Source organism: Caballeronia sp. INML3B (assembly GCF_023631305.1).
In the GTDB taxonomy this organism is placed as follows: domain Bacteria; phylum Pseudomonadota; class Gammaproteobacteria; order Burkholderiales; family Burkholderiaceae; genus Caballeronia; species Caballeronia turbans.
This window is the reverse complement of record NZ_JALQDI010000084.1, coordinates 1-57,083: the sequence shown is the minus strand read 5'-3', so window position 1 is coordinate 57,083 and position 57,083 is coordinate 1. Positions and strand designations below refer to the sequence as shown.

Sequence of the window (57,083 nt, the reverse complement as noted above, 5' to 3'; positions counted from 1 at the left end):
CCGTGAAAGACTTGCAGATCGCGACACCCGATGTCGACAAGCCCGTGCAATCGCTTTCGGGCGGCAACCAGCAGCGTGTGCTGATCGGCCGCTGGCTCGCGATCGATCCGCGCGTGCTGATTCTGCATGGCCCGACGGTCGGCGTCGACGTCGGATCGAAGGACATCATTTATCGCATCATGCAGCGGCTGTCGAAGGAAGGCATCGGCATCATCCTGATCAGCGACGACCTGCCCGAGCTGCTGCAGAACAGCGACCGCATTCTGATGATGAAGAAGGGCCGCGTCGCAAACGAATATCGCGCGGACCGGTTGAACGAAGCCGATCTTTATCACGCGCTACTTTCAGAGGCAGCATGAGCATGAGCGAATCCATCCGCCGCACGGGAAGCGAGACGATGCCGCAGCACGTGGCCGAAGTCGCGCCGCGTGTGCGCAAGGGCAATCTGTACGCGCAGCTGATGCGCAATCCCGAGTGGTTCACGGTCGGGCTGATCGTAGTGACGTGTCTGGTCGTGGGCAGCCTCAACCCGCGCTTTTTCCAGTTCGCCACGCTGTTCGACATGCTGCATTCCGCGACGACGGTCTCGCTCTTCGCGCTCGGCACGCTGGTCGTGCTGGCGTCCGGCGGCATCGATGTGTCGTTCACGGCCATCGCCGCTTTGACGATGTACTCGATCACCAAAGCCGTGTTCGCATGGTGGCCCGAGTGCCCGTTCGCGCTGATCCTGCTTGCGGGCGCGATCGGCGGCGTCGTGCTCGGTGTGATCAACGGGATGCTCGTGCATCGACTGAAGGCGCCTTCGCTGATCGTCACCATCGGCACGCAGTATCTGTATCGCGGCTTGTTGCTGACGTTCGTCGGCACGCAGTTCTTCATGAACATTCCGCATAGCATGGACACGTTCGGGCGCTTGCCGCTCTTCTTCTATCACACGCCGGATGGCTTGCGCGCCGTATTGCCGGTCTCCGTGCTCGCGCTCGTGATCGCGGCAGTGGTCACGTGGTGGCTGCTCAATCGCACGATGATGGGCCGCGGCGTCTATGCGATGGGCGGCTCGCTCGCCATCGCCGAACGGCTCGGCTACAACCTGCGCGCAATACATCTGTTCGTGTTCGGCTATACGGGCTTGCTGGCGGGCGTGGCGGGCATTCTGCATGTGTCGACCAACCGGCTTGCGAATCCGTTCGATCTCGTCGGCACCGAACTCGACGTGATCGCGGCCGTGATTCTCGGCGGCGCGCGCATCACGGGTGGCACGGGAACGGTGGTGGGCACGCTGCTGGGTGTCGTGCTGGTGACGCTCATCAATAGCGTGCTGATTCTCGTTGGCGTGCCGAGCACCTGGCAGAAGGTGATCATCGGCGCGTTCATCCTCGTCGCGGGAACGTTGTTCGCGTTGGGGCGCCGTCAGTAAGCGCTGCAAAAAGCGGAACAAAAAAGGCTCGTTCAAATCCTGAACGAGCCTTTCTGTTTTTTACCGGAACAAATCAGGTGCGTTTATGGAGCGCCGGTCCTTCTTCGGTGATCACCGAATCGAACTCCGAAATGTGCGAGAACCGCACCGCCTTCACCTTGCCGAACTTGCTTGCATCGACGACGAGATGCCGTTCCACCGCGCTCGCCATGGCGGCCTGCTTGATGGCGACTTCATGAAAATTCCAGCACGTGACGCCACGCGCTTCATCGACGCCGCCCGCGGACATGAACGCCTTGTTGATGCCCATGCGCCGCAACGTTTCGACGCTCTCGTCGCTGGCAAATGATTCCGACGACGGCACATACACGCCGCCGAGCAGGATCATGCGCACATTCGGCTTGCGCCGCAAAATCTCCGCTACGTTGAGCGAATAGCACACGACCGTCAGATGCATCTCCGTGGGAATCTGCCGCGCGAGCGTCGTCAGGGTCGTGCCGCAATCGATGAAGATGGTCTCGTTATCGACGAGCAAACGCGCCGCATGACTCGATGCGATCGCCTTGGCCTGCGCGAAATGATCCTTTTCTTCCTCGATGGTGTAACCCGCGTTCGGGACATCGGCCGCGCTGACGATGTAGCCGCCGAGATAAGTGAACTGGCCGGGATGCGCGGCGATATCGCGGCGCACTGTCATCTCCGATACGCCGAGCAACGCGGCTGCATCGCGCAGACGCATGACGTTCTGTTTTTCGAGCGCACCGGAAAGGGCGCGCAAGCGGTCGTTCTTGGCCATCGGGATGGCGCGACGGGGCACGCTCTTGGTGGCGGCGTGTCGCGCGAGGTGTGTTAGGTTTTGGTCGTTCGATGAGAGGATTATAACAATGCAAGCCGCATTTTTAGCGGCTTGCGGCGGGCTGCGCGGGTAAATCCCGAGGCTTCACGACTTGCGCGTATAGCGCAGCCAGACGACGTCGTGTTCCAGTTTTTCGATCGATTCGAGCTTGAGATATGTGGGCTTTTGCCACTTGTCCATCGCGACTTCGAACGATGACGTATGCGCTTCGCGTCCATCGACGAGCGGGATCAGGAGCACGCTCACTTCATCGGCAAGCTGTGCATTCACGAACGCGCCCGAGACATGGCCGCCGCCTTCGACGATCAGCTTGCCGATCTTCAACTCGCGCGCGAGCGTGTCGACGACGCGCTTCAGTTCGATGTCGTCCTTGCCGCCGAACACATACGACGCGCCGATCGATTGCAGATACGCGAGGTAATCGTCCTCGACGCTTTCGGCGAGCACTTCGACGATGTGCGATTCGAGCGCCGTATCGCTCTTCCACGCGACGCGTCCCTTCGGATCGATGGAAATCGCGTACTGGCTCGCATCGCGTCTGGCGAAATGATCGGTGCGCGGAACGGGGCCTTTCGCGAGTCCGCGAGGATAGTCGCGGTCCTTGCCATGCGAGATTTCCTGCATCGTGACGCGCCCGCATACCCACGCGTCGGCCTTGAAGCGCGCGGCGGTGTCTTCGTAGATCGGCGACGGGAAATCGAGATTCCAGTTATCGGTGAGGCTGCGGCCGTCGATCGACGACATCATGTGGCAGACGATATGCATGGTGCGCTCCGGGCGGCAAAGATTCGGTGCACGAGCGACGCAAGCGCCGTGCCGCCTGCGGCAATCGCGCGTTCGCGCGATGTGCGAAAATCGGCGACATGAAAAAGAACACTTTGCTCATCGTCCCGGCCTTGCTGATCGCGCTCAGCCCGCTCGCGCACGCGAGCCTCGAATCCGGCGCGCATCAGTTCAAGGAAGACGTCAAATCGGCGGGGCGGCAGACGGGCCACGCGGCGCGGGATGCCGCTCACGCGATCGGCGACGGCGCGAAATCGGCCGGTCACGCCATCGCGGATACGTCCAGACGCGGTTATCACGCGACGAAGCAGTGGGTGACCGGCGAAGTAAGCGGCAAGAAGTAAGCGGCAAGGAGTAAGCGGCACGCACCGCGCACTCGTTCCGAGAGGCGCAGCGTGTCCGTCGTCGATGGTCACGTCGAGCGACGTGGCCTCGCTTCATACGCGCGGCGTTTGTCACGCGATCGGGAAACCCCCATCGAGCGACAAGCGCCTGTCATTCACCGCATCGCGCCCGCGAGATTTTCCGCTTCCAGCCCGACGATCAGATCGACTTCGCCGTTGGAAAGCGCTTGCGTCGCGGGCACGCCGGCTGCCTTCAACGCGGCGCCGTCGAGCCGCGACGCATCGCCTAGCGCGACACGCAAACGCGTGGCTGCGAGCGGTTCGAGCTTCACGATGTTGGCCGCGCCGCCAAGCGCCGCGCGAATCTTCTCGGCCCGCGCTTCGTGCTGCGCCGTGTCCCGCGCGGCGACGGCAGCCGGTGCAGTCGCGGCGTCCGTCGAAGCGGCTGTCACGGCGGCGGCCGGCAGGTCGGCATCGCTGCCCGCCTTCTTCAGGTATTCCTGCATGTCGGTCTTCATGTTTTCCGATAGCGGCCCGAAGATCGCCTGCACGCCATTGCCCACACGCACGACGCCGGCGGCACCGAGCGCCTTCAGCCGCGCATCGTCGACGAGCGATGGATCGTTCACCGAGATCCGCAGCCGCGTGATGCACGCATCGAGGCTCTTGATGTTCGAGCGGCCGCCGAACGCGAGCACGAGATCACGCGAGCGTCCGCCCATCTCAGCCGTGCTCATTGCGGCGCCTTCGACGGTGTCATCCTCTCGGCCCGGCGTCTTGAGGTTGAATCGCATGATCACGAAACGGAACACGCAGTAGTAGATCGCCGCGTAGATCGGCCCGAGGATGAACACGTACCACGCGTGCGTCGCCTTGTTGCCGATCAGGTTGAACATCAGAAAGTCGATCGCGCCTTGCGAGAACGTAAAGCCCATGTGCATGTTCAGCGTATTGGCGACAAACTGCGCCGATGCCGCGAGGCACGCGTGAATGAAGTACAGCACGGGCGCGACGAACAGGAACGCAAACTCGATAGGCTCGGTGATGCCCGTGAGAAAGGACGTCAGCGCCGCCGACACCATCATGCCGCCGACCGCCACTTTCTTCTCCGGCTTCGCGCAATGCCAGATGGCGATGGCGGCCGCAGGCAGGCCGAACATCTTGAACAGGAACGCGCCCGACAGAATGCCCGCGGTGGGATCGCCGGCGAAGAAGCGGTTGATGTCGCCATGAACGACCTTGCCGGTCGTCGGATCGAGGAAGCTGCCCGCTTCGAAGAAGAACGGCACGTTCCAGATGTGATGCAAGCCGAACGGAATCAGCAGACGTTCGACGAAGCCATAGACCGTCGCCGCCGTGCGCGGATCGGACACCGCCGCCCATTGCGAGAACGCCTTGATCACGCCGCCGATCGGCGGCCATACGACCGACAACACCGCGCCGAGCACGATCGAACCGATGGCCGTCACGATCGGCACGAAGCGCTTGCCCGCGAAGAAGCCGAGATAGGCCGGCAGCGCGATCTTGTAGTAGCGGTTGAACATCCATGCGGCGAGACCGCCCGCGAGAATGCCGCCGAACACGCCGGTCTGGATCGATGGAATGCCCATGATCATGTCCGGCTCGACACCTTCGACCTTCGCGATCACGCCGAGCGTCGCCGTCATCACGAGATAGCCGATGGTCGCGGCGATGCCCGATACGCCGTCGTTCTCCGTGAAGCCGAGCGCCACGCCGATGGCGAAGATGAGCGGCAGGTTGCCGAAGATGACATCGCCCGCGTTCTTCATCAACGCGAGCACGATGGCGGGCACGTAGCCGTGGAAATCGGTCGCGCCGAGGCCGAGCAGCAAACCTGCGACGGGCAGCACCGCGACCGGCAGCATCAACGACTTGCCGACTTTCTGCACCACGCCGAAAGCGTTCTTGAACATGAGAGGTCTCCGCTTATTCCGCTAATTCCGCTTATTCCGCGTAAGGCGCGAGCAGGGCGCGCACTTCGTCGGCCGTGCCGAGCGTGATGACTTTCGCCGCCAGCGCGCGCGCTTCATCCATCGTGAAACGCGCGAGCTGCGCCTTGATCGAGCCGACGGCGGGCACGCTGACCGATAGCTCGTCGATGCCCAGGCCGACGAGCACCGGCACGGCCATCGCGTCGGATGCGATGCCGCCGCACACGCCGACCCACTTGCCGTGCTTGTGCGCGCCGTCGGCCGTCATGCCGATGAGACGCAACACCGCCGGATGCAGCGCATCGGCCTGCTTCGCGAGCTTCGGATGCCCGCGATCCATTGCGAGCGTGTACTGCGTCAGATCGTTGGTGCCGATCGAAAAGAAATCGACTTCGCGCGCGAGCGGCTCGGCGATCAGCGCGGCGGACGGCACTTCGATCATCACGCCGACCTTCACGCTGCCGATGCGATCGCCGGCTTCTTCCTGAAGAATCCGCTTCGCCGCGCGCACTTCCTCGATCGCGGCGACCATCGGAAACATGATGTGCAGATTGCCGATCGATGCGGCGCGCAGAATCGCGCGCAATTGCGTACGGAACATATCGGGACGATCGAGACTCACGCGCACGCCGCGCAGCCCGAGGAACGGATTGTCTTCCTTCGGCAGCGGCATGTAGGAGAGCGGCTTGTCGCCGCCGACATCGAGCGTGCGCACGACGAGCGGACGCTCGCGGCCGAGCGCTTCGGCGACCGCGCAATATTCGGCGGCCTGTTCGTCTTCCGACGGCGCGGTGTCGCGGTTATCGAACAGGAACTCGGACCGCAGAAGCCCGACGCCTTCGGCGCCTGCCGCGACCGCATCGCGCGCTTCCTGCGCATTGCGGATGTTCGCGACCACTTCGACGCGATGACCATCGGCGGTGACGGCGCGCTTGCTCGCCGCGACTTTCTCTTCCTCGCGCTTCTTCGTCTGACGCTCGATGCGTTCGTGCGCCTTCGAGAGTTCGTCAGCGCTCGGATTGCGCCGCAGGCTGCCGTGCGAGCCATCGAGCACGACGAGCGTGCCGTCGGGCAGTTGCAGCGCATCCTCGTCGATGCCGCAGATCGCCGGAATGCCGAGCGAGCGCGCGAGGATCGCCACATGGCTCGTCGCGCCGCCTGTCGTCGTGCAGAAACCGAGCACCTTGGTGCGATCGAGCGACGCGGTGTCGGAAGGGGAGAGCTCTTCGGCGATGAGGATCGATTCGTCGCGCACATCGACATGCGCCTGCTTCACGCCCGCGAGCAGCGCCAGCACACGGCGGCCGACATCGCGGATATCGCCTGCGCGCTCGCGCAACAGCGCGTTGTCGAGCTTCTCCAGATTGTTCGCCTGCGCCTGGAATGCGGCGCGCCACGCGAAGCCCGCGCTTTTTCCCTCGCTGATCGCCCCGATAGCGGCATCGTTCAGATCGGGGTCGCCGAGCAGTTCCAGGTGCGCATCGAGAATCTGCGCCTTGCCCGGATCGGTCAGCTTCGCCTTCAGCGCCTCGATCTGCTGACGCGCTTCGTGATGCGCGGCCTCGAGCCGTGCGCGCTCGCGTTGCGGCGTTTCGCCGGCTTCGGCCACATCGATGACTTCCTGACGGAACTGCACGATCTTGCCGACCGCGAGCCCCGGCGACGCCGATACGCCGGTGAATTCGTTCGCATCGGCGGGCGCAGCGGGTTTGGTCGCGAGCGCTTCGGCGGCGGGCGCGGGGGGCGCCTCGCCGGGCTTCTCGCCCGAGCCAGACGCGAGCAGGCGCGCGAGCGCCGCGGCGGCTTCCGCCGCATCGGGGCCGGCGGCCTCGACACGCAGCGTGTCGCCGAACTTCGTCGCAAGCGACATCAGCGCGACGACGGACTTCGCGTTCGCGCTGTCGCTGCCGCGCACAACGCGGATGTCGGATTTGTATTTCTTCGCTTCTGCGGCGAAAACCGCTGCGGGCCGCGCGTGCAGTCCTTGAGGATTCGGCAGCGCGACGTCGTCGGACAGAATTGCGCCGTCCGCAGCGCCGCTCGCATCGTCGCGCGCGTCGCCCACGAACTCGATCGCCAACGCGACGTCCTTGCCTGCGGTGACGAGGCCCGTCGCGGGCACGTAGCGCGTGACGAGCTCGCCATTGGCGATGACCATCTGCGTGAGCAGGCTCACGGCTCGTGCGCCGACGACGACCGGATCGAAACGGATCAGCGGTTGGCCGGTCGTGACGGCGTCGCCTTCCTTGACGAGCGGCGTAAAGCCTTCGCCGCGCAGCATCACCGTGTCGAGGCCGATGTGTATCAGCACCTGAAGCCCGCTTTCGCCCGTCACGGTGACGGCGTGCGCCGCACGATGCAACTGCGTGACCGTACCGGCAAACGGTGCGAGCAATTCGTCGGATGTCGGATCGATGGACACACCGTCGCCGACCATTTTTTGTGCAAAAACCGGATCGGGCACGGTGTCGAGTTGCACCATCACGCCGGATAACGGCGCCATCAACTCGATTCGTGCCATCCGCTGAGGAGCTTTCATATGAACGACTCCTTGTACCTTGACGATATGAGCTGAAACCGGCCTGAAATGAATCATAGGCAACGGCTTCATGATTCGCTGACCGAATGAATGCGCGTTCGCAAAAGCACGCCGTTTGTGCAGAGTCGTCCGCATTGATTCGGGTTCTGAAACGCCGGATTCCCGTTGGGGAGCACTGGCGGAAAAAAGCGCGCTATTGTTTCGCAGCAGTTCGATGGTTTCTAGAGACGACGCTCCAATTGCGTCGATCCGTCGCAGGCTTCGCTCCGCGATCCCATTAACCTTGTTAATTAGTAAATGCAAGCGAAAGGAGCGCGCATCATGATCTACCGCAACGAAGCTGAAGCTTATTGGGAGCCGCTATTAACGATCGCCCGCGACGAGCTCGGCATTGAATCATTCGATCCGATGGGCAAACCCAACGCCGACATACGCATGTGCCGCGTCGAGGACATCGGGCGGGCGCTCGAACGCGCCTATGATTCGGGTCTCCTGGTCGGACATACGGTGACGCGCGCCGAACGGGTGAATGGGCACTGCGTTTGAAGGTCGTCGTGATCGGTTCGTTCGCTGCCGTCGAAGCCGGCCGCAGCGGAGAATCGGCAAGCATGCCGAGGTCAAAACACGACATCTGTAAATAGCCAGAACACGACATTAGGATAAAGCCGCAACAAACCAAAAATACGCTAATTTGCATTATGTAAATCATGCCGCGCTAGGAAGCATGAGCCTGCACCAGGACGTCCCAGGGTGCGGGAGATGGAAAGATATCCTGCAGAAAGCCGACAAACGCTCTCACCGCCGGATTGCTGCGCCGGCTCTCGGGCCACACGGCATGCAGATGGAATCGGTCATAGGCGAACTCGTGCAGCACAGGTACGAGTTCGCGCCTTTGGACGTATGGCGCTGCGATATACGTCGTCGAAATTCCGATTCCGGCGCCTGCGGCCAGCGTCGCGGCAATCGCGTCGCTGACGTCGATAATCAAGGCCGACGCAGGCGAGAACTCAACGAGTTTGCCTCCCACGTCGAAAAGCCACGCGGCCTCCTGCCCCGTCGACTGATATCTGAAGTTCACGCAATCGTGCTGCAAGAGATCGTTCGGATGCTGCGGCACGCCTCGCTCCCGCAGATATTCAGGCGATGCGAACGCGCAAATCCGATGCGGTGCGAGACGGCGCGCGATCAACCGCGCGTCGCCGGGATTGCCGACTCAAATGGCGACATCCACGCCCTCCTCGATCAGATCGACGTAGCGATCGCTCAGGCGCACATCGACGGTCACTTTCGGATGCCGCCGGCGAAACGCCGGCAGTGCGGGCGCGAGGATGTTCACGCCGACGGGCAACGGCGCGGTCACCTTGAGCGTTCCGGCCGGCTCCGCGCGCGCAGCGGCGACGCCTTGCTCGATACCTTCCGCCTCGCGCAATAACCGTTGCGTGCGCTCCAGAAGATCCCGCCCCTCCGGCGTCAGCGTCAGCGAGCGCGTGGTCCGACTGAACAGCTTGAGTCCGAAGTGCTGCTCCAGCCGCTGGATGCTTTTGCTGATCGCCGATGGCGAAACGGATAGCGAACGCGCGGCGGCCGTATAGCTGCCAAGGGATGCGGCGCGCGCGAATGCGATCAGCCCAGTCAATCTTTCGATAGCGATTTGTTCCATGATGGCATCATTAAAGCGAATTGCTGCCCAATTATCAATCCAGGTTTCGCGAATTAACCTTCTCCCATCGACGCCAAACCGGCGAAGTCAAAAAGGAGAAGGACATGAACGCGAATACGAAAACGCAGGACGCACAGGCGGCAGCAGTCGCTCACCACGCACTCGCAGGCAAGACGGCACTCATTTTCGGCGGCACGTCGGGCATCGGGCTCGATGCGGCTCTTCAGGCGAAACGGGCGGGCGCGGCGGTCGTCGTGGTCGGGCGATCGGCGGATACGGCGCAACGCGTCGCCGCGCAGCATGGCTTCGCCGGATGGCGCGCGGCCGACGTGACCGACGCCGACGCTCTGCAGCAGGCGGTAAGCGACATTCCGAAGGTCGATCATCTGGTTCTGCTGGCCGGCACCTTCGTCGCAGGGACGGTGCGCGAGGCCCACGTAGCGCATTTGCGGATCGCGTTCGAGGAACGCATCTGGGCGGCCGTGCACGTCATTCGCGCCCTGGGAGACCGCTTGAGCGCCGATGGCTCGATCACGTTCATCTCGGGCAGTCTCGCCGACCGTCCGAACGCCTACGGCACCGCAGTGCTCGCGGCGGCGTCGGCGGCTATGGAAGCGCTCGCGCGCGGCCTGGCCCTCGAACTGGCGCCGGTGCGCGTCAACACGCTGTCGCCCGGTCCGATCGACACGCCGATTCTGCGCAAGGCGCTCGGTGACGCGCGCGATACGGTCGTGTCGAATATGGAGAAAACCTTGCCGCTGCATCGTCTCGGCACCGCCAGCGAAGCCGGCGCGGGCGTGGTGTTCCTGATGACCAATGGCTTCATGAACGGAGCGACGCTCAACGTCGATGGCGGCGCGCGCCTCGTGTAACCGCAAAAGCCAACGGAGAAAGCCATGACCACGCTTTTCGACCCGATCCGGCTGGGCGACATCGAAGCGCCCAATCGCATCTTCATGGCACCTATGACTCGCGCGCGGGGTACGCGGTATCACTTGCCGACGACGATCATGGCGCAGTATTACGCCCAGCGCGCGAGCGCCGGACTCATAATCAGCGAAGCGATCGGTATCGCGCAGCAGGGGTTGGGATGGCCCTTCGCAACGGGCCTCTGGTCCGACGAACAGGTTGCAGGCTGGCTGCGCGTAACCGACGCCGTGCACTCGGCCGGCGGGCGCATCATCGCGCAGCTTTGGCACATGGGCCGCACCGTGCATCCCAGCTTCAATGGCGGCGCGCAGCCGTTATCGGCTTCGGGCACGACCGCGCCGGGACACGCGCATACCTATAGCGGCAAGCAGCCCCATGTCGCGGGCAGACCCATGCGCGCAGACGAAGTGCCCGCACTGCTCGACGATTTTCGCCGCGCTACGCGAAATGCCTTGCGCGCGGGATTCGATGGCGTGCAGGTGCACGCCGCCAACGGCTATCTGATCGATGAGTTCTTGCGCGACGGCACCAACTTGCGGGACGACGCCTACGGCGGCAGCATCGAAAATCGCGTCCGGCTGCTCAGGGAAGTCACGCAGGCCGTGATCGGGATAGCCGGCGCTGGCCGCACCGGAGTACGGCTCACGCCCAACGGCACGGACCAGGGCGTGCGCGACAGTGATCCGGAGCCCGTTTTTGTCGCTGCGGCTCGGACACTATCGGCGCTCGGCGTCGCGCATCTTGAACTTCGCGAGCCGCCGATGAACGGGATTTTGGCACTTCCGACCGGCCGCCCTTCGCGCCTGCCATCAGGAAGGCATTCGCAGACGTGTCCATCCTCAATTCGGACTACGGTCTCGATCGTGCGGCGGCGGCTATCTCCAGCGACGAGGCGGACGCATCGCCTTTGGCCGGCCGTTCATCGCAAATCCCGATTTGCCGCAGCGCTTTAGCGCAGGCGCTCCGCTGGCGGCCGATAAGGGCGTGTTGTGGTTCACGCAAGGGCCGGAGGGCTATCTCGACTACCCCGCTTTCGCCTGAACCGACGTTCACCGAGCCGTTCAAAGGAATGCAGCCTGATAGACCTTCGGTGTCACGCCAGTTTGTTGCTTGAACACGCGCGTAAAGTGCGACTGGTCCGCGAAGCCTGTTCGCGCGCCAACCTCCGAAAGGGATATGCCTTGACGAAGCATCGGCATCGCATTGCGTACGCGCGTCTGCTGCTGAAAGGCATGCGGACTCAGTCCCGTCTCGCGGACAAAGGCGCGCAGCAGGACAAAGGGCGTGACGTCGAACTCCGACGCGAGCGTCGACAAGGTCAACCTCGCATCCAAGTCCTGGCGCAGCCGGCGCTTTACCGTGCGCACGAGAGCCGGCTCGCTGCGCACGGCGGGCAAGCGCGCCGAGCGGCCCGCGTGCAGACCACATAACCCAATGACCGCGCAAGCCAGCGCTTCACTGCGCTTGAAGGGGTCGTCGTCCACCTCGGAACACCAGTTTATGCCGTAGAGATTGCGTGACAGTTGAGCGTCGATGATGAACGGGCTCGCGACGTCGAACCGGTCGCGCCGAGGAATGCCGAGCCGGTCACAGTAGGCGGCCAGCGCCGCGGGTTGCACATGTTCGACGCGCATTTTCCACTGGCCGTCTCCTGCCGCGGCGCCGGAATGCACGACATCGGCATCGATGACGATCACGTCGCCGGGGCGGCATATGCGACGCTGGTCCCGCACCTCGACCGCCAAAGCCCCGCCGGTGATCACCGCGAGGCAGTGCGTGTCGTGCGCGTGCGGAGGATACCGGTGGCCGACGAACCGGCCCTTGAGCATGACGGCGTCCATGACGTCTGGCGCGCGCCAGAGCTTGACCGAATGCGTCGGCGCTTTAGCTTTCATGATCGGACGAATCGCGAAGTGGCCGGAACACGTCATCATAGTCCTCGAGCCGCGGCATCGGGATACGCGGTTGCTCGTCGAGTCGATCGATAAAGTCGCGCCAGCGGGCCATCGTGGCCGACCGCTGCTCGTCGGTGCAGTACGGAACGTGCCACGCAAAGAACGGCTCGAGCACCTCGAAGCCCACATATCCCAACGTACCTTGCAGCAGATGGCGCAACATGCCGCCCGCAAGTTCGCCGTGGATACCCTGCTCACCGAACATGTGCTCCCGGCCGCCCAGCGTCACGCCGACCACCGCGCGCTTGCCGACCATGCCACCACGGCCATAAATGCGCTTTCCGCCGTACAGCGCGCCCGACAGGAAACAGCGGTCGATCCATCCCTTGATCAGCGCAGGCACCGAAAACCAGTAGAGGGGAAACACCAGCATGAGCGTATCGCTCGCGAGAAGCGCGTCGACCTCGCGCCGGACGCCGGACGCAAGCGTGTCGTGCACAAGCGCGTGGCGCTGCTCCAATGAATAGACAAGGTAGTCGACGTTTGCACGTTCGGCGAACTCGCTGGCACGAGCCACCGGGTCGAAGTCTAGTGCGTACAGGTCCGAAAAACTCACGTCGTCGCCACGCAACTCCATCAGGCGTCGGGCCTCGTGGGCCATTGCCGTGCAGAAGGAGCGCGGTTCCGGGTGGGCATGGACGACGTGAACTTTAGCCATGAGCGGTCGATGTCGAGGTGAGCGCCGGGATGAAGGTGTTCAGATGAGCGAGCTCGTTTTCGATTGCCTCTCGCGTCGACGAAGTGGCGCCCTCCAACAACAAGCGTCGCGTGGCCTGCAGCGCGCCCGGCGGTTTGGCGGCGAGGCACATGGCGTATTCGTTAGCCGCGTCGCGCACATTCGCGTCGGGTACGAGGCGCGAGACGAATCCATGCAGAAGGGCTTCGTCCGCGGCAATCGCGCGGCCGCTCAACAGCCAGTCGCGCGCCGTCAGATCGCCCACGCGGCGGGCCAGCAATGCCGTTGCGCCCGCTTCGGGAACGATGCCGAGATCGGCAAACGAAAAGCGGAACATCGCGCTCTCGCCGGCGACTACCCAGTCGGCGTGAAGTAGCATCGTGGCGCCGAATCCCACGGCCGGGCCATTGACCGCCGCCAGCAGCGGTTTCGTTTGCTCCGAAAACGCGCGGATGCAGCGTCTGACCACGCCGTCGGCGGGCTGTGGCCAGAGCGTTTTGAACGCGGCAGTGTCGTGGCCCGCGCAGAAGCTATCGGCGGTTCCGTGCAGCAGGACGCAATGCACGCGCATGTCGGACTGCGTCTGCTGCAGAGCATCGGCCAGTGCGGCGAACATCGCGGCATCGAGCGCGTTGCGCTTCTCAGGGCGGTCGATTCCGATGGACCCGATCCGTCCATCGAGTTGTGTCGTTATATTCGCTTTCATCATGCGAACAGCGAGAAACCACCGACGAGTTTGCCGATCCGGTTCTTCGAGCCGACCAGACCGATCGCCAGATATTGAAGCGATTCTTCGGGATGAGCCAGGACGGCATCGAGAAACGCGTTGTAGTCCGTGGTTGCCTGTCCTTGCACGGGAAAGCCCACGACGTCGCAATGCGCCAGCGACCGTTGACGCAATTCGCTCAATTGAAGCGATGTGGCCCTGAGCACCGGAATGCCGATAGGAATGAGTCCCGGATGTACCGCGCCATCGCGCCCGCGCAATGGCGCCCCGACGAGACGGCTGTGACGCTGGCCCAGCGTAAACGCCACGACTGCGGCTGCGTTGGACGCTTTCCCCGGCGGCAGCAATTCGTCCACGACGATGACACAACGCTCCGGCTTTTGCGTGGCTTCCGGTTCGTTGGACGTGCGAGTCTCGGTTTGCGAAAACACTGCCTCTCTCCAAAAAATAGTGATGGAGACAATGCTATGAGTTCCATTTCCAAAAGTATTGGACGATTTTGCAGCGGGTCGATGTAAGGCAATCGGACTGCACCGAAGCGCAACATCGAAACAAACGGCCTCGACAGTCGCTTGAGCCAGGCTTGCCACCTTGTCCTTCCTCGGCCTGGCAAGCGTCCTGGCCTATTCGGGCATCGGGCAATGCCCTGGTCCGCCTCGCTTGGCCGCAGTCGACCCTAACAGCCCTTGGCGTTTGCAAACATCGATGTCGACAGACCGGACCATTTCGGACATCGGTCACATTCTTTGCCTCATTCACGCATAGCGCCATTCGAAGCCTTCCGCGGTTCGCGTGACGGTTCCCGCCGACGTCTCGGCGAAATGCGCGGCGAATATCGTCGCGCCCGTATCCGCTGCATGCGCGAGCAGACGCGCTCGCGATGCACGCGCCTGCTGCTGGTCGAGACAGAACATCGAATTCCATTCCGGTCGATGCACCTGCACGGCGCTGTGCATCACGTCGCCGGAAAAGAGCGCCGTTTCGCCGCGCGAGCAGATTTCGATCGCCATGTGCCCGATGCTGTGGCCGAAGGTCGGCATGAAGCGGATGCCGTCGAGAATCTCTTCGCCCTCGTCCGGTACGACGCGCGCCTGACCCGATTCGATCACCGGCAGCACGCTGTCCTCGAACACCATACGACGCGATTCGCCTTCCGGCATGAAAAAGGAATCGCGTTCGCGCTCGCCGAAGACGTACGTCGCGTTCGGGAACACGAGCGCCCAGCGGCCATCTTGCCAATGCGTATTCCAGCCGACGTGATCGACATGCAAATGCGTGAGCAGCACGTAATCGATCTTCTCCCGCGCGAAGCCCGCTGATTCGAGCCGTTTCATCACGGGGTTATCGAGCTTGTCGAATAGCGCGCTGAATGGCCGCGACTTGCCGTTGCCGATTCCCGTATCGACGACGAGCGTCATGCCGTCGATTTCGACCAACCAGAGATGGGTCTTCAACTGCACGCGCGCATTGGCGAGGTCGAGCGTGTCGGTGGCGAAGCGCTCGCCGAGCGCTCGCCCGTCCTCGGCCGTCCACGCGGGAAACAGCCGGTCCGGTGCGAGCGCGAAGCACGTTTCATCGACGCGCGTGATGGTCGCCGCGCCGACATGATGCACTTGAGATGCGGATGTCATGGCGTCCGTTCTCCTGGTTTCAATGTGAGTTCGCAGCGCTCACCCGGCGAGTCGCCAATGCGTACAGAATCACGCTGATGAATGCCGAGGCGCCGCCGACGATCGCAAGCGACATGCCGAGGCTGGCGCCGGTCGCTCCGAGCCGCTCGTTCAGATAGCCGACCGACAGCGGACCCACGCCGCCGCTAATCGCATTCGTCATGAACACGAGCAGAGCCAGCGAACGGCCCCGCATGCGGTTCGGCACGGCAATCTGCAGCGGCACGGGCGCGAGTCCCATCGCGATACTGGCAGTCAATGCGCTGATGCCATAGAGCACGATGGCAAGCTCGCTGCTGGCGACGAGCGGCATGGCGACGGCGGCGGGCATCAGCAACGCAACGGCGCACGCGGAGAAGCCGAGCACCTTGCGCAACGCGGTGTCGTCGGTGACGCGCGTCGAAAGCAGGCCCGCGCATGCAACCCCCAGCATGCCGCCGATCATGTACGCGGGCGCGGCCATCTGTCCGACGACTTTCGGTGCGAGCTGAAAATGCCGCATCAGCAAGGTCGGAAACCACGCGGCGTGCGAATAGAACAGCGTGATCAACGCAACGTAGGCCGCGAAGTAAGGCAGGCAGAAGCGATTGCGCACGAACAGTTCGGCGAGCACGTCGCGCAGCGAAGGCATCTCGTCGTGCCTGCGCGCGCGCTGCATGTCCGCCTCGCGTCTCGCCGGTTCGCGGACCGTGAACGCCACGAGCGCCGCCAAAAGCAGACCGGGCAAGCCGACCGCAACGAACACCGCTTGCCACGGCTCAAAGCCTCGCGCGAGGAGCCATGCGTTGCCATCGCCCGTCGCCGCCGCCGAGAGCAACATGCCGCCGCCAAACAGCGCAGCGCCGCCGCCGACATACGGCCCGAGCATGAAGACACTGCTCGCGCGCGCCACGCGGCGCGGCGGAAAGATGTCACTGAAAATCGACAGCGCGGCGGGACTCAGCGCGGCCTCGGCGACAGCCGTGCCCGCACGCGCAAGGAGCAGTTCCGTGAAATTGGTCGCGAAGCCGCACGCCGCCGTCGATATCGCCCAGATGGCGATGCACGCGGCGATCAGCTTGACGCGATTTCCCCGATCGACGAGGCGCGCGACGAACACACCCGCCGTTGCGTAGCACATCGTGAACGAAAACCCTTGCAGCAAGCCGATTTGCGTATCGGAGAGCGCAAGCGACTGCTTGATCGGCTGCACGAGAATGCTGACGACCTGGCGGTCCAGATAAGAAAACGCAAAGCAGACGAAGAACAGCAGCACGATATACACGGGATGGCGCACGCTGTCGTAGGGCGTGATGCGTGCGGCGTCGGCGACGGGCCGGCTCGAAACGGGGTGATCGCTCATATGCGGTCTCCGGGGTTGATGGACCGGCTCAATCGGCGTGGGTTTCGGAAGCGAGCAGCGCGATGCAGTCGCCTGGTTCGACGCGCGCGAAAGTCCGCATGCACATCACGATGCCGTCGCCACGGAACGCGATATCGAGCGGTGCTTGCCACGGGCGATGCGGATCGAACAGGCGTCCGGCCAGTTGACCTCCGCGCACCTGATCGCCAAGCTTGAACGCCGGTTCGAAGACACCGGCAAGCGGCGAGTACACGTAATGACGCGCGCCTTCGACTCGCAGGAAGCGCGTCTTGCGGGGTGCCGCGGTATCGGCGTCCGGGATCACGCCGAGCCGCTGCAACACGCGCTGCAAGCCGCTCTCGACAATCCCGAGATTCGCGGCATCGCAGCCGGCGTGTCCGCCGAATTCGCCGCACAGAAAGAGCTTGCCGTGACGTTCGGCAGCCGCTGCCATCGTGCGGTCCTCGCCGAGCAGGTCCATGATCATCGTGTTCGGCGCGCCGAATTCGCGCACGAGGTCCATGTACAGCGCGCGCCGTTCGCGTTCGGCGGGCGGCGATGCAAGCAGTGTCGGCGCATGATCGAACGATGCGCCGCCCGCATGCAGGTCTATCGCGACGTCGGCGCGCGGCAGCAGTTCGGTTTCCACGTAGTGCGCGATCATCTCCGTCGGCTGGCCGTTGCGCGCGCCGGGGAACACGCGGTTCAGGTTGCCGCGATCGATCGGCGACGTGCGCGTGCCGTTGATGAATGCGGGGAAGTTCAGCGCGGGAATCACGATCAGGCGGCCACGTATCGTCATGGACTGCATGCGCTGCATCAGCTTCATCAGCGCGACGGGGCCTTCGTACTCGTCACCGTGATTGCCGCCCGTCAGCAGGAGGGTCGGGCCCGCGCCCGCGCCGGCATTGAGCACGGCGAGCGGAATGGGGACGTGTCCGTATGCCGAGCGGTCGTGCGAATACGGCAGACGCAACGTGCCCGTCTGAAAGCCCGTGCGTTCGAAGTCGATATCGGTAGCGATGAGAGAAGCGGATGTGGACATGGCGCGATCGGTAAAGAGCTTGGGGTGTCTTTACTATCGGCGACGAAAAAGCGTGCGGCCAATGCCGTTTTCTGCGGCGGGCGATGCCTGCGAGGCATCACCCGCCGGGCCGTCGAGCCGCTAGGCCAGCAGTTCGACGAAACGCTTCAGCGCGGGATTGGCCTCCTGCGCGACGAAACAGAATTCGAGCGGCAAAGGCACGGAGAGATCGCGCAATTCGACAAAGCGCACCCGGGCGGGCGGCCGGTCGCGATTCGCGGCATTGACGATGGCCGCGCCCATTCCCGCCGATACCAGCGAGAGAATCGCCGTTTCCGTCGATGCTTCCTGGCGGATATCGAGCGTGAGCCCCCGTTCGGCGCACGCTGCAAGCAGGCGGTCGTAATACGCGGGATAGACGCGGCGCGGAAACGCGATGAACGGCTTGCCGGCGAGTTCTCGCGCATCGACGGCGCCCGCGCTGCCTTGCTGCCACGATTCCGGCACCGCCAGCACGACGTTCTGGTCGAGCACATGCACGCTCGCGATGCCTTCGGGCAGCGCGCCGAAGCGATAGGCAAAACCGCCGTCGAGCCGCCCCGCAGCCAATGCATCGAGCTGTTCGGGCGTGTTCATCGGCGTGAGTTCGAGTGCGACATCCGGCGCGGCCTGTTCGAAGGCGCTCAGCGCGCGCGAAACGATGCCGCTCCACGCAGCGTTTTCGACGAACCCGATACGCAGATGCCCTTGCACGCCGGATGCGATGCGGCGCGCGAGCCGGTTCGCGGCATCGACGCGCCCGAGAATGCCGCGCGCTTCCGAAAGATACGCCTCGCCCGCCGGCGTCAGCTTCAGGCCGCGCGGCGTTCGCTCGAACAGCGTTGCGCCGATGGCGTCTTCGAGATCCTGAACCTGCCGGGATATCGCCGGTTGCGTCACGTGCAGGTGCTCTGATGCGGCCCGCACGCTGCGCAACTCGGCGACAGCGATGAAATAGCGAAGATGCCGAAGCTCCATGTCCTTTCCTGCGCGATCGGAGTGTCCAGTTGCCAGCACTCACTGCAATGATCTTGACATGCTTCGGTGCCGGAGCAAAGGCTTCCATCGAAGGACAAGTGGTGCGCCAATGGTCATTCCCCGCTCAACGATAGGTGCAAAGCCGGACGACATCTCTTGGAGGTTCCCGAGCGTACAGGGTCCAGTTCGTCGCGTGCTTAAGCCTTCGTCGTTGGTTGGACCGGCACTCGCGCCACCGGAATGGGCACCGGCCGCTTAAGCTGATGATGTGCCGCACACAGCATGGCATCCAAACGATGCGTGGTTTCGACCTCACGACGCCGGAGGGCGGGCATTCGTAACGTTACGGCGGCCGTCTCATCTCCGCCCAGACCGGCACGGTCAGAAAACTTGTCTGGGTGGCTGGAACTGGCCGGTTGCCGAAGATCGCGATAATAGCGAGGACGTCAGCGTCGGCAATGGCAGGGACTTCGAACCGCCACACTGTGCTGAACTTCCAGCGGACCGCGACCTCGCTCGCGGCTACTCAGGCATCGAACGGATCTTCAAAGGCAGACGATGCCGCCCCTCACCCAACGAACGGCAACTTCCGATCGCGCGCCTCCGTCAACATCGACACGGTAATCTTGCGCACCTCCAGCTTGCTTTGAGTGATATGCGCGCGCAGCAGCATGGCCGCTTCGCCGTACTTGCCGCGATCGATGAAGCGCAGCATCTTCGCGTGCTCATCGTAGGTCGCGCTCGTGCGATGCGGCTTCAGGAAATCCAGCCGCCGCACAATCCGGATGCGCTCCGTTACTTCGTTATGCACGCGCAGCATCTCGCCATTGCCGCTCGCGCGCACGAGTCCGCGATGAAAGTCCTCGTCCATGCCGAACATCAAGACCGGATCGCTCTGCTGCGCATCGGGCGACACGCACCAGACCGATTTCAGGGCATCGATCTCCGGATGCGGCGGCGCGGTGCTCGCCAGTTTGTCGAGTGACGCGGTCTCCAGCACGATGCGCAAGTCATACAATTGATCGAGCTGCGCGAAGTTGATCTCGGATACCTTCCAGCCACGCCTGAACCCGACTTCGAGATAGCCTTCACGCAGCAAGCGAAACAGCGCGTCGCGCATCGGCGTACGGGACACCCCGTAGTATTGCGCGATGTCGGTCTCCGAGAAGCGATCGCCCGGAAACAGGCGAAAGCTGAAGATGTCTCGCTTTAACCGCTGATAAACCTGCTCGGCAAGCGGATTGGCGCTCTGAATGGCGCGCACGCCGCTGCTGTCCGTAAGTTTGGGCGAGTTGATTCGCTGTCTCCGGCTAATGCCTCTTTCAGGGCGTTTCGATCAGGCTCACATGCGCCGCGACGATGGTCCATCCCGCGAACGCATTCGATGCATCGCCGATGCGCGCCCATGTCTGCATCTGACGTCCAAGCAAAGGCGTCGCGTCGCTTTTGAACTCGGTGCTCACGCAGGCGTAGTCCGCGCCGAACGTCGTCACCACCGTTCGATGCAAACGCCGCGAACGCGGCACCGGCGCGCACGTCTCACGCCAGCGGCGGATTTCATCGCCGCCATGCTGCACTTCCGCGATGCCATATCGTACCGTTTCAGGCGCGTGCCAGAACAGCACGTTCATGGTTTCGACATCGTTATCCACGAGCGCCTTTTCATAGGCGATAAACGCGCGCTCGACTTCGGCCACCGTTTCGGGACGATTCACTTCCATCAATTCTCCACCAGGTCAGCGAGCGTAGCCGTCCATCCGACGATGCCGCCCTGCGAGCGAATCATCTCGATGGTCGCGGTCTTGAACGCCGGAATGTAGCTTGCCGTCGCGTCTTCGATCAGCACGCATTCGTAGCCGCGATCGTTCGCTTCGCGAATGCTCGTCTGCACGCAGACTTCGGTCGTGACGCCCGCGAACACGAGATGCGTGATGCCGCGTCGCGCGAGTTCCTCGTCGAGACGCGTCGCATAGAACGCGCCTTTGCCGGGCTTGTCGATGACGATCTCGCCTGCGATGGGCGCGACCGCGTCGACGATGGCGTTGCCCGGTTCTCCGCGCACGAGGATGCGACCCATCGGTCCCATATCGCCGATGCGCGCCCGCGGTGCGCCGCGCAGCCGCTTTGCATCGGGACAATCGGAGAGATCGGGCGCATGAGATTCGCGCGTATGCACGACGAGCCAGCCGCGATCGCGCGCATGGTCGAGCAGATGCGCGACAGTCGGCACGATCGACGCAAGCAGCGACACATCGTTGCCGAGCGCTTCGCCGAAGCCGCCCGGCTCGACGAAATCGCGCTGCATGTCGATCACGATCAGCGCCGTATGCGCCGCATCGAATGTGAAAGGCGATGGTTGAGCGCGCGTCAGAGTAAGCATCGCATCAGCCCTCGTATCGGCGTTCGGGTCTCGGAAAACCGCATGACGTCCCGTCCTTTACGACGACTTCGTGATCCCAGGGCAAACGATATTCGCCACGCACCATGTCCTGCATGAACGTGTACGGACAATCCTGCGCACCGCCCTTCACGGCCACATAACCACGATGCCCGAACTGATAGATGTTGTTCTCCACGCCCCAGTGAATGCGTGCTTCGCGCACGAGATCCGGGCGCATCTCACACGTGATGATTTCATCCGGGCGATGACTGCCTTCGACCATCACGGTGCCGTCGAAATCGCAGAACATGCCTTCGCCCATCGAGTCGAACGTGCCGTCGCTGCCGCACAGACACACGCTCGCGGTCTGCGCGAGGTTCTGGAATGCGTTCGATTGATTCGTGATCGTCCATGCATGGCGAATAGGCGCGGTGTAGCCCGCTGTACGCAAGATGATTTCCGCGCCCTTGTAAGCGGCCTCGCGCGCCATCTCCGGAAACATGCCGTCATGACAGATGATGAGCGACAGCTTCGCCCCCTTCGGCCCGATACACACCGGCACGCCGAGATTGCCCGGCTCCCACGGCTCGACCGGCACCCAGGGATGCAGCTTGCGATAGTAGAGCTGCACCTCGCCCCGATCGTCGATGATGATCCCGCTGTTATAGGGATTGCCGCCCGGATTGCGCTCCATGATGGAGAAACATCCCCAGATGCGATGCTCGATGCACGCCGCCTTGAACGCCGCCACTTCGGGCCCGTCGAGCGAACACATGATGGCATCGTTCGTATCCATCGAGAGCCCGTGCAGCATGTATTCGGGGAATACGACGAGATCCATCGACGGGTTATTGCGGCGTGCCTTGCCGATCAGTTCGACGATGCGCCCCGTCTGCGCGGCCAGTTGTTCCGGCGTGGCGACATCGGGATTCTGCAACTGCACGAGACCCACGACGATGCCTTGCGGCGACTTGTTCAATCCACCGAGACCGCTTGAACTCATTCTTCCTTGCTCCCTTATGCGTGAACGGCGAGCGGCTCAGATGTATCGGCCGCGGCGCTTTCGACATGACCCGCCATGTGTCTTCCCAACGCGACGCGATCCGCGCCGCTCGCAGCCGTCTCGTGCACCAGCCGCCCTTCCGCCATCACCGCGATGCGATCCGCCAGTTCCAGCAGTTCATCGAGGTCTTCGCTGACGAGCAGCACGGCAGCGCCCGCATCGCGCGCAGCGAGAATGCGCGCATGAATATCCGCGACCGATGCGAAATCGAGCCCGAAAACGGGGTTCGCGACGATCAGCACATTCACCGCTTGCCCCAGCTCGCGCGCAAGCACGGCGCGCTGCACATTGCCGCCCGACAGCGTGCCGATGGCGCGTGCCGGCACCGGCGGCTTGACGTTGAATTCGGCGATGAGACGTTCGGCGCGCTCGCGCATCGCGCGGCGATCGAGACGCCAGCCGTGGCGCTTCATCGGCGCGCGGTCGAAGTCGCGCAAGGCGAAGTTATCCTCGATGCTCATGTTCGCGACGCACGCGTTGCGCAGCGGTTCTTCGGGCAACGCAAACACGCGCAGCCGCGTCATCTCCTCACGCGTCGCGCGGTACGGCGCGCCATGCATACGCATCTCTCCGCCATGCACGCGGCGCTGGCCGACGAGCGCCTCGATCAGTTCCTTCTGTCCATTGCCCGATACGCCCGCGATGCCAAGTATCTCGCCCGACTTCACGCTCAGCGAAACGTCACGCACCGCCCGATGTCCACGATCGTCGATGACGTTGAGGCTCGAAAGCGCGAGACGTACCGGCGCATTCGCATCGAGCGGCTTGCGTTCGGGCCGCGTCTCAGCGAGCTCGGGATCGTCCTTCTTCGATGCTTCACCGCCCATCATCCACGCGGCCAGCCTGTCGCGGCTCGTCTGCGCGACCGCGCTCGTGCCGACGAGCTTGCCTTTGCGCAACACGGTGACATCGTCTGCGTAAGCCATCACTTCGCGGAACTTGTGCGTGATCATCAGCACCGTGAGTTCGCCGCGCGTGGCGAGCTCGCGCATCAGGCCGAGCACTTCGTCGGCTTCCTGCGGCGTGAGTACCGATGTGGGTTCATCGAGAATCAGGAAACGCTGCTGCAAATAGAGCTGTTTCAGGATTTCGAGCTTCTGCTTTTCTCCTGCGGCGAGAGCGGAAACGGGCGCATCGAGCGGCAGGCGAAAGGGCATGGAACGCATGAAGGCATCGAGCGCGGCGCCTTCCTTCGGCCAGTCGATCTTCCATGGCAATCGTCCGCGTGCGAGCAGCAAGTTCTCTTCGACCGACAAGCCCGCCGCCAGCGTGAAATGCTGATACACCATGCCGATGCCGAGCGCTTGCGCATCGCGCGGCGAGGCGATCTTCACCTGCCGCGTATCCGCGACGATCTCGCCGTCATCGAGCACGCCATAGCCGACAAGCCCTTTGACGAGCGTGCTCTTGCCCGCGCCGTTTTCGCCGAGCAGCGCATGCACGGTGCCCGCGCGCACCTTGAGCGTCACGTCGTCGAGCGCGGTGAACGCGCCGAAGCGCTTGGTCGCGCCGAGCACTTCCACGCTCATCGCTTTGGTCGGGGCGTTCATGGTCAGCGTCCCAAGGTTGCGAGCAAGGCCTTCGAATCCGATACCGTGCCGAACACGCCGCCCTGCATCAGCACCATGTTGAGCGCAGCGTCGTGATTGCCCTGATCGGTCGCGCCGCAGCAGTCCGCGAGGATGGTGCATTCGAAGCCGCGATCGTTCGCTTCGCGCATCGTCGTGTGGACGCAGACATCGGTCGTGATGCCCGTCAACACCAGATTCACGATGCCGCGCGTACGCAATACCATTTCGAGGTCCGTCGCGCAGAACGAGCCTTTGCCGGGCTTGTCGATGACGATCTCGCCTTCGATGGGCTTCAGTTCGTCGATGATCTCCCAGCCCGGTTCGCCGCGCACGAGTATCTTGCCGCAAGGCCCGTCGTCGCCGATGCCGACGCCGTTCGTTCCCGCACGGCGGCTTCTCCATCGCTTGTTGGCGGGCAAGTCCGACAGATCGGGCCGATGCCCTTCGCGTGTATGAATGATCGTGAAGCCTTGTTCGCGCATCAGCGTGAGCACGTTCCTGATCGGTTCGATCGGCGCGCGCGTCATCGACAGGTCATAGCCCATCTTGTCGACATAACCGCCGATGCCGCAGAAATCCGTCTGCATGTCGATAATGACGAGCGCGGTGTTGTCCGGCCGCAGATTGCCGTCGTAAGGCCACGGATAGGGACGTGCTTCGATGAAGCGGCTCATGTGTTTGGCTCCGTGAGAGTGGCGTTCAGCGCGTGAGACTGAGCTCGCCGGGCGCGCCCGCGAGCGTGCGGTCGGGACGGCAATTGATCATCATGATGACGAGCGTGAGCACGTAGGGCGCGGCGTTGAAGAGGTAGTAACCGCTCGTCACGCCGATGGCCTGCAACGCAGGGCCGAGCGCCCCCGCCGCGCCGAAGATCAGCGCGGCCCACAGGCACCGCAACGGCTGCCAGCGCGCGAAGATGACGAGCGCGACGGCCATCAGACCTTGTCCGCTCGACAGGCCTTCGTTCCAGCTTCCCGGATACACCAGCGACAGATACGCGCCGCCCACGCCCGCGAAGAATCCGCCGACCGTCGTCGCGAGAATGCGCACCCGCGTGATCGGATAACCCATCGCGCGGGCGCTTTCCGCGTTCTCGCCGACGAGACGCAAAGCCATGCCCCAGCGCGTATGACGCAAGCCCCATTGCAGCGCGAATGCCAGCGCCACGCCGATGATGAAGAGCGGATTGACATGCAGCGCGTTATGCAACTGCGGCGACGATGCCCATGAGCCGAAGTCGAGCGATGACAACATCGGCGCTTGCGGTTCGATGAACGGCTTGCCGAGATAGAACGCGAGGCCGGTGCCGACGAGCATCAGCGCAATGCCGAACGCGATGTCCGACACGCGCGGCAATGAGCACACGAGGCCGTGCAGACAGCCGAGCAGCAAGCCGGCGCAGCCGGCCGCGAGCACGCCGAGCCACGGCGAGCCGGAAAGATACGCGGCGGCGTAACCGGTCATCGCACCGGATACGAGAATGCCTTCGAGGCCGAGATTGACGCGCCCGCCCTTCTCCGTCAGACATTCGCCGATGCTCACGAACAGATACGGCGTGCTCACGCGAACGGCGCCCGCGAACAGCGACAGCAGCAGCACGGCGACGGGTGAATGTGCATCAAACATGAGTGCCCTCCAGTCGAACCGGCGAATGCGCGACCGACATCGCCTGCAGCCTGATGCGCCATGCCTCGAGGCGGCCGCCCATCGCTTCCCACGCGAGCAGATTGGCGAATAGCAGGCCTTGCAGGACGAGCGTGGTGGCATCGGGCAAACCCAGGCGGCGCTGCAAGAGCGAACCGCTTGCTTCGATACCGCCGACGAGCACCGCGCACAGAATGATCGACAACGGGTTCTGACGCGCCGCGAACGCGACGAGAATCCCCGCATACCCGTAACCGGCGAGCAGCGATGCGTTCGCGCTGCCCTGCACCGCCGCGACTTCGAACATGCCCGCGAGACCGGCCGCCGCGCCGCCCATCGCGCAGGCTGCGATCGCGAGTTTGTTCACCGGCAGGCCGACGAGTTTCGCCGCATGGTTGTTGCCGCCCGCGATGCGCATCGCGAAGCCTTTGGTGCTGTGGCGCACGAACACCCACGCCGCGACGCATGCGAGCGCGCCCCAGAACAAGCCCCAATGCACATCGAGGCCGGGCAACGAACCGACGGCGAACGCATCGGGAACGGGCGGCGTCGAAGGCTTGTTGAGACTGGCGGGATCGCGCAACGGACCTTCGACGAGATGCTTGAACAGCGCAATCGCGATATACGACATCAACAGGCTGCTGATGGTCTCGTTCACGCCGCGCAGTTGGCGCATCGCGCCGACCGCGCCGATCCACACGCCGCCCGCGATCATGCCGGCGAGCGCCATCAACGGAGCGGCGATGAACCACGGCATCGCGGCGGGCACGACCGTCGCCACGACCGCCGATGCCAGTCCGCCGAGCGCCAGCGCGCCTTCGCCGCCGATCACGATCAAGCCGACCTGCGCGGGCAACGCGACGCACAACGCGGTGAGCATCAGCGGCGCGGCGCGCAGCAACGTGCTCTGCCACGCGAACGACGAGCCGAATGCGCCCTGCCCGATCAGCACGAGCGCATCGCCGGCCGGCTGGCCCTGCACGAGCAGGAACAGCGAAAACAGCAGCAGCGTGCCGATGAGCGCGCACAACGTCGGCAAAGCGGGCAACGCGCCCAGCGCCACGCGCGGTAACAGAGGATAAGAACGCATGACCGCTCCGCGAAGGTTTGAATCAGATCTGCCCGACGACGCCCGCGACGAGATAGTTCATGCTTTCGAGCTTGATATCCGTCTGCGCGTAAGCCGTGCCCGATGCAATGGCGCTGCCGCCCTTGTTGTCCTTCATCGGGCCTTTGAAGATCACGTAGTCGCCCGCCGCCATTTTCGATTTGATAGCGTCCGCATTCGACTTCGCGTCGGCGGTGACCTTCGCGCCGTAGGGCGACATCTTCACGAAGCCTTCTCTCAGGCCGCCGCGCAGGATGTTCGGCTGCGGCTTCGCGGTTTGCGCGTCCGTGACGAGTTCCTTGAAGGGCGTCGCCCAGTCCCACTCCGCGCCCGTCAGATAACCCTTCGGCGCAAGCGCAGCCTGACTCGCGTGATAACCGCAACTCATCGCGCCGCGTTTCTCCGCCGTTTCGATGACGACCTTCGGGCCATCGACGTGACAGGTCAGCACGTCGCATCCCTGATCGACGAGACTGTTGGCCGCTTCGGCTTCCTTGACCGGCATCGACCAGTCGCCGGTGAAGATGACGTGCGTGGTGATCGAAGGATCCACCGATTGCGCGCCGAGCGTGAATGCGTTGATATTGCGCAGCACTTGCGGAATCGGCTTGGCGGCGACGAAGCCGAGCTTCTTGCTCTTGCTCGCGTGTCCCGCGACGACGCCGTTGAGATACTGACATTCATCGATATAGCCGAAGTAGCTCGCGATATTCGGCGGATTGCCCTGCTTCCACAAACCGCCGCAATGCGCGAAGCGGACCTTCGGGTACTTCGCGGCCATCTTGAGCACGTGCGGATCGAAGTAACCGAACGAGGTCGCGAAGATGAGCGTCGCGCCGTCCTGTTCGATCATCGCTTCCATCGTCTTTTGCACGGCGACGGTCTCGGGCACGTTCTCTTCCTCGACCACCTTCACGCCCGGCATCTTCTTGATGATCGCCGCGGCCTGCGCCTGCGCCTGGTTATAGCCGTAATCGCCCTTCGCGCCGACATAGATCACGCCGACGGTGAGATTGCTTGCGCCGAAGGCGAGGTCGAACGGCAGCGCGCTGCCGAGCGCGAGTGCGCCCGCGCCTTTGATGAACTGGCGGCGATTGGTCATGACGTAGCTTCCTGTTTGAGTTGATCGCTGGATGATGAGACGAGGCTGTGCCGGTACGCGCGCCAGCCGCCGAACGACGTGATGTCGCGTGCGCCGCTTTCAGGCGCGACGGCGGCGGGTTCGCAGATGAACCCTTTGACGATGCGGCCATCGGCGGTCGTGACCGTGCCGATGCCGAGCGGCGCGGGAATCGCCGCGACGAATGCGCCGAAGGTCCGCACGGGCATGTCCCATAACTCGATGGCGATCGAGGTGCCATCGTTTCGGGTACGCACAAGTCCGGGCTTCGGCGGCTGGGTATCGGCCAATGCGTAGAGCCGGTAATGCGGCGACGTCACCGTTTCCTCGATGAACCGCGCGCCCGCCTGCTTCATCTGCCATTCGAGCGGCATGTTGCGCAGATGTGCGCCGACGACGGCCAGCGTGACGCTCGGCTCCTGAAGCGGCAGCGGATCGATGTCTGCATCGATAAGCGCCTGAAACTTTGCACCGAGCACCGCGAGCCGCTGATCCGCGCCCGACGGGCCGATCAGCGTGATGCCCGCGGGCAGACCATCGGCGCGCGGCAGACCCGGCACGGCAAGCGCGCACAGATCGAGCAGATTGACGAAATTCGTGTAGATGCCGAGACGGCTGTTCACTTCGACCGGTTTCGCCTGCACCTCCGCGATGGTCGGATGCGTCGGCGTCGTGGGCACGATCAGGATGTCGATGTCGTCGAACAGCGCTTCCGCCTCGCGCTTGAGCAGCATGAGCTCGTATTGCGCGTCGTAGGCATCGGCGGCGGAAAAGGCATCCGCTTTGCCGATCACCTTCGCTACGGTCGGATCGATGTCGTCGTGATTTGTGACGAAGAACCCGCCCAGCGCCGCGCGGCGTTCCGCGACCCAGGGGCCGTCGTAGAGCAACGCCGCCGTGCGTTGCATGGGCGCGAAGGGAAACGTCGCGGGCGCGAGGTTCAGGCGATCGAGCGTCGCCGCGAACGCGTCGGCCGCCTGCGTATCGCCGAAAAATTCGAGCGTGTCCGGAATCGCGAGACGCGGCGCATCCGGCAGCAAACCGAGCGATGCGACACGGCGCGAATAACCGTCGAGCGGATCGAAAGCGGCCATCTGTTGTAGGACGAGCCAGGCATCGGCGACGTCGTGCGCGAAGATCGACAGCGTATCGAGGCTCCTGCATGCGGGCACGACGCCGCGCTTGCTGACCAGTCCCAACGACGGTTTCAATCCGACGATGCCGTTGAAGCCCGCCGGCACGCGGCCCGAACCGGCGGTATCGGTGCCGAGGGAAAACGCGACGATGCCCTGCGCCACCGACACCGCCGAACCGGAACTCGATCCGCCCGACACATATTCCGGATGGCTAACCTGTCGCACGGCGCCGTGCGGCGAACGGGTGCCGACGAGCCCGGTCGCGAACTGATCGAGATTCGTCTTGCCGATAAGTATCGCGCCCGCATCGATGAGACGCTGCACCGCGAACGCCGTTTCGGCGGGCGTGTAGGCGAAGGCGGGGCATGCGGCGGTCGTCGGCAAGCCCGCGATATCGATGTTGTCCTTTACCGCGAACGGCACGCCGAAGAGAGGCTTGCTCTTGAAGATCGCAGGCCCGGCTTCAGCGAGTTCGCGTGCAAGCGACGCCGCTGTCGCTTGCAGATCCGACGTGGGAACGACGAGCGTCCATGCTTCCGGCCGCGCGCTGGCGTCGATGCGCGCCAGCGTCGCGGCGACGATTCGCTGCGGATCGGTGTCGCCGCGCGCGTAGGCATCGAGAAGTGCGCGGATGGTGAGCGGCGCGTTGTCGTCGGTGACAGCAGTCGCTTTCATGAGTTCAATCTTGAATACAAGTTGAACGCATTAATGCACTGTCCGTGCCAGTGATAACTTCGGGTTTTGAAACAAGCACTTGGCGTTAGTGTCGCCGACCCGTGCCGCTCTGCCGTGATCCATTCGGGTTCAGCGGCAACCCACTCGTGGTGCGATGAATCCCGCTGACGGTGCACTCGGCCGTCGCGTCAGAAGACATCCGCGATCGTCAGGACGACGGCGCGATGTCGGGGCGGCTCGAGCAACCGCCCCCACCCTCCCGACTTTTCCTACTTCTTCCCATCCACCACCGCGACGACTTCCTCGCGCGTGTATTCCTTGTTCGCCAACGCACCCGCAGGCGTCCTGGCGAGCACCGCGTCGAGCTCTTCCGGCTTCACTTCCAAGACTGGCATACGAATGTCGTGCGGCACCTTCTTGCCGGCAAGAATCTGCTGCGTCACCCAGAATGCGAACGAGGACGCGCCCGGCGGGATCGTCACCGACATCGTCTCGTAACCGCTCTTCTTCTGATCGGCCCACCAGGCGAGCTCTTCCTGCCGGTTGCCGAGAATGATGATCGGCGTCGGCCGGCCCGCGGCCTTGAGCGCCTGCGCAGCGCCGAAGCCGTCGCCGCCTTGCGTGACCACGCCGTCGATCTTCGGCAAGGTCGGCAGGATGCCCGCGACCTGCTTTTGCGCGACCGTCTGCGTCCAGTCTCCATGCACCGAACCGACGATCTTCATCCCCGGATATTTCTTGAGCTCATCGACGATGCCCTGATGAATCTCATCGTCCACGGAGACGCCGGCGAGTCCGCGAATTTCCAGCAGATTGCCTTTACCGTTCAGCCGCTTCGCCAGGTAATCGACCTGCATCCGGCCCATGCCCTGAAAATCCACCGCAATGCGATACGCGCACGGCTCGGTCGCGATGCCATCGAACGATACGACCGTCACGCCCGCGCCGCACGCCTGCTTGATGACGCCGTTGAGCGCCGTGGGCGAAACGGCATCGACGGCGATGGCCTTGAAGCCTTGCAGGATGAGGTTTTGAATCTGCTGGACCTGCTCGGTCGCCTGGCTCTCCGCCGTCGTGAAGCTGGGCGCCGCCGCGACGACCTTCTGCTTGACGGCCGGATCGGCAACGTTGGCCCAGCTCTTGAGCATCTGCTGGCGCCAGCTATTGCCCGCGTAGTTGTTCGACAGCGCGATCTTCATCGACGCCGTGTCGCCCGTTGCGACCTGCGCCGACGCGCCCGCCGACGCGGTAGCCATGCACAGCGCCACGGCAAGTATTCTTGTCTTCATGCTCGTCTCCGGTTATTGATGTTTTCATCGCCCCGCGCCGCGCACGCCGACATGAAGCGAATAGATCGATGACGTCGCCGCGATGAACAGGCGATTGCGATTGATTCCGCCGAACGTCAGATTCGCGACGACCTCGGGTATCAGAATCTTGCCGAGCAGCGCGCCGTCGGGCGCGTAGCAGTGCACGCCGTCTTCCGCGCTCGTCCAGACATTGCCGTGCTCGTCGATCCGCATGCCGTCCGGCACGCCGCTTTGCATCTCGATGAACACTCGGCCGTTACGCAATACGCCTTCGCCCGATACATCGAACACGCGGATGTGGCGCGGCGCGTGGTCGTCATGGGAAGCGGCGGAATCCGCGATATAGAGCCGCGATTCGTCCGGCGAAAAGGCCAGGCCGTTGGGCTTCACGAAGTCGTCGCAGACGAGTTGCACGCGCGCGCCGTCGGGCGATACGCGATACACGTTGCATCGGCCGATCTCGCTCTCGGCGCGATAGCCTTCGTAGTCGCTCAGAATGCCGTAATCGGGGTCCGTGAACCAGATGTCGCCCTTCGAATCGACGACGACATCGTTCGGCGAGTTCAGCCGCTTGCCTTCGAAGTGCGAGGCAAGCACCGTCACACTGCCGTCGTGCTCGGTGCGCGTCACGCGCCGCGCGCCGTGCTCGCAGCTCACGAGCCGCCCTTCGCGGTCGCGCGTGTTGCCGTTGCTGTAGTTCGATGGCGCGCGAAATACGCCGACGCCCATCCCCGGCGCCCAGCGCAACATGCGGTTATTCGGTATGTCGCTCCAGACGAGCAGGTCCGTCGCCGGAAAATAGACCGGCCCTTCGGCCCAGAGGCATTCGTCCGTCAGGCGGGAAAGGAACGCGTTCGGCTGAAGCAGCAGCCTGAAACGCGGATCATGCACTTCGAAATCGCTGGGTTTCATGTCGCCTCGTCCTTGTGTCGTCCTCGTGTCGTCCTTGTGGATTGCCATGTCAGCGCGCCGGCTTTCCGCCAGCCGCGACCGTCACCGCGATGATGAGCACGCCGTAGACGATCGAGCGCACGCCCGCATCGGCGCCGACCGCGTTGAGCGCGGCGTTCGTGAGAAACAGGAACATCGAGGCGCCCCACACGCCGACGATCGTCGCCTTGCCGCCCGTGACCAGCGTGCCGCCGATCACGACCACGGCAATCGAGATCAGCATGTACTCGACGCCCATATCGAGCGACGCGCCGCCCGATGTCGCCGCGAGCAGAAGCGCCGTGAGCGCCGCGATCATCGACGAAAGCACGTAGGCGAGGCACCGCGTGCGATGCACATTCACGCCCGCAAGCCACGCCGCGCGCGGATTCTGTCCGATGGCCGAAAGCCTGCGCCCATACACGGCGCGATGAAGCAGCACGGCAAGCGCGACCGACAAGGCGAGCGCGACGAGCGCGATATACGGCACATACAAGAGCCGGCTCGTGGCGAACGCGCCGAGCGCGGGCGGCGGCGGCGGAAGCTGACGCCCCTGCGTGATGGCGATCGACTGAATGATGAAGCTCGACGATAGCGTCGCGATGATGGGCGGAATGCGCAGCAGCCGGATCAGCGTGTAGTTCGCGAGCCCGACCGCCACGCCCACGCCGAGCGCCGCCGCCACGCCGAGCGCGATCTGGCCGTTGAGCCCGCCCATCGCGTGCATGCCGACGACGCCCGCGAGCGCGATCGTCGATGGCACCGATAGGTCGATGTTGCCGACACCCGAGGTGATGACGAGCATTTGCCCGAGACCGACCAGCACCATGAACACGCCGTAGGTGAGGGCCGTCTGCGCGACATTGCTCGCGATGCCGAAGCCGAAGATGCCGACGATGCCGAACCACACGAGCACGGTGCCGACGAAGGACCACGCCCACGGCGCCTGAATGCCCTTGAGCCGCGCCCACGCGGTGTCGTTGTTGGCGAGCGCTTCGCCCGATGTCTGCGATTTCATTGCCGCTCCCCGCGTTGCAGCAGCACGCGCAACGACAGCACGACGATCAGGATCGCGCCCTGCATACCGACTTGCCAATCCGCCGAAATGTTGAGAAAGGCGAGGAACGACGCCGCGAGCGTGAGCGTGATCGCACCGAGCACCGCGCCGATGACCGATACGCGCCCGCCGACGAATTCGCCGCCGCCGAGTATGACCGCCGCAATCGAAAGCAGCGTGTAGCGCAGGGCGAGATTCGCGTCGGCGGACGTCGTGAGCCCGAGCAGCGAAAGGCCGGACAGCACGCCGAACACGCCCGCGATGCCATAGAGCGTCGCCTTGCTGCGCACGAGCGACCAGCCGAAGCGCCGCATCGCGCGCGGATTGCCGCCCGCGCCGCGGATGCGCACGCCAGCCGACGTGCGCATCAGCAGAATGTGTCCGACGATGGCGATCAGCACCGACCACACGATCGGCGCGGCGATGACCGGCGTCTGATAGCTCATCGCCGTGCCGAGCCAGCCGGGGCTCGTGCCGCCCGGCGAAGGCAGCAGCACGATCGCAAGCCCGCTCCACACGAAGGACAGCCCGAGCGTCACGACGATCGACGGAATCTGGCGCAGTTCGATCAGCGCGCCGACGGCGGCATACGCGAGCACACAGGCGGCGAGCGCGAGCGCGCCGAGCCACGGCTGCTTGACGAGCAGCGTCGCGCCGATGCACGCGACGAGACTCACGAACGGACCGATGGACAAGTCGAGATCGTTGACGGTGATGATCGCGAGCTGCGCGAGTGTGGCCAGCACGATCGGCACCGCGAGATTGAGCAGCAGGCTCGATCCGAAATAGCTCATCACCGTGGGTTGCATGACGAGAATCGGCACCAGCACCGCGACGAGCGAGATGGCGGGAAGCAGCGCGCGCAGACGCGCTTGCGTGTCCCGGAACGTGATGCGCGCGGATGTCATGCGGCCTGCTCCTCGAAACTTGCGGCGAGCAGCGCTTCTTCCGTGCATTCGTCGGCATGCAGCACGCGCGTCACCGCCGACGAGCGAAAAACATACGTGCGGTCGCAATGCGACAGCTCTTCGTTTTCCGTCGTGTACCAGATGAAGGTGCGGCCTTTCGCGGCTTCGTCGTGAACGAGCCGGTAGATGTCGCGTTTGGTGCCGACATCGACGCCGCGCGTCGGATCGTCCATGAGGATGAGCTGCGCGTCCGACGAAAGCGCGCGCGCGAACAGCACCTTCTGCTGGTTGCCGCCCGAAAGCGACAGGATGCCCGCGCTCATCGGCGCGCCGCGTATGCCGATCTTCGCGCGCCACGCTTCCACGAGCGCGCGCGCCGCCGCGAGATCGACGAGACCGTGCTTGCGTTTCGCGCCGCCGACGAGCCACCGCAAATCGAGATTCTGCGCGATGGACCACACCGGGAACACGCCGTCGCGCCCGCGATCGCCCGCCACGAACGCGGCTTTCATGCGCCCCGCGCCGTGGCCCGTCGCTGCCTCGTAGATGGCAAGCAGCGCTTCAGTCTGACCTTGCCCGGCGAGTCCCGCGAATCCGACGATCTCCCCGCGCGACGCCTCGATCGACGTATGTTTCCTCGCGCCGACGTGCCAGCGAAAAGGCTTTTCGTCGCGCTGTTCGTTGCGCATGCGCGCGGCGGCCGGCGTCTTCTCCGCTTCGAGATGCTGGCCCATCGCCTGAATGATCGACGCCCGGTTCGCCTCGCTGCCCGGCAGCACGCCGACGATGCCGCCGTCGCGCATCACCATGACGCGATCCGCGACGCGCTCGATTTCGCCGAGCATGTGCGTGATGAGCAGGCATGTGATGCCGCGCTGCGCCGCGCGCCGCACGAAGGCGAGCAGTTGATCGGCGGTATGGGCATCGAGGGAGGACGTCGGCTCGTCGAGGATCACGAGACGTACGGGCGCGTCCGTCACCGTGAACCCGCGCGCGATCTCGACCATCTGCTGTTGCGTGAGCGTCAGATCGGAGACGAGTTCGTTGCCCTTGAGCCCGTTACCCGGAAAAATTTCTTCGAGCTTCTCGCGCATGAGCGCCGTGGCCCTGCGCCGCCAGCCGCGTCCGCGCAAGCGCGGATGCACGATCGTCATGTTCTCCGCGACCGTCAGGTTTGCGCACAGTGAAAGCTCCTGAAATACGCAGCGCACGCCGGCTTCGCGCGCGGCGTTGGCGTCGTAGTGCGGTGCGTTCTGGCCGTCCACTTCGATGCGGCCCTGCGTCGGCGCATACACGCCCGCGAGCACGGCCATGAGCGTGGATTTGCCCGCGCCGTTGTGTCCCGCGATACCCACGCATTCGCCGCGCATGAATGCGAAGTCGATGTCCGCGAGCGCGCGCACCCGCCCGAAGGTCTTGCCGACGCCTTCGAAGCGAATCAGCGCGCGCTGTTCCTCTGTGCCGGGTGTTGCGCTCATTCACATGCCTCCATGCGTGGCGACGTCACATGCTTACTTCTTGTCGAGCAAGGCCACGGTCTGCGGCAGCGTGTACGTCACATCGGCGATGCCGCCCGGTGGCGTCGCGGCGAGCTTCGCCGGCAACGCCTGTTGCGAGATGGCGAGCAGCGGCACGTTGATCGTCACTTCCTTCGGGATTTTCTTGCCCGCGAGCACCTGCTGCGCGACCCAGAACGCAAACGACACCGCGCCCGGCGGATTCGACAGCGAGCGCGACTCATAACCGGTCTTCGCCTGCTCGCTCCACCATTGCAGTTCGGGATAGGTGCTGCCGATGATCATCGGCGGCGCGGGACGATTCGCGGCCTTGAACGCCTGCGCGATGCCAAACGACATCTCGCCTTCGGTGGCGACGCCATCGACTTGCGGCAGTGTCGGAAGAATGCCGGCCACCGCCTTCTGCGCGACCGATTGCGTCCAGTCGCCGTTCACGGAGCCGACGAGCTTGAGCCCCGGATGCTTCTTGAGCCCTTCCAGCACGCCCTCGTGCATGAGGTTGTCGACGGAAATGCCTGCCACGCCGCGCACTTCCAGTATGTTGCCCTTGCCGTCGAGCTTCGTCGCCAGATAGTCGACGCCCTGCTCCGCCCAGCCCTTGAAGTCGAAATTGACGCGATACGCGCACGGCTCGTCGACGACGCCATCGAACGACACGACGACCACGCCCGCGGCGCAGGCTTTCTTGATCGTACCGTTGAGCGCGGTCGGCGATACCGCGTCGATGACGATCGCGTTATAGCCTTGCAAGATCAGGTTCTGAACCTGCTGCGCCTGTTCCGTCACCTGATTTTCGGCGGTCGTGAACGCGGGCGCGGCCGCGATCTTCTTGTCGGCCACCGCCTGCTGGGCGACGGCGCTCCAGCTCTTGAGCATCGACTGCCGCCACGCGTTACCCGCGAAGCTGTTCGATAACGCGATCTTCTTCTGCGCGGTGTCGCCGGTCGCGACCTGCGCGTGCGCGCCGCCTGCGAGCGCGCAAGCGGCGAGCGCCAGCGCGGCTCTCACCTGCACTCCTTTACGGAACATCGAGTCGTCTCCTTTCATTTTTCTTGTCGAGAGGCGCTGAGCGACTTTATCTACAGCACGCCCCTTCCGGGCGCATCGACGGAGTGCCGATGCGACGCTTCCAGTCTGTCTGCTTGATTCGTCCTGCGGTCAGGCCAATCGTAGTGGTCAGGCCACTCGATCGCGGAGCCAGTATAGCGACTGTTGGGTGGCTCGTGCAATCGCAGACGTTACCGGTAACAGCGTTGGAGAAAACGTCGGGCCTTAATCGACGAGCGCCAGGCGCGCGGCGTCACGCGGCGCGTCACGTTTCACACGATCCGACTCGTTCGACGGTAATTGGTTGCCGTGCGGACGACGCTTGCGAGTGCGGGATTACCCTCATCGCGCGAGCATCCGTGAATGCGCTGGCGGAGGCAAACATCGGCGTATTCCGAAGCGATTTATCATTGAGGACGTTTGCACGCACAACGTCAGCGGCTCGGATTCAGGCGGAGGATCGCTGATCGCCGCATTCCGATAGTCGTCAAACCGCAGCGGAGAAACAAGTAATGGAGAACGGCGAATCGCCACGGCGTGTGGCTTACAAGAATGAAACCCAGGCCGGCGGCCCGGGCTGGCTCGGCCGGTCGCTGGCCGTCGTTCTGAGCGTGATCGTGCTCGTCGCGGCCGCGATGCTGTCGCTGATCCTGCTCGCCATCCTCTTCGGGGTCGGCACGATCGTCGTCGGCTATCTCTGGTGGAAGACGCGCGCGCTGCGCCGGGCGCCGCGCGCGTTCGGCGATGACGGCAGAACCGTCGACATGGAGATCTTTCACGAGAACGCTTCTGACGACGATCCCGCGCGACGCTGACGATCGTTACTGATCCTCCGTGCGCGGAAAAGGCTCTCGATCGGCCACGGCGTGCTAGCGCGCGCCACCCGACGCGCCCGCATCAACGCGGCCTGTGCAGACGATAACCGGCGCGCGCAGCATCGCCGATTTGCGCGGGCAACTGCTCCTCCCATTGCAGATACTTCGTGATCGCCGCGACGTTGCCCTCGTGACGATCGTGCGCCCAGAACAGATAGTCGATCCGCGCTTCGTCGGCGGGATGCTGCGGCGTGGCATCCACCGGCAAGTCGGCCGCGCGCCACGCCGCGACGCCGCCGCGCACGCATTCGATCTGCGCGTCCGGCACGCGTTCGCGCAGATCGATCGCGACGAGCGAAGCGAGCGTGTCGTCGTCGCCGAACACGACGGCGGCCTGTTTCTCGCGCAACGTGTCGATGACCGCATCGAGACGCGCGCGGTTGACCCACTCCGCGCCCGCCGGATGACCCTTCCGGTACGCCGCGCTCGATCCCGCGACGAAGCCCGCCGCGCCCTCCCGCAATCGTTGCGCGGCCACCGGCGGCGCGATCCATGCCTGCGCGCGTGGCGGCGCATCGAAGTCCGCGGCGCGTCGATTGCGCACGAGCGTCACGCATATCGTGCTGCCGCAATGCGCGCGCCGCATGTTGCCGCCGTGGACGAACGTGTATGCGATCATCACGATGGGCACGGCGCTGTCTTCGCTCCTCGGCATCCACGATCTGATCGATACCGCGCAGATCGCGAGCAGCACGGTCGCGCGTTCCAGCTTCACGGTGCTCACGTATGTCGCCACGCTCGTCGTGTTCTTCGCGTATTGCTATCCGGTTTCGCGCTTCACGCGCTGGCTCGAACGCCGCGTGAACGTCCAGTAAACCCGTCACATCGAATCTGCCGGAATGACCTCTTATCCGCTGCGCACGTATGAAGACGTGCGCGAAACGCTCCTTTCCAAAGGGGAGCTCGCCCTGCTCGACGTGCGCGAGGAAGATCCGCACGCGCAGTGTCATCCGCTGTTCGCAGCGAATTTTCCGCTTGCCCGCATCGAACTCGATGCCTGCACGCGCCTGCCGCGCCGCGACGTGCCGATCGTGCTGTTCGACGACGGCGAAGGACTCGCGGCACGCGCCTTCGAGCGGTTCGCCGCACTCGGCTTCAGGCAGGTCGCGCTGCTCGCGGGCGGCCTCGACGGCTGGATTCGCGCAGGCGGCGAAGTGTTCCGCGACGTCAACGTGCCGAGCAAGGCGTTCGGCGAGTTCGTGGAAGCGCGGCGCCACACGCCATCGCTTTCGGCCGAAGCGCTCGACGCCTTGCAAAAGAGCGGCGCGGACGTGGTCGTGCTCGACGCGCGCCGCTTCGGCGAATACCGCACGATGAACATTCCCGGCAGCGTCAGCGTGCCCGGCGCGGAACTGGTGCTGCGCGCACGTGCGCTCGCGCCGGATCCGGCGACGCGCATCGTCGTGAACTGCGCGGGCAGGACGCGCAGCATCATCGGCGCGCAATCGCTCGTCAACGCCAAGCTGCCGAACCCCGTCGCAGCCCTGCGCAACGGCACGATCGGCTGGACGCTCGCGGGAAAGACCCTCGAACACGGCAGCGAACGGCGCTTCGATATCGATGCAGGACGCGATCCGCATACGCTCGATGCATCGCGCCGGTCGGCGCACGCGCTCGCCACGCGCGCCGGCGTGCGCCGCACCTCGCTAGACGAAGCGGCGCGCTGGGCGAGCGAAGCATCGCGCACGACGTATCGCTTCGACGTGCGCACGCCGGATGATTACGAAGCCGGCCATGCGCCCGGCTTTCGGGACGCGCCCGGCGGCCAGCTCGTGCAGGAAACGGAGATGTATGCGCCGGTGCACGGCGCGCGCGTCGTGCTCTTCGACGACGACGGCGTGCGCGCGAACATGACCGCGTCATGGCTCGCGCAGATGAACATCGAAACTTATGTCGTCGATGGCGCGAATCGCGGCGACCTGACGGAAACCGGCCCGTATCGTCCCGAGCGGCCGCAGCCCGCGCCTTTACCGACGATTTCGCCGCAGGCCCTTGCCGCGCTTCTCGACGATCCGTCGCACGGCGTGGTGCTGCTCGACGTCGCGCCAAGCGCGAAGTTCGTGAAAGCGCATATTCCCGCGGCGCACTGGATCTTGCGTTCGCACCTCGCGCCCGGCTACGACGATTTGCGCAATCTGCCCGACGCGCGGCGCTACGTGCTGACCTGCGGCTCGGGCGCGTTGGCGGCGTTCGCCGCCGCGGATGTCGCCGCACTGACCGGCAAGTCTGTGTCCGTGCTCGATGGCGGCAATGCGGCGTGGACACGCGCGGCACTGCCGACCGAGGGCGGAGCGTCGCAGCTCGCATCGCCGCCCATCGATCGTTATCGCCGTCCCTATGAGGGCGTCGGCAATGCGCGCGAAGCCATGCAGGCGTATCTCGATTGGGAGTATGGCCTCGTCGCGCAACTGGACCGCGACGGCACGCACGGCTTTTTCGTGATCTGAGAAAAGCGCGCGACTTTCCCAGGCAGTTGCGCACCGCATCGCGGGCGGCGCTCCTCAGGCCGCCCGATAACGCGCACCGGGATGAGTGTCCCGCAGATGGGGCCCGCCGCCCGCGAACAGCTTCTCCCGCAAGGTGCCGTCCGCATAGGCCGCGCGGTAACGGCCGCGGCTCTGCAACTCCGGCACGACCAGATCGACGAACGCATGCAGGCTCTCCGGCATGACCGTGCGCCGCAGATTGAAGCCATCGACGCCCGTTTCATCGGCCCACGCGACGAGCTGATCCGCCACTTCTCGCGGATCGCCAACAATGAACGGGCCGCGGCCGCCGATCTGATCGAAGCGCGTCATGTCGCGCGGCGTGATCGGCCGCCCGGCACGCTTCGTCAGGTTTTCGACGGTCGATTGCAGCGCGTTGCTCTTGACAAAGCGGATCGGCTCGTCGAGATCCATCGCCGCGAAGTCGATGCCGGTCCATCCCGACACGAGTGCCAGTTGACCGGGCGTATCGACATATTCCGCGTATTCGGCGTGTAGCTCGCGCGCTTCCCTGGATGTACGGGCCACCACGACCGTCGCGCCGAGATAAAGGAGCACGTCGTGGGGAGCGCGGCCGGCATCGACGGCATGCTTGCGGATGTCGCGCGCCGCCGCCGCGACGATGGCAGGCGTCTGGCCTTCGAGGAACACGCATTCCGCGTGCTTGCCCGCGAACGCCTTGCCGCGTCCCGATGCCCCGGCCTGATACAACACCGGCGTGCGCTGCGGCGAGGGCTCCGCGAGGTTGAAGCCATCGACGCGAAAGTACGGCCCTTCGTGCGACACGCGGCGGATCTTCGACGGGTCCGTGTACGGCTTGCCCGTGCGCTTGTCACGCACGACCGCGCCGTCCGTCCAGCTTCCTTCCCATAACTTGTAGACGGCTTCGAGGAAGTCCTCGCCCGCCGCGTAGCGCTCATCGTGCTCGCGCGCTTTCTCAAGTCCCATGCCGCGGGCCGCGCTCTCCAGATATCCGGTGACGACGTTCCAGCCCGCGCGCCCGCCGGTCAGATGATCGAGCGTGGAAAAGCGCCGCGCGAACTGATACGGATGCTCGTACGTCAGATTGACGGTCACGCCGAAGCCCAAGTGCTTGGTCGCATGCGCCATCGCGGGCACCGTCAGCATCGGATCGTGCGAGGGCGATTGCGCAGCGGCGAACAGGGTCGCGTCGACGCCACCGCCATAGACGTCGTAGATGCCGAAGACATCGGCCAGAAACACGCCGTCGAACAGGCCACGCTCGGCAGTCCGTGCAAGCTCGACCCAGTAGTCGAGCGTGTTGTGTTCGAGAGAACGGTCGCGCGGATGCCGCCAGAAGCCGGCCCACGAATGCGCGGGTGCATTCATGTGAAACGCGTTGAAATGGAGATGTCTGTTCATGGTGCGCGCTCTTTGTCCCGGCCGGCATTTCGCAGCGATACACACTAGGAGAGAGGCCGCATCGCGCCAACCAAGTTAATCAGCTAAGCAATTTGAGCGGTCGCTGCAAAACCCATTACGCCTGTCGTGGATACCTCAGTGGACCCGTCATGCAGAGCTTTCGCGAAATGATCCGTTCGTCCTGGCGAGACGAGCGACCAACATGGAGAGCTTTCATTCCATGTTCAGTCCATGTCCAGTCACGACCAGTTCAATGACCGGGTTTTCTGGGTCACAGGCGCATTCGGCGCGCTCGGAGCGGCCGTCGTGCGAAGACTCGCTTTCGGGGGCGCGCATGTCGTCGCGTCCTCGCGCAACGTCGATGCCCCGCTCTTCACGGACTTGCCCCGCGTCGTCCCGCTTTCCGTGGACGTCGCCGACGACAGGCGCGTACGCGAGGCCTTTGCGCACATCGACCAACGATTCGGCCGTCTCGATGGCCTCGTGCTCAGCACGAACGTCGGCGCGTTCGGCGACTTTCTCGACCTGGACGACGACGACTGGCAACGCGTCATCGATGCGAAGCTGCTCGGCTCTGTGCGGCCGATCCGTGCGGCGCTGCCGCGCTTCATCGCGCAGGGCAAGGGCGCGATCGTCGCGATTTCCGGCCGCGGCGGCATTGCACCGCCGCCGAACCATTTCCCCGGTTCGAGCGTCAACGCCGCGCTCGATCTGCTCGTGCAGGGCCTCGGGCGCAAGTACGGGCCTCATGGCGTGCGCGTCAACGCGGTCGCGCCCGGCCCGATCGAGACCCCGCGCTTCGCGTCGATGGCGACCGGTCAGGCCGATGCCGAACCCACGCGTCTCACCGCGCTGCAAGGCCCCGGCACGCCCGGCGACGTCGCGGCGGCGGTCACGTATCTGCTCTCGGACGATGCCCGCTTCGTCACCGGCACGCGTCTCTATGTCGATGGCGGCGGCCCGCCCTACGCCTGATTTTTCGATACCGCTCCCTACTTTCAAGGACTTTTCTCTCATGTCCCGTTCCGTATCCGCCTCGCAGTTGCGCACGCTCATCGCTCAACGCTCCGAACTCGCCGTGCTCGACGTGCGCGAGGAAGGCGTCTGCGCGCGCAAGCGTCTGTTCTATTCGTCTGTTGCGCCGGTGGGCCGCATCGGCCTGCTGATCGATCGCCTCGTGCCGCGCCTTGGCACACCCATCGTTCTCGTCGATACCAGCGGCGAGTACACGCCGCGCGCAGCCGCTTTGCTCGAACGCTGGGGTTATACCGACGTCGCGATACTCGAAGGCGGCGTCGAAGGCTGGGCGCAGGCGGGCTTCGAAATTTTTTCGGGCACCAATGTGCCGGGCAAGGCATTCGGCGAAGTCATCGAGCACAAGCTGCATACGCCCAATATCGACGCCTTGACGTTGAAAGCCCGTCAGGATGCCGGCGACGATCTCGTCGTACTCGACTCGCGTCCGTTCGGCGAATTCAACACGATGAGCATTCCCGGCGGCATCGATTGCGCGGGCGCGGAACTCGTCTATCGCGCGCTGGCCACGGTGCCTTCGCCGGATACGCTGATCGTCGTGAACTGCGCGGGCCGCACACGCAGCATTCTCGGTGCACAGTCGCTGATCAATGCGGGCGTGCCGAACCCGGTCGCCGCGCTCACGGGCGGCTCGATGTCGTGGCTGCTCGAAGGCCTCGAGCTCGAACACGGCAAGATCCGCACGGCGCCGCGCCCCGAAGGCCAGGCGCTCGCGACCGCGCGCGAACTCGCCGCCGCCGCTGCGCGCCGCGCGTATGTGCCGGTCATCGACCGCGAGACGCTCGCCGCGCTCGAACGCGAAAGCGGCGAACGCACGCTGTATCGCTTCGACGTGCGCGATCCGCTCGAATATGAAGCGGGTCATCCGGCAGGCTGGCAGAACGCGCCCGGCGGACAGCTCGTGCAGGCGACCGACGAATACGTCGGCACGCTGCATGCGCGCGTCGTGCTGCGCGACGACGACGGCGTGCGCGCGCGCATGACTGCGTCGTGGCTCAAGCAACTGGGCTATCTCGATGTCCGCGTGCTCGACGATGCCGCGAGCGCGTCGCTCGTCGCGGAGCACGTCGAAGCCGGTGCGCAGGCCGTGCGCGTGCGTCCGCACGGCGCGCGCACGCGCTGGATAGAAGCCGATGCGTTGTTGCGCGAGATCGAAGCGGGCACGGTGCAGACCATCGATATCGACAGCAGCCTCGCATTCCGCCGCGCCCATGTGAAGGGAGCGCGCTTCGTCGCGGCGAGCGCGGTTCTCGCGCATCTGAACGATCTGCCGCGCGACACGCTGATCGTGCTCACGTCCGAAGACGGCGTGCTCGCGGGACTCGTCGCGGCAGAAATCGCGCAGACGCGCGGCGGCGTGTCCGCGCTGATCGGCGGCACGCGCCGCTGGCTTGCGCTCGGGCTGCCGCACGAGGCGGGCGACGCCGGCAACCTGACCGGCGACGACGACGCGTGGTACAGCCCGTATCACGCAGAGCCGGATCAGGTCGCCGCGCAAATGAACGCGTACCTCGCCTGGGAACTGCAACTCGTCGAACAGGTAAATCGCGACGCGATCGCGTCCATCGACGTGCTCGACTTCGAAACGTCCACCGCGCGCCGCAGCCGCGAACGGCTCGCCGAAATCGCGGGGCGTGCGGCATGAGCCCTGCGTTCGACGGCTCATCGGGCCCGGCGGACATCGAAGGCAGTCCGCTGCACGCGGCGTTCCAGCAGCCGCTGATTCTGGGCCTTTTTCTGCCGATCCAGAACGGCGGCTGGTCCATCTCGACGCTGCCGCGCGGCACCGACTGGCGCTTCGACTACAACGCGCGCCTGACGAAGCAGGCCGAAGCGCTCGGCTTCGATCTCGTCTTCGGACTCGCGCAATGGCTCGGCAAGAACGGCCACGGCGGCCAGATGAAGTATCGCGAGCAGTCGCTCGATGCGTTCATCGCGACGAGCGCGCTCGCCGCGATCACCGAGCGCATTCTGCTGATCTCGACGGTGCATGCGCTATACGGCCCCTGGCATCCGCTGCATCTCGCGAAGTTCGGCGCGACGCTCGATCACATCTCCAACGGGCGCTGGGGCATCAATCTCGTGACCGGCCACGTCTCCACCGAATGGGCGATGTTCGGCCAGCCGATGATCGAGCATGACGAGCGCTATGCACGCGCGGCGGAATTCGTCGGCGTGCTCGACACGCTCTGGCGCAGCGACGCGAACCTGACGATCCGCACCCCGCGCTGGCAGCTCGACGATGCCTTCGTGAGCCCGCGCCCGCGTTATCGCCGTCCGGTGCTGGTCAACGCGACCGGCTCGGATGCCAGCATCGACTATGCGGTGCGTCATTCGGACCTCATTTTCATCACGAGTCCGGCGGGCGCGGATTTCGACGACGCCATCGGCGCCTTGCCCGCGCATACCGCGAAGATTCGCGACGGCGCCGCGCGCGTGAAACGGAGCGTACGCACGCTGATCAACCCGACGATCGTGTGCCGTCCGACCGAGCGCGAGGCGCATGCGTACCGCGACGCCATCGTCGCGCACGCCGATGAAGGCGCGCTCGACGGCTTCGTCGGGCAAGGCAGGCGGAGCGACGCGCGAGCGTGGGCGAAGCACAAACGCGAGCAGCGCATCCTCGGCGGCAATCTGCATCTGATCGGTTCGCCCGAGCAGATCGTCGACAAGCTCGTCGCGCTCAAACGCGCCGGATGCGACGGCGTGCAATTGACCTTTTTCGACTTCGAACCCGATCTCGCCTATTTCGGTGAAGCTGTGCTGCCCTTGCTCGTAGAAGCGGGCCTGCGTCGCGACTTCGCTGGATCCAACTCTCTTCACACGACGACATGACCACCACGAGGCCGCGGCAACTTCATCTGAACACGAACATCACCGGCGTCGGGCGGCATCCGGCGGGCTGGCGCACGCTCGGCAATCCGCGTTCGATCATCGACCTGAACTTCTTCAAGGAGATCGCGGCGACGGCCGAGCGCGGCAAGCTCGATGCGGTGTTTCTCTCCGATACGCTGTCGCTGCGCAATCACGCCGAAGGCCCGTCGCAGGCGCTGGAACCGACCGTGCTGCTGACCGCGCTCGCGAGCGCGACGCAGCACGTCGGCCTGATCGCGACGGCATCGACCACGTTCAACGATCCGTTCAATCTCGCGCGCCGCTTCGCATCGGTCGATCATCTGAGCGGCGGGCGCATCGCGTTCAATGCGGTGACGACTTACGACACGCACGCCGCCGCGAACTTCAGCCACGAGATTCCGCTCTCGACCGAAGAACGGTATGCGCGCGCGCAGGAGTTCGTCGAGGTCGTGACGAAGCTGTGGGATAGCTGGGAAGACGGTGCCTTCGTGGCCGACCGCTCGTCGGGCCGCTATACGGATCCCTCGCGTGTGCATGCGATCGAGCATCGCGGCAAGTACTTTTCGGTGCGCGGGCCGCTGTCCGTGCCGCGCAGTCCGCAGGGACGGCCGGTGCTCGTGCAGGCCGGCTCGTCGGAAGGCGGCCGTGCGCTTGCCGCACGCTTTGCCGATGCCGTCTTTACCGCGCAGACCACGCTGCCGACCGCGCAAGCCTTCTATGCGGAGATGAAAGACCGCGTGCGCGCGCATGGCCGCGATCCCGATCATTTCCTGCTGCTGCCGGGGCTGTATCCGGTCGTCGGCGGAACGGAGCGCGAGGCGCGCGAACGCAAGGCCGAACTCGATGCGCTGCTCGATACCGATCGCGAAATCGCGCGGCTTGCGGGCGCGCTTGGCCTCGCGCCCGACGATCTGTCGATCGATGCGCCCTTGCCCTACGACCTCATCGGCAAGGTCGCGCGTTCGGACCTGCCACGCGGTTTCATCGACTCGACTGTCGCGCTCGCGAAGAGCGAGAACCTCACAGTGCGCGATCTGCTCGACCGTAACCCCGGCGCCCACCGGATGATCGTCGGCACGCCCGAGCAGATCGCCGACGATATCGAGCAATGGTTCGAAGCACGCGGCGCGGACGGCTTCAACCTCAACGCAGACGTGTTTCCTTCGGGCCTCGCCGCATTCGTCGATCACGTCGTGCCGATCCTGCAGCGCAAGGGCATCTTTCGCCGCGACTACGAAGGCACGACGCTGCGCGATCATCTCGGCCTGCCGCGGCCGGCCAGCCAGTATGCGTCGTCGGCGCATGCCGCATGAACATCGAAAGGACACGAACCGCATGACACAGGACACGCAACGCACGCGCGCGGCGCTTCTCCGCTCGGACGACGAAGCCATCGAAACCGCGCGGCGTCTCGCCGCCGAATTTGCCGTCGGCGCCGCCGCGCGCGATCGCGATCGCCGGTTGCCGCTAAACGAAGTCGAAGTCTTCAGCGCGAGCGGTTTATGGGGCATCGGCGTGCCGCGCGCATTCGGCGGCATCGATGTCTCCGTGCGCACCATCACGCAGGTGTTCGATACGATCTCAGCGGCGGATTCGTCGCTCGGGCAAATTCCGCAGAATCACTTCGCGACGCTCGAACGGCTGCGTCACGACGGCACCCCGAGTCAGCAGGACTTCTTCTTTTCACGCGCGCTCGCCGGGGAGCGCTTCGGCAATGCGACCGCCGAACCGGGCGACCGTTTGCCCTCGGAACACGAAACACGCGTGCGCCGCTGCGCAAACAGCGGCCGATTCGTGCTGACGGGGCGCAAGGTCTATTCGACCGGCGCGCTCTTCGCGCACTGGATTCCTGTCGCCGCGCGCGATGACGACGGCCTCCCCGTGACCGCCTTCGTCGCGCGGCATGCGCGCGGCGTCGAAGTCATCGACGACTGGTCGGGCTTCGGCCAGCGCACGACCGCGAGCGGTCAGGTGCGGCTCGACGAGGTCGAACTCGATGCGCTGCAGATCGTCGCGCGCGGACGGCATGCGAATATCGATGCGGCCAATGCCGTGTCGCAGGTGCTCCATGCGGCGATCGATCTCGGTATCGGCCGCGCCTCGCTCGATGAGACGAAGCGCTTACTGCACGCGCTCGCGCATCCGGCACGCGGCAGCGGGGCATCGCATGCGACCGGCGATCCGTACACGCTTCGCGACATCGGCGCACTGACGGTCGATCTGCATGCGGCCGAGGCGCTGACCGCGCGCGCCGCCGAGTCGATCGACCGGGCGCGCGACAAAGATGCGCCGCGCGAGGCCGTCGCCTTCGCCATCGTCGCGACGGCGGAAGCGAAGATCGTCACGACGCGTTTCGCGCTCGATGCATCGAACAAGCTGTTCGAGCTCGCGGGCACGCAATCGACGCTCTCGAAGCACAATCTCGACCGGCATTGGCGCAATGCGCGCACGCACACTTTGCACGACAGCGTGCGGTGGAAATATCACGCGGTCGGGCAGTATGCGTTGAACGATCTCATTTGCGATCCGTTCACTTACGCGAACCCATACACGAAGCTCGACAACGCCTGATGGTGCCGAAAGGACGAGCGGCGTGCCTCGATACCGGAGGCACGCCGTTTCTGCGAGGCTTCAGTGCGATGCGACGGCCTGCTTGTCGAACACCGGGTTGAACTCCACGTCCACCTTGATCTGATTCTTGATGTCGCCGGATTTGTAGAGCGTGTCCGCGATCTTCTGCTCGCGCGCCACCAGTTCCTTGTCGAGCGGATAGAACAGAGAACGGCCGTTTTCAGCGGAGAACTTTGCGCGCGCCGGGCTTTGCTTCATCTTCTCGAGATAGATCTTCTCGACTGCCGGCACGTTCTGCGCCCACCACGTCCACGAGTTCTTCAGGCGGCCGAGGAAGTCGCCGAGCGCCTCGCTCTTCTTCGGATCGCGCAGGACGTCGGTGCGTGCGGCGAACACGGACAACGCCGGAATTTCGAGTTCGTCGCTCTTGATGATGACGCGTGCATCGCCTTTGTCCACTGCTTCCTTGACCGGGCCGTAGCCGCCCGAATAGACCGCGACCTGCCCCGCATTGAACGCGGACGCGGATACGTTGCCGTCGCCAAACTTGACGGCTTCGAAGTCCTTGGGCTTGAGTCCGGCCTTCACATACGAGAGCACGTATTGCAGATAGTTGAAGCCACCGAAGTTATAGCCCCACGTCTTGCCCTTGAGATCGGCGAGGTTCTTGACGTCGGCGCTCTTGCGCACGACCGTGACGATAGGCGGATAGCTGTTGTCCGGATTGCGCCAGCCCGCGACGATCTGCAACGGCGCGGTCTCCGCGGTCCATGGCGTGCGCGCGTTGCCCTGTTCGATGATCAGCGACGTATCGCCCATCAGGCCGACGTCGAGCACCTTCGAATACAGTGCGGAGAGTTGCGCCGCCGGACCGGTCAGCACGGCCCATTTGACCTTGTACGGCGCACCGTCGAGCACGTGCGACGCTTCGACGATCAGCGGCCATGCGGCATCCTGCGTGCCGATTGTGAGCGTCAGCGGTTCGCCTTGCGCGAACGATGTCGACGACCCCGCGACGAAGCTCGTGACAAATAAAGCGATGAAGCGTTTCTTGAGGCGCATGAAGGTGGGATCCGAGTGGATGAAGTCTTTATGCCGCGTTTCCGGACGCGGCCTGCAATGCATCGTCGCCGACGCCGAGTTCCGCGAGCAGCCGCGCGCGCAACGCGATGGCCTGCTCGTCGCCGCGCGAACGGGGACGCGGAACATCGACCGTCACGTCCGCGCTGATCTCGCCCTGCGACAGCACGACGATGCGATCGGAAAGCAGAATGGCTTCGTCAATGTCGTGCGTAACAAGCACCACCGCAGGCGTATGCGCGAGCCACAGACGCGCGACGAGTTCGTACATGCGGATGCGCGTCAGCGCATCGAGTGCCGCAAACGGTTCGTCGAGCAGCAGCAGCTTCGGCTCGCGCACGAGCGCACGCGCGAGCGCGACGCGCTGAGCCTCGCCGCCGGAAAGCGTCTTCGGCCAGCCTTGCGCGTGGCGCGATAAGCCAACTTCGTCGAGCGCGGCGAGCGCGGACGGCTTCGCCGCACCCAGGCGGTCGTGGCCGATGACGACGTTTTCCCATACGCGCTTCGCGGGCACGAGACGCGGCTCCTGGAACACCACCGAGCGCGCCCCCGCGACGCGCACGCGGCCGCTGTCGGCGCGGTCGAGTCCGGCGAGGATGCGCAACAACGTCGTCTTGCCCGCGCCCGAGGCACCGAGCATCGAGACGAACTGGCCACGCTTGATGGCGAGCGAGACGTCCTTCAGCACCGCGCGCCCGGAAAACACGCGGCTCACGCCGTCGAGTTCGAGCGCGGATTCGCGCTGATGCAACGCGTCGAAACGTTCCATGTCACGCGAGTTCAAAACGCGGCCTCCACGGCAGAGCGAGATGTTCGAGCGCGCGCATCAAGAGGTCGGTGATAATGCCGAGCGCCGCATACACCAGAATGCCCGCGATGATGATGTCTGCGCGCTGATTCTGGTTCGCGTTCACGAGGATGTAGCCGATGCCGTTCTGCGCGTTGATCTGCTCGGCGACGACGAGCGCGAGCAAGGCGACGGCGCTCGAATAGCGCACGCCGACGAGGATCGACGGCAGCGCCGTCGGCAGAATGATGCGCAGCGCCACTTGCCGGCTGGACAGGCCAAACACTCGCGCCGCTTCGAGCAATTTCGGATCGACGCCGCGCACGCCCGCGTAGGTGTTGAGATACATCGGGAAGATCGTGGCCGCAAGAATCACCGCGACCTTGGCGCCTTCGCCGATGCCGAACCAAGTGATGAAGAGCGGAATCAGGGCAATGAACGGAATGGTGCGCAGCATCTGCAGCGGCGCATCGACGATCTCTTCGCCGACGCGCCACAGGCCCGCGAACAGGCCGGCCAAAAGACCGATACCGCCGCCGATGGCAAGGCCCGTCGCCGCGCGCACGAGCGACACGCCAATCGCGCTTTGCAGTTCGCCGTCCGCGATCAGTTCTTTCAGTGCCGCGACGATGACCGTCGGCGGCGGCAAGGTCTCGGGCGCGACGAGTTGCAGCGACGAGGCAAGCTGCCACAGGACGATCAACGCGAGCGGCACGCCGATACGCAGACCGCGCGAACGCAGTGCGCTTAACGCGAGCGCTCCTGGCTGCGCCGCTTCGCGGGTCGGCAGGTCGACGAGCGCGCGGGCATCGTTGGTACGCTTTTCGTCCCATTCGGAAGGCGCGCCGGCATCGAGCCGTAGCGCAGCAGAAGGATAGCGGGGCACGTTCATGGGCATGCGGGGCGGGGATGATCGGGAAAAGGTTGAACGAATGATGGTACGTTCGTCCCCACCCCGATCAAACGAAGCGTTTCCCGGATGCTATGCGCGCTTTTCCGAATAACTATTGCAGTTGAGAGACTTATGCGATCCGTTAGTCAGAAGTGCGGACGTTGGAACGAGCCGCGTTCTACGTCAGCAGCCAAGCGGATTGCTGACGTTGGCGGCGTGGCGCCGCAGGACTACAACTCCCGGCATCAGCGAGCTCACACTCACGCCCCCTTGCGGCCTTCCAGCATCAAACCTGCACAATGGCAGTTCAGGCGAAAGACATGGTGTTATCGCCCAATGCAATGATGTCATTGTAGCCATTGCATTGCCGATATGAACAGCAACTCGTATCGTGGACGCCATTCAAGGAGAGACCATTGAAGATTGCGATGCTGGGTGCCGGCGCACTGGGCTGCGCCATCGGCGCTGCGCTTACCGAAGCCGGTCACGAGACGTGGCTGCTCAACCGATCGGTCGCGCATGTCGAACCCATCCGCCGCGAAGGTTTGCGGGTCGACGACGCCAACGGTTCGCGGCATGTCATGGTCCGCGCAACGAGACGCGCCGCCGAGGCCGGTACGGTCGATCTGGTCGTCGTGCTCGTCAAGTCGTTCCATACAGCCACTTTCTCGCGGGCCCGTACGTGGGGCGCTGCCTCGCGGCACCCGGCGCCGAAGCCATCAAGGTCGAGCGTCCCGGCAGCAAAGAGCCCCGGAACGTATACGGGCGCGGTCATAGCAAGGGCGGCGCGCATCGCACCTTGCTGGAACTGCCGCTTCTGCTCGGCGAGGAAACGGCGCGCGCGGCGTCGGGCTGAGCGCTAGCGGGCGCCAAGCAGCGCCTTCGGCTCGAGAAATGCCTCAATCCCAAACGCACCGTATTCGCGACCGATGCCCGATTGCTTGAAGCCGCCGAACGGGGCGGCGGGCTCGTGAGCGAGCGTGTTGATTAGCACGCGCCCCGCTTCGATGCGCGCGGCAACGGCGTTCGCGCGCACCGTGTCGGATGAGCACACGTAGGCTTGCAGGCCGTAGGGCGTGTCGTTGGCGATGGCGATCGCTTCTTCCGTGTCGCCATACGCGATAATCGACAGCACCGGCCCGAAGATCTCCTCGCGCGCAATGGTCATGTCGTTGCGCACGTCGCTGAAGAGCGTGGGACGCACGAACCAGCCCGCGCCCACGTTGTCCGGACGTCCCTCGCCGCCCGCAATCAGCCGCGCGCCCTCTTCGATGCCCATGCGAATATAGTGCTGCACGCGCTCCCATTGCTTGCCGCTGACCATCGGTCCGATGCCCGTGCGCGGATCCCGCGGATCGCCCGACTGGATCTGCGCGACCGCGCGCACGATCTTATGCTCGAACTCCGCGAGCCGCGCCCGCGGCACCAGGATGCGGGTGCCCGCGATGCATGCCTGCCCGCTGTTCATGAAACCTGCATCGAGCGCGAGCGGCACGGCTGCATCGAAGTCCGCGTCGTCGAGCACGATCGTCGGCGACTTGCCGCCCAGTTCCAGCGTCACGCGCTTGAGCGTGTCAGCGGCGGTGCGCAGAATGGTCTTGCCGACGCGCGTCGAGCCGGTGAACGACAGCTTGGCGATATCCGGATGCGCGCTGATCTCCGCGCCGACAGTCTCGCCACGCCCGGTCACGATGTTGAACACCCCCGCGGGGAGCCCCGCGTCGTGCAGCGCCTCGGTGACCACGCGCGTCTGGATCGCGCTCATCTCGCTCGGCTTGACGACCGCCGTGCAGCCGGCCGCGAGCGCCGCCGCGAGTTTGCCGCAAATGAAGCCCGCGTCGCTGTTCCAAGGCGTGATCAGCCCGGCCACGCCGAGCGGCTGCATCACCACCCTGGCGGTTCCCGCCTCACGGACGAACGCGTAGTCTTCGAGCACGCTAGCCGCCTCGATCAGCACGTTGCTCGCGTGCCGCGCCATCCAGCGCCCGCGCGATACCGGCGCGCCATACTCCTCGACGATCGCCTCGAAAAGCGCATCTTCTTTCGCTACGACGGCGGCGTGCAGGCGCTTGAGCATGTCGATGCGCTCGCGCCTGTCCGTGCGGGAGAACGCTGAAAATGCCCGCTTCGCCGCCGCGACGGCGCGGCGCGCGTCTTGCGCGTCGGCGAGCCGCACGCGGCCGATCACACGCTCAGTGGCGGGATTGACGAGGTCGAAAAGCTCCTCGCCGTGCGGCGTGACGAAAGCGCCGTCTATATAGATTCGGTCGATGATCTGCATGATTCGTTTCGTTAGTCATTAACTTGAAACGAAGATAAGGCGTTTCGATTAATTCGACTAGCCGTACAATCCGGCATGACCTATTGAACGATTTAGCACAATGAAGACCTCTGGAATGGGAGAGCTCGAAGCGGTGCTGGCGGTCGCGCGGCATCGCAGCTTCCGGGCGGCGGCAAGGGAGATGAGCATCTCGACGTCCGCGCTGAGTCACGCGGTCGCCGCGCTCGAGGCCCGCATCGGCGTGCGGCTCTTCAACCGGACGACGCGCAGCGTGTCGCTCTCGGAGGCGGGCGCGCAGTTCGTGCAGAACGTCGCGCCCGCGCTCTCGGCCATCCGCGATGCGCTCGATCAGGCGGGCAGCTTCCGCGACCAGCCGTCGGGCACCTTGCGCATCAATACATCAGCGGGCGCGGCGCGTCAGGTGATGCCGCTTGTTCATCGCATTCCTTCAACGCTACCCCGACATGAAGCTCGATATCGTCACCGAAGGCCGGCTCATCGATATCGTGGTCGAAGGATTCGACGCGGGCATCCGTCTGAGCGAATCCGTGCCGCAAGACATGATCGCGGTGCCGTTTGGCGAACGGCAGCGCTTCGCCGTAGTCGGCAGCCCGGACTATTTCGGCCGACACCCGCCGCCGCGCACGCCCGCGGATCTGGCGGCGCACCGCTGCATCCGCAGCCGAATGCCGAGCGGCTCCATCTACCAATGGGAGTTCGAGCGTCACGGCGAAACCTTGCGCATCCACGGCGACGGCACGCTCACACTCGACGAACCCGGCCTGATGCTCGCTGCAGCGCGCGCGGGGCTCGGGCTCGCGTACCTGACCGAATGGAACGTGAGCACGGAACTCGCGGCCGGAACGCTCGTGCGCGTGCTGGAAGATTGGGCGCCGCCCCTCGACGGGCTCTGCCTCTACTTTCCCGGACGGCGCCACGTGCCAGCCGGGCTGCGAGCGCTGACGGACATGATCCGCGAATATGCCGAAGCGAATCGCAAGCGCGCGCCGAGCGCGCGCCAGCGTCCCGCGCGACGCTGATGGCGATGCACCGCGCTGCTGATCGGGGAGCGCTAGCAGAAACCCATCACTTCGTTCGGCGCCCGCTGGGGCAATCTCTCGATCCCGGCGTGATTCTCTATCTGCCGGTCGCCCGGGAATCCTAGCCTCGGCGAGACTAGCGCGAGCAATTCGATTCAACGTTGCACGGGCATCAGTTTGTCTATTGCGTGTTACACGGAAGCGCAAAGCAATCTCGACAGAGCAAGGCGACAGTTGCGCCAAACGTCTTCTTAAGGCGCGACGGGATGCGACCATTGCACTGACATAACATCAGGTCATGGTCGCTCCAACAATTCCGGCGTTGCCGCCGCGTATTTGACTCAATATATTTTTAGTCATCCACGCGCCGTCCTCGCTTTCGGTCGAAGCAAGCGGGATCGCGCGATCCGCAAGACATCCGCTTCAACCTTGTCGAGGAAAACGCCGTGATGAACATTGCAAGGTTCCGTTGCACGCACTTCCCCGTTCGCCCGCTCGCCATGACGTTGCTGCTCTCCATCGCAAGTGCGGCGCCCGCATCCGCGGCGGGCAAGATCACGTTCGTGTCGCAAGGCGGCGCGTATCAGGAAGCGCAGACCAAGGCGATTCTCGACCCCGCCGCGAAACAGCTCGGCATCACGATCAATCAGGACAGCATTCCGGACGCGTGGCCACAGATCAAGGCGCAAGGCGCGACGGGCAAGCCGATCTGGGACGTCGTCGATACGCCGCCTTCCAACTGCCTGCGCGGCGGACGAGAAGGTCTGGTGGAAAAGCTCGACTTTTCGAAGATTCCCAACGCGGCAACGGTCCCGGAGAAATACCGCACGCCTTATTCGGTCGCGTACGAGTTCTATTCGACCGTCATCGGCTATAACAAGAAGACGCTCAAGAAGGTGCCGCAAAGCTGGAAGGACTTCTGGGACGTGAAGAACTTTCCCGGCACGCGCGCGCTGCGCAACGATCCGATGACCGTGCTCGAAGCCGCGCTGCTCGCCGATGGCGTGCCGCGCGACAAGCTCTATCCGCTCGACGTGGACCGCGCGTTCAAGAAGCTCGAAGAGATCAAGCCGAACATCACCGTATGGTGGACCTCGGGCGGACAGTCCGCGCAATTGCTGCACGACGGCGAAGTCGATATGACGATGATCTGGAATGGCCGCGCAAGCGCCGTGATGAAGGATGATCCGGACGTCGCCTTTACGTTCAACGACGGCATTCTGCAGAACACGCAGCTTTGCATCCTGAAGAACGCGCCGAATCTGAACGATGCCGTGCGCTTCCTGAACGCGGCCCTATCGCCGGAATTGCAGGCGAATCTGCCGCTGTATATCGACTACGGCCCGGGGAATCCGGCAGCATTCAAAACCGGCAAGATCACCGACAAACGCGCCGCCGAATTGCCGAGCGCGCCAGCGAATGCGGCGAAGCAGGCGCTGCTGTCGGAGGATTGGTGGGCGTCGGAGCCGGGCATTCAGGCGAAGGCGCGTTGGCTCAAGTTCATGCAGTAGTGCGGCTTTGAGTGCCTCACGTGTTCGACTATCTTATTCTGGGGGGCGGCTCCGCTGGTTGCGTGCTGGCCGCGCGCCTTTCCGAAGATGCGCGAGCGAGCGTATGCCTCGTCGAAGCGGGCCGCGATATCTCCGCGCACACGATGCCCGATGCCATTCGCAGCCGTTATCCGGGCCGCGCGTATCTCGACGCGCGCAACATCTGGCAAACGTTGAAAGCGCGCATGAGCCGCAGCGCCGCCATGCGACGCTACGAACAGGCACGTCTTCTGGGCGGCGGCTCGGCCATCAACGCACTGATGGCCAATCGCGGCGCTCCCGCCGACTACGACGAATGGGAAGCGCTCGGCGCATCGGGCTGGAACTGGCAAACATGCCTGCCCTACTTTCGCGCGCTCGAAACGGATTGCGACTTCAGCGGCGCATTGCACGGCAGCGATGGCCCCGTGCGTATCCAGCGAACGGCATGGCCGCGCATATCGCCATTCGTGCGCGCGGTCCTTGGCTCGCTTGCCGAAAGCGGTCATGCATTGCACGATGATCAGAACGGGCCCTGGCAAGACGGCACCTTCATCGGTTCGATCGCGGTCAGTGCGCAGGGCGAACGCATTCCGACTTCAGTCTGCTATCTAGACGATGCCGTGCGCGCACGCAGCAACCTGACGATACGCACCGGCGAAGTCGTCGAGCGCATTCTGTTCGACGGCAAGCGTGCAATCGGCGCGCGCATCGTGAACGCGCACGGCACACGTGAAGAACTGAAGGCGCATCGCGTGATCGTATCGGCGGGTGCGATTCATAGTCCTGCATTGCTGATGCGAAGCGGGATCGGTCCCGCCGATGAACTCGCCTCGCTCGGCATCCATGTACTCGCTGATCGTCCGGGCGTCGGGCGCAATCTGATGGAGCATCCGTCGATTGCCGTGTCCGCATATCTCCCGCGCGCAGCGCGCACGCCGTTTCCGGACGAACATCACGAGCAGGCGATCGTGCGCTTCTCTTCCGGCTTGCCGAATACCGTTCCAGGCGACATGCATGGCGCGATCCTGTCGCGCTCTGGCTGGCACTCGGTTGGATATCGACTGGGAACGATCTTCTTCTGGGTCAACAAGTCGTATTCGCGCGGGCGCGTGACGCTTGCGTCAGCGAGTGCATTCGATGAACCCGATGTCGATTTCGCCATGCTCTCCGATTCGCGCGATCTCGAACGGCTCAAGCTTGCGTTGCGCTTCGGCGCTTCCGTTTTGTCATCGCCATCGATGAATGCGTATCGCGATGCGATCTTTCCGTCGAGTTATTCGCCACGCGTGGCCGCGGTGGCTGTTCCGGGAACATGGAACGCGGTGCAGCGCGGCGCGTTGAGCGCGTTGCTCGATCTCGCGGGACCGTTGCGCGGCCGGTTGATCAAGCATGTCGTGACGCAGGGCGTGACCATCGACGAACTGCTCGAAGACGATCACGCGATGACGGCGTTCGTGAAGCGTTCGGTGGGCGGCACCTGGCATCCGTCGGGAACGTGCCGCATGGGGGCATCGAACGATCCGTTGGCCGTAACTGATGCGCGCGGCGCGGTTCATGGCATAGAAGGCCTGTACGTGTGCGATGCATCGCTGATGCCGTCGCTTCCGTGCGCGAACACAAACGTGCCGACGATCATGATCGCGGAACGCGTGGCGGATGTGTTGCGTGGCACGGCGCGTGACGGACGCGAGCCGGCAACGCACATGCCCGACTACGCCCCGTAACCGACGATCCCCTTTACTTCGAGAAACGCCTCCAGTCCCCACTCGCCATATTCGCGCCCATTGCCCGACTGCTTGTAGCCACCGAACGGCGAGCCCGCATCCCAGACCGGATAATTCACGTAGACGCTGCCCGCGCGCATTTTCATGGCCACGCGCCGCGCACGTTCCTGATCCTTCGACTGC

The 57,083-nt window shown here is 64.5% G+C and carries 50 protein-coding genes and 5 pseudogenes (1 of these 55 running past the window's edge); 19 read left to right on the top strand and 36 right to left on the bottom strand.

Annotation, left to right across the window (positions count from 1 at the left end):
• Both NCS58_RS33650 and NCS58_RS33645 read left to right on the top strand, forming a co-directional pair.
• Nucleotides 1-359 carry the end of a sugar ABC transporter ATP-binding protein gene (locus tag NCS58_RS33650; RefSeq protein ID WP_086960831.1) on the top strand. The gene continues 1,171 nt to the left of window position 1, outside the view, so the window shows 359 of its 1,530 coding nt (coding positions 1,172-1,530); its start codon lies off the left edge, out of view; it ends in the stop codon at nt 357-359.
• Complete coding sequence (locus NCS58_RS33645; protein WP_061116999.1) at nt 356-1,417, top strand: ABC transporter permease; 1,062 nt, start codon at nt 356-358, stop codon at nt 1,415-1,417. Before NCS58_RS33650 ends, NCS58_RS33645 begins: the two co-directional genes overlap by 4 nt.
• 73 nt (nt 1,418-1,490) lie before the next feature.
• Here the strand turns inward: NCS58_RS33645 and NCS58_RS33640 are convergent, their stop codons facing one another.
• Entirely contained in the window at nt 1,491-2,213 is a 723-nt protein-coding gene (locus tag NCS58_RS33640) for a DeoR/GlpR family DNA-binding transcription regulator (protein WP_061116998.1), read from the bottom strand.
• Nucleotides 2,214-2,357: 144 nt separating this feature from the next.
• Nucleotides 2,358-3,038, bottom strand: coding sequence for a dihydrofolate reductase family protein (locus tag NCS58_RS33635; protein ID WP_250539033.1), 681 nt, complete (start codon nt 3,036-3,038; stop codon nt 2,358-2,360).
• Nucleotides 3,039-3,136: 98 nt separating this feature from the next.
• On the opposite strand from NCS58_RS33635, the gene NCS58_RS33630 reads away from it, so the two are divergent.
• Nucleotides 3,137-3,400, top strand: coding sequence for a hypothetical protein (locus tag NCS58_RS33630; protein WP_061117259.1), 264 nt, complete (start codon nt 3,137-3,139; stop codon nt 3,398-3,400).
• A 155-nt stretch (nt 3,401-3,555) separates the two neighbouring features.
• Here NCS58_RS33630 and ptsG read toward each other — a convergent pair whose 3' ends face one another.
• Nucleotides 3,556-5,334: a PTS glucose transporter subunit IIBC gene (ptsG, locus tag NCS58_RS33625; RefSeq protein ID WP_061116996.1), complete on the bottom strand. Its 1,779-nt coding sequence runs from the start codon at nt 5,332-5,334 to the stop codon at nt 3,556-3,558.
• A gap of 31 nt (nt 5,335-5,365) precedes the next feature.
• Nucleotides 5,366-7,891 (bottom strand): phosphoenolpyruvate--protein phosphotransferase, encoded by a 2,526-nt coding sequence (gene ptsP, locus NCS58_RS33620; RefSeq protein ID WP_061116995.1) that lies wholly within the window; start codon nt 7,889-7,891, stop codon nt 5,366-5,368.
• A 321-nt stretch (nt 7,892-8,212) separates the two neighbouring features.
• Between ptsP and NCS58_RS33615 the strand changes: the two genes are divergently transcribed.
• On the top strand, nt 8,213-8,437 hold the full coding sequence (locus tag NCS58_RS33615) for a DUF6900 domain-containing protein (RefSeq protein ID WP_250478513.1): 225 nt from the start codon (nt 8,213-8,215) through the stop codon (nt 8,435-8,437).
• A 169-nt stretch (nt 8,438-8,606) separates the two neighbouring features.
• Here NCS58_RS33615 and NCS58_RS33610 read toward each other — a convergent pair.
• Nucleotides 8,607-9,551 (bottom strand): annotated as a pseudogene (locus NCS58_RS33610) (LysR family transcriptional regulator).
• Between the two features lie 104 nt (nt 9,552-9,655).
• Here NCS58_RS33610 and NCS58_RS33605 point away from each other — a divergent pair.
• Both NCS58_RS33605 and NCS58_RS33600 read left to right on the top strand, forming a co-directional pair.
• Nucleotides 9,656-10,423 carry an SDR family oxidoreductase gene (locus tag NCS58_RS33605; RefSeq protein WP_061116993.1) on the top strand — a complete coding sequence of 256 codons (768 nt, stop codon included), beginning with the start codon at nt 9,656-9,658 and terminating at the stop codon, nt 10,421-10,423.
• Nucleotides 10,424-10,447: 24 nt separating this feature from the next.
• The gene (locus tag NCS58_RS33600; protein ID WP_311394692.1) at nt 10,448-11,434 is read left to right on the top strand and encodes an alkene reductase; all 987 of its coding nucleotides are present in this window, start codon (nt 10,448-10,450) and stop codon (nt 11,432-11,434) included.
• 108 nt (nt 11,435-11,542) lie between these two features.
• On the opposite strand, the gene NCS58_RS33595 is transcribed toward NCS58_RS33600, so the two are convergent.
• From NCS58_RS33595 to NCS58_RS33480, 24 genes are all read right to left on the bottom strand, one after another.
• Entirely contained in the window at nt 11,543-12,415 is an 873-nt protein-coding gene (locus tag NCS58_RS33595) for an AraC family transcriptional regulator (RefSeq protein WP_250478512.1), read from the bottom strand.
• Nucleotides 12,366-13,094, bottom strand: a complete 729-nt coding sequence (locus NCS58_RS33590; protein WP_061116991.1) for an NAD(P)H-dependent oxidoreductase — start codon at nt 13,092-13,094, stop codon at nt 12,366-12,368. The genes NCS58_RS33595 and NCS58_RS33590 overlap by 50 nt, the downstream gene beginning before the upstream one ends.
• Nucleotides 13,087-13,821 (bottom strand): enoyl-CoA hydratase-related protein, encoded by a 735-nt coding sequence (locus tag NCS58_RS33585; RefSeq protein WP_061116990.1) that lies wholly within the window; start codon nt 13,819-13,821, stop codon nt 13,087-13,089. Before NCS58_RS33585 ends, NCS58_RS33590 begins: the two co-directional genes overlap by 8 nt.
• Nucleotides 13,818-14,270, bottom strand: a complete 453-nt coding sequence (locus NCS58_RS33580) for a DUF2000 domain-containing protein (RefSeq protein WP_061116989.1) — start codon at nt 14,268-14,270, stop codon at nt 13,818-13,820. The genes NCS58_RS33585 and NCS58_RS33580 overlap by 4 nt, the downstream gene beginning before the upstream one ends.
• A gap of 324 nt (nt 14,271-14,594) precedes the next feature.
• The gene (locus tag NCS58_RS33575) at nt 14,595-15,470 is read right to left on the bottom strand and encodes an MBL fold metallo-hydrolase (protein ID WP_061116988.1); all 876 of its coding nucleotides are present in this window, start codon (nt 15,468-15,470) and stop codon (nt 14,595-14,597) included.
• Between the two features lie 19 nt (nt 15,471-15,489).
• Nucleotides 15,490-16,851, bottom strand: a complete 1,362-nt coding sequence (locus NCS58_RS33570; protein ID WP_061116987.1) for an MFS transporter — start codon at nt 16,849-16,851, stop codon at nt 15,490-15,492.
• 28 nt (nt 16,852-16,879) lie between these two features.
• A complete protein-coding gene (locus NCS58_RS33565) occupies nt 16,880-17,896 on the bottom strand; it encodes a succinylglutamate desuccinylase/aspartoacylase family protein (protein WP_061116986.1) in 1,017 nt (338 codons plus the stop codon).
• Between the two features lie 120 nt (nt 17,897-18,016).
• Complete coding sequence (locus NCS58_RS33560; protein ID WP_061116985.1) at nt 18,017-18,892, bottom strand: LysR family transcriptional regulator; 876 nt, start codon at nt 18,890-18,892, stop codon at nt 18,017-18,019.
• Nucleotides 18,893-19,460: 568 nt separating this feature from the next.
• Complete coding sequence (locus NCS58_RS33555) at nt 19,461-20,156, bottom strand: GntR family transcriptional regulator (protein WP_086960829.1); 696 nt, start codon at nt 20,154-20,156, stop codon at nt 19,461-19,463.
• Between the two features lie 58 nt (nt 20,157-20,214).
• The gene (gene hpxZ / locus NCS58_RS33550; RefSeq protein ID WP_061116983.1) at nt 20,215-20,613 is read right to left on the bottom strand and encodes an oxalurate catabolism protein HpxZ; all 399 of its coding nucleotides are present in this window, start codon (nt 20,611-20,613) and stop codon (nt 20,215-20,217) included.
• Entirely contained in the window at nt 20,613-21,272 is a 660-nt protein-coding gene (locus NCS58_RS33545; protein ID WP_061116982.1) for a cysteine hydrolase family protein, read from the bottom strand. The genes hpxZ and NCS58_RS33545 overlap by 1 nt, the downstream gene beginning before the upstream one ends.
• Nucleotides 21,273-21,276: 4 nt before the next feature.
• Nucleotides 21,277-22,275, bottom strand: coding sequence for a formamidase (locus tag NCS58_RS33540; protein ID WP_061116981.1), 999 nt, complete (start codon nt 22,273-22,275; stop codon nt 21,277-21,279).
• A gap of 14 nt (nt 22,276-22,289) precedes the next feature.
• Complete coding sequence (locus NCS58_RS33535) at nt 22,290-23,885, bottom strand: ABC transporter ATP-binding protein (RefSeq protein ID WP_061116980.1); 1,596 nt, start codon at nt 23,883-23,885, stop codon at nt 22,290-22,292.
• A gap of 2 nt (nt 23,886-23,887) precedes the next feature.
• On the bottom strand, nt 23,888-24,580 hold the full coding sequence (locus tag NCS58_RS33530; protein ID WP_061116979.1) for a cysteine hydrolase family protein: 693 nt from the start codon (nt 24,578-24,580) through the stop codon (nt 23,888-23,890).
• 25 nt (nt 24,581-24,605) lie between these two features.
• On the bottom strand, nt 24,606-25,532 hold the full coding sequence (locus tag NCS58_RS33525; protein WP_061116978.1) for an ABC transporter permease: 927 nt from the start codon (nt 25,530-25,532) through the stop codon (nt 24,606-24,608).
• Nucleotides 25,525-26,640 carry an ABC transporter permease gene (locus NCS58_RS33520; protein WP_061116977.1) on the bottom strand — a complete coding sequence of 372 codons (1,116 nt, stop codon included), beginning with the start codon at nt 26,638-26,640 and terminating at the stop codon, nt 25,525-25,527. Before NCS58_RS33520 ends, NCS58_RS33525 begins: the two co-directional genes overlap by 8 nt.
• Nucleotides 26,641-26,662: 22 nt before the next feature.
• A complete protein-coding gene (locus NCS58_RS33515; protein WP_061116976.1) occupies nt 26,663-27,760 on the bottom strand; it encodes a BMP family ABC transporter substrate-binding protein in 1,098 nt (365 codons plus the stop codon).
• Complete coding sequence (gene atzF / locus NCS58_RS33510; protein ID WP_086960827.1) at nt 27,757-29,589, bottom strand: allophanate hydrolase; 1,833 nt, start codon at nt 29,587-29,589, stop codon at nt 27,757-27,759. The genes NCS58_RS33515 and atzF overlap by 4 nt, the downstream gene beginning before the upstream one ends.
• 269 nt (nt 29,590-29,858) lie before the next feature.
• Nucleotides 29,859-30,878 carry an ABC transporter substrate-binding protein gene (locus NCS58_RS33505; RefSeq protein WP_061116975.1) on the bottom strand — a complete coding sequence of 340 codons (1,020 nt, stop codon included), beginning with the start codon at nt 30,876-30,878 and terminating at the stop codon, nt 29,859-29,861.
• Nucleotides 30,879-30,902: 24 nt separating this feature from the next.
• Nucleotides 30,903-31,811 carry an SMP-30/gluconolactonase/LRE family protein gene (locus tag NCS58_RS33500; protein WP_061117256.1) on the bottom strand — a complete coding sequence of 303 codons (909 nt, stop codon included), beginning with the start codon at nt 31,809-31,811 and terminating at the stop codon, nt 30,903-30,905.
• Nucleotides 31,812-31,860: 49 nt separating this feature from the next.
• Nucleotides 31,861-32,847: an ABC transporter permease gene (locus NCS58_RS33495; protein WP_061116974.1), complete on the bottom strand. Its 987-nt coding sequence runs from the start codon at nt 32,845-32,847 to the stop codon at nt 31,861-31,863.
• A complete protein-coding gene (locus tag NCS58_RS33490; RefSeq protein ID WP_061116973.1) occupies nt 32,844-33,794 on the bottom strand; it encodes an ABC transporter permease in 951 nt (316 codons plus the stop codon). The genes NCS58_RS33495 and NCS58_RS33490 overlap by 4 nt, the downstream gene beginning before the upstream one ends.
• Nucleotides 33,791-35,272, bottom strand: a complete 1,482-nt coding sequence (locus tag NCS58_RS33485; protein WP_061116972.1) for a sugar ABC transporter ATP-binding protein — start codon at nt 35,270-35,272, stop codon at nt 33,791-33,793. The genes NCS58_RS33490 and NCS58_RS33485 overlap by 4 nt, the downstream gene beginning before the upstream one ends.
• A gap of 33 nt (nt 35,273-35,305) precedes the next feature.
• The gene (locus tag NCS58_RS33480) at nt 35,306-36,340 is read right to left on the bottom strand and encodes a substrate-binding domain-containing protein (RefSeq protein ID WP_061117255.1); all 1,035 of its coding nucleotides are present in this window, start codon (nt 36,338-36,340) and stop codon (nt 35,306-35,308) included.
• Nucleotides 36,341-36,870: 530 nt separating this feature from the next.
• Between NCS58_RS33480 and NCS58_RS33475 the strand changes: the two genes are divergently transcribed.
• The gene (locus tag NCS58_RS33475; protein ID WP_086960825.1) at nt 36,871-37,173 is read left to right on the top strand and encodes a hypothetical protein; all 303 of its coding nucleotides are present in this window, start codon (nt 36,871-36,873) and stop codon (nt 37,171-37,173) included.
• 82 nt (nt 37,174-37,255) lie between these two features.
• On the opposite strand, the gene NCS58_RS33470 is transcribed toward NCS58_RS33475, so the two are convergent.
• A complete protein-coding gene (locus NCS58_RS33470; protein ID WP_143756295.1) occupies nt 37,256-37,777 on the bottom strand; it encodes a hypothetical protein in 522 nt (173 codons plus the stop codon).
• 10 nt (nt 37,778-37,787) lie between these two features.
• On the opposite strand from NCS58_RS33470, the pseudogene NCS58_RS33465 reads away from it, so the two are divergent.
• Together NCS58_RS33465 and NCS58_RS33460 are read left to right on the top strand one after the other, a co-directional pair.
• Nucleotides 37,788-38,048 (top strand): annotated as a pseudogene (locus NCS58_RS33465) (amino acid ABC transporter permease); the annotation flags it as partial.
• Between the two features lie 24 nt (nt 38,049-38,072).
• Nucleotides 38,073-39,680 carry a rhodanese-like domain-containing protein gene (locus NCS58_RS33460; protein ID WP_061116969.1) on the top strand — a complete coding sequence of 536 codons (1,608 nt, stop codon included), beginning with the start codon at nt 38,073-38,075 and terminating at the stop codon, nt 39,678-39,680.
• Between the two features lie 54 nt (nt 39,681-39,734).
• Here NCS58_RS33460 and NCS58_RS33455 read toward each other — a convergent pair whose 3' ends face one another.
• Entirely contained in the window at nt 39,735-41,102 is a 1,368-nt protein-coding gene (locus tag NCS58_RS33455; protein ID WP_061116968.1) for an LLM class flavin-dependent oxidoreductase, read from the bottom strand.
• Nucleotides 41,103-41,333: 231 nt separating this feature from the next.
• On the opposite strand from NCS58_RS33455, the gene NCS58_RS33450 reads away from it, so the two are divergent.
• From NCS58_RS33450 to NCS58_RS33430, 5 genes are read left to right on the top strand one after another with little or no spacing between them, the layout of a single operon-like run.
• Complete coding sequence (locus NCS58_RS33450; RefSeq protein ID WP_250478511.1) at nt 41,334-42,077, top strand: SDR family NAD(P)-dependent oxidoreductase; 744 nt, start codon at nt 41,334-41,336, stop codon at nt 42,075-42,077.
• Between the two features lie 40 nt (nt 42,078-42,117).
• Nucleotides 42,118-43,782: a rhodanese-like domain-containing protein gene (locus NCS58_RS33445; RefSeq protein WP_061116966.1), complete on the top strand. Its 1,665-nt coding sequence runs from the start codon at nt 42,118-42,120 to the stop codon at nt 43,780-43,782.
• Entirely contained in the window at nt 43,779-44,972 is a 1,194-nt protein-coding gene (locus NCS58_RS33440; protein WP_250539032.1) for an LLM class flavin-dependent oxidoreductase, read from the top strand. The genes NCS58_RS33445 and NCS58_RS33440 overlap by 4 nt, the downstream gene beginning before the upstream one ends.
• Nucleotides 44,969-46,306: an LLM class flavin-dependent oxidoreductase gene (locus tag NCS58_RS33435; RefSeq protein WP_061116964.1), complete on the top strand. Its 1,338-nt coding sequence runs from the start codon at nt 44,969-44,971 to the stop codon at nt 46,304-46,306. Before NCS58_RS33440 ends, NCS58_RS33435 begins: the two co-directional genes overlap by 4 nt.
• Nucleotides 46,307-46,328: 22 nt before the next feature.
• Nucleotides 46,329-47,564, top strand: coding sequence for an SfnB family sulfur acquisition oxidoreductase (locus tag NCS58_RS33430; protein ID WP_061117254.1), 1,236 nt, complete (start codon nt 46,329-46,331; stop codon nt 47,562-47,564).
• Nucleotides 47,565-47,624: 60 nt separating this feature from the next.
• Here NCS58_RS33430 and NCS58_RS33425 read toward each other — a convergent pair whose 3' ends face one another.
• Genes NCS58_RS33425 through NCS58_RS33415 form a run of 3 tightly spaced genes read right to left on the bottom strand, consistent with a single transcriptional unit; the run spans nt 47,625 to nt 50,323 of the window.
• Nucleotides 47,625-48,626: an ABC transporter substrate-binding protein gene (locus NCS58_RS33425; RefSeq protein WP_061116963.1), complete on the bottom strand. Its 1,002-nt coding sequence runs from the start codon at nt 48,624-48,626 to the stop codon at nt 47,625-47,627.
• A 28-nt stretch (nt 48,627-48,654) separates the two neighbouring features.
• Nucleotides 48,655-49,413, bottom strand: a complete 759-nt coding sequence (locus NCS58_RS33420; protein ID WP_061116962.1) for an ABC transporter ATP-binding protein — start codon at nt 49,411-49,413, stop codon at nt 48,655-48,657.
• 1 nt (nt 49,414) lies between these two features.
• Nucleotides 49,415-50,323, bottom strand: coding sequence for an ABC transporter permease (locus NCS58_RS33415; RefSeq protein WP_061117253.1), 909 nt, complete (start codon nt 50,321-50,323; stop codon nt 49,415-49,417).
• Nucleotides 50,324-50,739: 416 nt separating this feature from the next.
• Between NCS58_RS33415 and NCS58_RS33410 the strand changes: the two are divergent.
• Nucleotides 50,740-50,982 (top strand): annotated as a pseudogene (locus tag NCS58_RS33410) (ketopantoate reductase family protein); the annotation flags it as partial.
• Nucleotides 50,967-51,101: pseudogene (locus tag NCS58_RS33405) on the top strand (CoA transferase); the annotation flags it as partial. The pseudogenes NCS58_RS33410 and NCS58_RS33405, both read left to right, overlap by 16 nt.
• Before the next feature lie 81 nt (nt 51,102-51,182).
• Here the strand turns inward: NCS58_RS33405 and NCS58_RS33400 are convergent.
• Nucleotides 51,183-52,604 (bottom strand): aldehyde dehydrogenase family protein, encoded by a 1,422-nt coding sequence (locus NCS58_RS33400; RefSeq protein WP_061116960.1) that lies wholly within the window; start codon nt 52,602-52,604, stop codon nt 51,183-51,185.
• A gap of 100 nt (nt 52,605-52,704) precedes the next feature.
• On the opposite strand from NCS58_RS33400, the pseudogene NCS58_RS33395 reads away from it, so the two are divergent.
• The 3 genes and pseudogenes from NCS58_RS33395 to NCS58_RS33385 all read left to right on the top strand — a co-directional run bounded on the left by NCS58_RS33395 (nt 52,705) and on the right by NCS58_RS33385 (nt 56,900).
• Nucleotides 52,705-53,644: pseudogene (locus NCS58_RS33395) on the top strand (LysR family transcriptional regulator).
• Between the two features lie 449 nt (nt 53,645-54,093).
• Nucleotides 54,094-55,155 (top strand): ABC transporter substrate-binding protein, encoded by a 1,062-nt coding sequence (locus NCS58_RS33390; RefSeq protein ID WP_061116959.1) that lies wholly within the window; start codon nt 54,094-54,096, stop codon nt 55,153-55,155.
• A gap of 20 nt (nt 55,156-55,175) precedes the next feature.
• Nucleotides 55,176-56,900, top strand: a complete 1,725-nt coding sequence (locus tag NCS58_RS33385; protein WP_061116958.1) for a GMC family oxidoreductase — start codon at nt 55,176-55,178, stop codon at nt 56,898-56,900.
• On the opposite strand, the gene NCS58_RS33380 is transcribed toward NCS58_RS33385, so the two are convergent.
• The coding region (locus tag NCS58_RS33380) for an aldehyde dehydrogenase family protein (protein WP_143756294.1) at nt 56,888-57,083 on the bottom strand (196 nt) is incomplete at its 5' end. The genes NCS58_RS33385 and NCS58_RS33380 overlap by 13 nt on opposite strands.

Excerpts from the sequence above, each read along its gene's own strand:
- NCS58_RS33645 (WP_061116999.1), top strand. The coding sequence starts at position 356 with ATGAGCATGAGCGAATCCATCCGCCGCACGGGAAGCGAGACGATGCCG.
- NCS58_RS33640 (WP_061116998.1), bottom strand. The coding sequence starts at position 2,213 with ATGGCCAAGAACGACCGCTTGCGCGCCCTTTCCGGTGCGCTCGAAAAA.
- NCS58_RS33635 (WP_250539033.1), bottom strand. The coding sequence starts at position 3,038 with ATGCATATCGTCTGCCACATGATGTCGTCGATCGACGGCCGCAGCCTC.
- NCS58_RS33630 (WP_061117259.1), top strand. The coding sequence starts at position 3,137 with ATGAAAAAGAACACTTTGCTCATCGTCCCGGCCTTGCTGATCGCGCTC.
- ptsG (WP_061116996.1), bottom strand. The coding sequence starts at position 5,334 with ATGTTCAAGAACGCTTTCGGCGTGGTGCAGAAAGTCGGCAAGTCGTTG.
- ptsP (WP_061116995.1), bottom strand. The coding sequence starts at position 7,891 with ATGAAAGCTCCTCAGCGGATGGCACGAATCGAGTTGATGGCGCCGTTA.
- NCS58_RS33615 (WP_250478513.1), top strand. The coding sequence starts at position 8,213 with ATGATCTACCGCAACGAAGCTGAAGCTTATTGGGAGCCGCTATTAACG.
- NCS58_RS33605 (WP_061116993.1), top strand. The coding sequence starts at position 9,656 with ATGAACGCGAATACGAAAACGCAGGACGCACAGGCGGCAGCAGTCGCT.
- NCS58_RS33600 (WP_311394692.1), top strand. The coding sequence starts at position 10,448 with ATGACCACGCTTTTCGACCCGATCCGGCTGGGCGACATCGAAGCGCCC.
- NCS58_RS33595 (WP_250478512.1), bottom strand. The coding sequence starts at position 12,415 with ATGATGACGTGTTCCGGCCACTTCGCGATTCGTCCGATCATGAAAGCT.
- NCS58_RS33590 (WP_061116991.1), bottom strand. The coding sequence starts at position 13,094 with ATGGCTAAAGTTCACGTCGTCCATGCCCACCCGGAACCGCGCTCCTTC.
- NCS58_RS33585 (WP_061116990.1), bottom strand. The coding sequence starts at position 13,821 with ATGATGAAAGCGAATATAACGACACAACTCGATGGACGGATCGGGTCC.
- NCS58_RS33575 (WP_061116988.1), bottom strand. The coding sequence starts at position 15,470 with ATGACATCCGCATCTCAAGTGCATCATGTCGGCGCGGCGACCATCACG.
- NCS58_RS33570 (WP_061116987.1), bottom strand. The coding sequence starts at position 16,851 with ATGAGCGATCACCCCGTTTCGAGCCGGCCCGTCGCCGACGCCGCACGC.
- NCS58_RS33565 (WP_061116986.1), bottom strand. The coding sequence starts at position 17,896 with ATGTCCACATCCGCTTCTCTCATCGCTACCGATATCGACTTCGAACGC.
- NCS58_RS33560 (WP_061116985.1), bottom strand. The coding sequence starts at position 18,892 with ATGGAGCTTCGGCATCTTCGCTATTTCATCGCTGTCGCCGAGTTGCGC.
- hpxZ (WP_061116983.1), bottom strand. The coding sequence starts at position 20,613 with ATGGAAGTGAATCGTCCCGAAACGGTGGCCGAAGTCGAGCGCGCGTTT.
- NCS58_RS33545 (WP_061116982.1), bottom strand. The coding sequence starts at position 21,272 with ATGCTTACTCTGACGCGCGCTCAACCATCGCCTTTCACATTCGATGCG.
- NCS58_RS33540 (WP_061116981.1), bottom strand. The coding sequence starts at position 22,275 with ATGAGTTCAAGCGGTCTCGGTGGATTGAACAAGTCGCCGCAAGGCATC.
- NCS58_RS33535 (WP_061116980.1), bottom strand. The coding sequence starts at position 23,885 with ATGAACGCCCCGACCAAAGCGATGAGCGTGGAAGTGCTCGGCGCGACC.
- NCS58_RS33530 (WP_061116979.1), bottom strand. The coding sequence starts at position 24,580 with ATGAGCCGCTTCATCGAAGCACGTCCCTATCCGTGGCCTTACGACGGC.
- NCS58_RS33525 (WP_061116978.1), bottom strand. The coding sequence starts at position 25,532 with ATGTTTGATGCACATTCACCCGTCGCCGTGCTGCTGCTGTCGCTGTTC.
- NCS58_RS33520 (WP_061116977.1), bottom strand. The coding sequence starts at position 26,640 with ATGCGTTCTTATCCTCTGTTACCGCGCGTGGCGCTGGGCGCGTTGCCC.
- NCS58_RS33515 (WP_061116976.1), bottom strand. The coding sequence starts at position 27,760 with ATGACCAATCGCCGCCAGTTCATCAAAGGCGCGGGCGCACTCGCGCTC.
- atzF (WP_086960827.1), bottom strand. The coding sequence starts at position 29,589 with ATGAAAGCGACTGCTGTCACCGACGACAACGCGCCGCTCACCATCCGC.
- NCS58_RS33505 (WP_061116975.1), bottom strand. The coding sequence starts at position 30,878 with ATGAAGACAAGAATACTTGCCGTGGCGCTGTGCATGGCTACCGCGTCG.
- NCS58_RS33500 (WP_061117256.1), bottom strand. The coding sequence starts at position 31,811 with ATGAAACCCAGCGATTTCGAAGTGCATGATCCGCGTTTCAGGCTGCTG.
- NCS58_RS33495 (WP_061116974.1), bottom strand. The coding sequence starts at position 32,847 with ATGAAATCGCAGACATCGGGCGAAGCGCTCGCCAACAACGACACCGCG.
- NCS58_RS33490 (WP_061116973.1), bottom strand. The coding sequence starts at position 33,794 with ATGACATCCGCGCGCATCACGTTCCGGGACACGCAAGCGCGTCTGCGC.
- NCS58_RS33485 (WP_061116972.1), bottom strand. The coding sequence starts at position 35,272 with ATGAGCGCAACACCCGGCACAGAGGAACAGCGCGCGCTGATTCGCTTC.
- NCS58_RS33480 (WP_061117255.1), bottom strand. The coding sequence starts at position 36,340 with ATGTTCCGTAAAGGAGTGCAGGTGAGAGCCGCGCTGGCGCTCGCCGCT.
- NCS58_RS33475 (WP_086960825.1), top strand. The coding sequence starts at position 36,871 with ATGGAGAACGGCGAATCGCCACGGCGTGTGGCTTACAAGAATGAAACC.
- NCS58_RS33460 (WP_061116969.1), top strand. The coding sequence starts at position 38,073 with ATGACCTCTTATCCGCTGCGCACGTATGAAGACGTGCGCGAAACGCTC.
- NCS58_RS33455 (WP_061116968.1), bottom strand. The coding sequence starts at position 41,102 with ATGAACAGACATCTCCATTTCAACGCGTTTCACATGAATGCACCCGCG.
- NCS58_RS33450 (WP_250478511.1), top strand. The coding sequence starts at position 41,334 with ATGTCCAGTCACGACCAGTTCAATGACCGGGTTTTCTGGGTCACAGGC.
- NCS58_RS33445 (WP_061116966.1), top strand. The coding sequence starts at position 42,118 with ATGTCCCGTTCCGTATCCGCCTCGCAGTTGCGCACGCTCATCGCTCAA.
- NCS58_RS33440 (WP_250539032.1), top strand. The coding sequence starts at position 43,779 with ATGAGCCCTGCGTTCGACGGCTCATCGGGCCCGGCGGACATCGAAGGC.
- NCS58_RS33435 (WP_061116964.1), top strand. The coding sequence starts at position 44,969 with ATGACCACCACGAGGCCGCGGCAACTTCATCTGAACACGAACATCACC.
- NCS58_RS33430 (WP_061117254.1), top strand. The coding sequence starts at position 46,329 with ATGACACAGGACACGCAACGCACGCGCGCGGCGCTTCTCCGCTCGGAC.
- NCS58_RS33425 (WP_061116963.1), bottom strand. The coding sequence starts at position 48,626 with ATGCGCCTCAAGAAACGCTTCATCGCTTTATTTGTCACGAGCTTCGTC.
- NCS58_RS33420 (WP_061116962.1), bottom strand. The coding sequence starts at position 49,413 with ATGGAACGTTTCGACGCGTTGCATCAGCGCGAATCCGCGCTCGAACTC.
- NCS58_RS33415 (WP_061117253.1), bottom strand. The coding sequence starts at position 50,323 with ATGAACGTGCCCCGCTATCCTTCTGCTGCGCTACGGCTCGATGCCGGC.
- NCS58_RS33400 (WP_061116960.1), bottom strand. The coding sequence starts at position 52,604 with ATGCAGATCATCGACCGAATCTATATAGACGGCGCTTTCGTCACGCCG.
- NCS58_RS33390 (WP_061116959.1), top strand. The coding sequence starts at position 54,094 with ATGAACATTGCAAGGTTCCGTTGCACGCACTTCCCCGTTCGCCCGCTC.